Origin of the sequence: Pseudomonas sp. NPDC096925, from assembly GCF_044762545.1 — a bacterium.
GTDB lineage: Bacteria > Pseudomonadota > Gammaproteobacteria > Pseudomonadales > Pseudomonadaceae > Aquipseudomonas.
The window spans coordinates 24,039-79,348 of record NZ_JBIWEM010000013.1 but is presented as its reverse complement, the minus strand read 5'-3'; the positions used below and the strand labels follow the sequence as shown (position 1 = coordinate 79,348).

Below are 55,310 nucleotides of genomic sequence, written 5' to 3'. Positions count from 1 at the left end.
GGCGGCCACCCCCATGGCCAGCCCGGCCCAGCCCGGCAGCAGGGCCAGCAGCAGGTCGGCGGTGACCAGCAACCCCAGCCCGGTCATCAGCACGCCACGGCGGCCTACGCGGTCCGACAGCGCCCCGGCGGGGTAGGCTGACAGCGAGTAGGCCAAGGCCATGAGCACCAGCACTGCCGGCGCCCACAGCGGCGCCAGGCCCATGTCCTGGGCGCGTAACAGCAGAAACGCCTCGCTGAAGCGGGCGAGGGTGAACAGCGTGGCCAGGCCGATCAACCGCCAGTAGGCCGGGCCCAGGCGAGCCAGTTCGTGTACTGCCAACGGTGAGCGTACCGGCCGGGCGGTGGCCGGCGTTTCAGGTTCGCGCACGAAGGCGATGAGGATGTACACCGCCACGAACGCCGGGATCACCGCCACCCAGAACACCGTCTGGAAATGGCTTGAGGTCAGCCACATCAACAGGATCGCCAGCAACGGCCCAAGGAAGGCGCCCACGGTGTCCAGCGCCTGGCGCAGGCCGAAGGCTGCACCACGCAGTTCAGCGGGCGTGACATCCGCCACCAGTGCGTCGCGCGGCGCCCCACGAATACCCTTGCCGACCCGGTCGACGAAGCGTGCCGCGGTCAGCCATTCCAGCCCGGAGGCCATGGGGAACACGGGTTTGCTCAGCGCCCCCAGGCCATAGCCCAGAACCGTAAGCAGCTTGCGCTTGCCCAGACGGTCGCTGAGGGCGCCGGAGAAAACCTTGGTGATCGAGGCAGTCGCCTCGGCGATGCCTTCGATAAAGCCCACCGCCACTACCGAGGTGCCGAGCACGGTGACCATGTACAGCGGTAGCAGGGCGTGAATCATTTCCGAGGAAATGTCCATAAACATCGACACGAAGCCCAACGCCCAGACGCTGCGAGGGATCTTCACCACGGGCCTGGTGGTGTTCGTGGGGCGGCATTCTTCGTGGCTGCGCATCAGGGGGGACTCGGCAGAGGGCTACCTTCGAAACTGTAGGAGATTGCCCAGCCCTTTGGGCTGCGCTGTCGCGTAGAGAACTGAATTCGCAAGCGGCCCGCTCCCACAGGGGGCCCGCTGATTCAAGGGGCTATGTGTCAGCAACGCAATCTTGTCGGCAAAGTTCCGTTACAAACATGTAAACTTCGTAAATAAGATTCAAACTCATTTAGGAATCTCTATATTTACCATCCCTGTTGGCCACCAAACTGTGTTTGCGAGGCCGGTGGGCGAGGGCCCCCGGTTTCCGACAGGGATGTGCCGTTTCGCTCATGAATCGCAGGAGATGTACCCATGCAGTGCAAGACTTCACCCAACAGCCTGGCCCTGGCGTTCGTCGCGCTGGCGTCACCGGTCATGGTGGCCAGCGCGGCTCAGGCAGAAGAAAAGCGCACGGGTGAGGTGCTGGAGATGCCGGTTGCCGACAACGCGCTGGTGATCGAGGACACCTTGGTCACCGCCGAGCGGGAGGCACGCCAGGCCCTGGGCACGTCGATCATCACCGCCGAAGACATCAAGCGCCACCCGCCGGCCAATGACCTGTCCGACATCATTCGCCGCGAACCCGGGGTCAACCTGACCGGCAACAGCGCCAGCGGCGCGCGGGGCAACAACCGGCAGATCGACCTGCGCGGCATGGGTCCGGAAAACACCCTGATCCTCATCGACGGCAAGCCATCCAGCGCACGCAATGCCGTGCGCTATGGCTGGAACGGCGACCGCGATACCCGCGGTGAAACCAACTGGGTACCGGCCGAAGCGGTCGAGCGCATCGAGATCCTGCGTGGCCCGGCGGCCGCACGCTACGGCTCCGGCGCCATGGGCGGGGTGGTCAACATCATCACCAAGCGCCCCACCGACGCACTCAAGGGTAGCGTCAGCCTGTACACCCAGTTGCCGGAAGACAGCGCCGAGGGCGCCAGCCGCCGGGCCAACTTCAACCTGGGTGGCGGCCTGACCGATAACCTCGGTTTCCGCCTGTACGGCGGCCTGGCCAAGACCGATGCCGACGACCTGGACATCAACGCCGGGCATGCCACCAGCGCGCTGGTGGCGGGCCGCGAAGGGGTGCGCAACAAGGACATCAATGGCCTGCTGAGCTGGAAGCTGAACGACGAGCACCGCCTCGAGGCCAGCGTCGGCTACAGCCGCCAGGGCAATATCTTTGCTGGCGACACCATGAACAGTAACGGCGGTGGCGACGTCGAGTTCGTGTCCAGCCTGTATGGCCATGAAACCAATGTGATGCAGCGCAGTACCTACGACCTGACCCATCTGGGCGATTTCACCTGGGGTACCAGCAAGACCGTGCTGGCCTACGAGTACGTGCGTAACTGGCGCCTCAACGAGGGCCTGGCAGGCCGCACCGAAGGTGCCCCCAACGCCGAAGGCGCCGCGATGTCGCGCTTGCGCAACACACGCCTGAGCAGTGAGGTGAACCTGCCATTCGCCGTGGGCAGCACCGAGCATGTGCTGACCCTGGGTGGCGAATACCTGTACGAGGCGCTCAATGACCAGGGCTCGCTGCGCCCGCAAAGCTCGGACCCCACGGGTAATGACGGGCTGGTCGGTTTCGACCGCAGCAGCTCGAAGACGACCGCCCGCAGCTATGCGCTGTTCGTCGAGGACAACATCATAGTCGGTGACACCACCATTACCCCGGGCCTGCGCTTTGATCACCACGAAACCTTCGGCGACAACTTCAGCCCCAGCCTTAACCTGTCGCACAAGCTGACCGAAGCGCTGTCGGTCAAAGGCGGCATCGCGCGCGCCTACAAAACCCCGAACCTGTACCAGTCCAACCCCAACTACTTGCTGTACAGCCGTGGCAACGGTTGCAGTGTGCAGCAGGCCAACAACGGTGGCTGCTACCTGCAGGGCAACGCCGACCTCAAGCCCGAGATCAGCGTCAACAAGGAAATCGGCCTGCTCTACGACCGTGGTACCTGGCGCACCAGTGCCACGTACTTTCGCAACGACTACAAGAACAAGATCATCGGTGATACCGATGTGCTGTACACCATCGGCACTGGCAGCCGCGTGACCCAGTGGGACAACGCCGGCAAGGCGCGGGTGGAAGGCATCGAAGGCAACCTGTTCATCGAGCTGACACCGGCCCTGGACTGGAACACCAACCTGACCTGGATGCTCGACAACGACAACCGCGAGACCGGCGAGCCGCTGTCGGTGATCCCGGAATACACTGTCAACACCACCCTCGACTGGCGCGCTACCGACAAGCTGTCGTTCCAGGTGGCGGGTACTTACTTCGGCAAGCAGAAGTCGCCGACCTACAACGACCGTACCCAGCAAGCCTACGACAAGGCGGCGCAACAGGATGTGGAAGCCTACGGGCTGGTGGATGTGAGCGCCGGGTACAAGTTCAACGCCAACTACGACGTGCGGGTGGGGGTGAACAACGTGTTCGACAAGCAGATCTTGCGTGGCGGCAACGCCAGTACTTCGGGCGCAAATACCTATAACCAGCCGGGCCGGGCGGTGTTCGCTGCGCTGAACATCAACTTCTGACACCACGGGCCGCTGTGCGGCCCATTCGCCGGCAAGCTCCACCTCGAGCGCATCGGCCTCAAGCCATGCGCTATCCCTGTGGGAGCGGGCTTGCCTGCGAACAGCGGCGCAGCCGGTGCCATAATGTTGCGGCAAAAATTGCCACAGCATGCTAAACCATGCGCCCCAGCCCGCTGCGAGATAAACCCGGTGAAAGCCGCCCGCCTGACCCTGATCTGCCACGCCCTGACCCAGGCCCAGAAGACCGGGCGCCTGCACCGTGCGGACGACGGCATCCTGCCGTTGCTCCAACAGCCTTTCGCCGACCTTTCAGGTGTGCAGGTGCTGACTGCGCCAGAGCGACGAGCCTGTGAGACGGCGGCGTGGTTTTCGGGGCAGGCTCAGGTCGAGCCGGCCCTGGCCGATTGCGACCTGGGGCGTTGGCAAGGGCTGACGCTCAAGCAATTGCAGGCCGAGCAACCGCAGGCATTGACCGAATGGCTGCAGGACCCGGCCAGTGAGGTGCACGGCGGCGAGTCGTTCGCTGTGCTTTGCCAGCGCATGGCCGCCTGGTTGGCGGCCTTCGACAGGCCGGGTGAATGGCTGGCGGTTACCCACCCGATGGTCATGCGCGCCGTGCTGGTGCAGGTGCTTGGCTGCCCGATGAGTGCCAGCCAGCGGATCGACGTGTTGCCGCTGTCGCGTCTGCAGCTGAGCCTGACCGGGCAGTGGCGCCTGCGCCTGGGCTGAAGGTCAGAACGCCAGCTTGTAGCCGATCAGCAGCAGCATCGCCGCCAGGCACGGGCGCAGTACGCGGTCGGAAATCCGCCCGGTAAGGTGGCTGCCCAGGTAGATGCCTGGCAGTGAGCCCAGCAGCAGGTAGCCCAGCAGCGACCAGTCCATGTTGCCCATGCCCGCATGGCCCAGGCCCGCTACCAGGGTCAGTGGCACGGCATGGGCGATTTCGGTACCGACCAGGCGGCGGGTGACCAGGAAGGGGTACAGCAGGAACAACGCCACGGTACCCAGTGCGCCAGCGCCAATCGAGGTGAGGGTGACCATCACCCCCAGCACCACGCCGGTGAGCACGGTGAGGGTGTTCAGGCTGCGGTCGCTGAGGTGGTAGTGGTCACCGGCGTGGCGGCTGGCGAAGGCCTGAAGACGCGATTTGAACAGGATGGCCAGCGCGGTCAGGATAAGCACCACCGCCAGGCCTTGCTTGATGACGGCGTTGAGTGCCGAGGTGTCGGTGTGCAGGGTGCTGAGGAACCACAGGGTCAGTGCCGCCGCGGGCACGCTGCCCAGGCTGAGCAGGCCGGTGATCTTCCAGTCGACGTTCTTGTTGCGCGCATGCACCCAGACGCCACTGGCCTTGGTGATGGCGGCATAGAGCAGGTCGGTGCCGACGGCCGTTGCCGGGCTGATGCCGAACCACAACAGGATCGGGGTCATCAACGAGCCGCCACCGACGCCGGTCATGCCGACGATGAAACCTACGATCAGGCCTGCAATGGTGAAACCGAAAGAACCTACATCCATACGCTACTCGACTGCCCAACTTTGCCCGTTATCGGATGCAGCCAGCATATAGATTTTTTTATAGCCAAATAGACTTGTTCGTTATTAGGTTATAACCGAGTCAGGGGCTGAATAGGTTCCCTGTGGGAGCGGGTTTACCCGCGAAGCAGGCGCCGCGGTGGATGGCACGGGCTTCGCCCGTGTTCGCGGGTAAACCCGCTCCCGCAGGGGATCGCGCCGGTTTTCGGATTTTTAGCAAGGCAGTTGCTTCATGAGGGCCTGTCAGCGATCAGTCATCACCACCATCACATGTGCATCTGCGCCATCGTCACTTTCCGACAGGTAGATATGCCCCACCTGGCTGTCGAAATATGCCGTCTCCTGCGGCCCGATGCTCACCGCTTCGCCGGTTTCGAACTCGATACGAACGCGCCCGCTCAGCACCAACGCGAACTCTTGCCCAGGGTGGCGGATAAAATCGTCGAACTGGCCGCGTTCACGGGCAATGATGCGGGCATAGGCGGGTGTCATGCGCCGTTCGGGGAAGTCGCCGGCGATCGGGTGATATTCATAGGTGCCGGTCGAGTAGCCCGCCGCGCCCGGCAGCGACTCGACCACCACGGTCACCGGTACCGGCGCCGTGACCGTGCCGCTGGCGCGCAACAGCTGGGTAATGTCGACATTCAGCGCCCGGGCGGCGGCGGCGAGTTTTTCGTAGCTGACCGAGACCTGCGCCAGCTCCATTTTCGACAAGGTAGACAGCGGGACGCCACTGGCTTCGGACAATTGCTTGAGGGTCATCTGGCGCGCCTTGCGCACCTGGCGCAGGCGCTGGCCGACTACGGCACGGTCCAGCAGGGGTAGGGCAGCGGGCATTCGGGGATCTCGGCATGCAGCGTTGGTCGGGCATCTTACCTTGGACCCTTGCGTATTCGTAAATTCTCATATATTAGAATTCTCACAAATGATAATTTGCCGGGCAGGAATGAGCATGACCCCGATCTACGACACCCTGATCATCGGCGCCGGCATTGCCGGTGCATCGCTGGGCTATCGCCTGGCCGGCCAGCAGAAGGTGCTGCTGCTCGAGCGCGAGGCACAGCCTGGCTACCATTCCACCGGGCGTTCGGCAGCCATGTTCATGGAGGCCTACGGCACCCCGCAGATCCAGGCGCTGACCCGCGCCAGCCGGGCCTTCTACGAAGCTCCACCGCAGGGCTTCTGCGAGCACCCGCTGCTGGAACCGCGCGGCTGCCTGTACGTCGCCAGCCTGGAACAGCGCGCGCTGCTTGAGCAGACCTATGCGCAGAACCTGGCCAATGGCACCGAGGTCAGCCTGCTTGACCGCGACGCCGCCCTGGCCCTGGTGCCGAGCCTGCGTGGCGAGACCCTGGCCGGCGCGGTGCTCGAAGCGGGCGCCATGGACCTGGACGTACATGCCCTGCACCAGGGCTTCCTGCGCGGCTATCGCGCCTCTGGCGGTGAACTGCGCTGCAACGCCGAGCTGATCCAGGCCTGGTACCTGGATAACCTGTGGCAGGTGGAGCTGGGCGATGGCAGTCGCGTGCATGCGCGCCAGCTGGTCAATGCCGCAGGCGCCTGGGCCGACCGCGTGGCCGAGCAGTGCGGTGTGGCGCGTATCGGCCTGCAACCCTGCCGACGCAGTGCCTTTACCTTCCCCGGCCCGGCAGATCAGGACTTCGCCCGCTGGCCGGCGGTGATCGGCGTTGACGAAAGCTTCTACTTCAAGCCAGACGCCGGCCAGTTGCTGGGTTCGCCGGCCAATGCCGACCCGGTCGAACCCCAGGACGCCGCGCCCGAGGAGTTCGACGTGGCGTTGGGCATCTACAACATCGAAACCATGACCACCCTGGCGATCCGCCGGCCGAGCCACACCTGGGCCGGGCTGCGCTCGTTCGTCGCCGACGGCGACCTGGTGATCGGTTTCGATGCGCATGCACCCGCATTCTTCTGGCTGGCGGCACAAGGTGGCTATGGCATCCAGTCGGCTGCGGGCGCCTCGCGCCTGGCCGCCGACCTGCTGCTGCGGCAACCCCTGTGTCCCGGTCTTGTCAGCCAGGGGGTGGTGCCCGAGCGCCTGTCCCCGGCCCGTTTCCAACAACCCTGAAAGGAGCATTCCATGAGCAATGATATCCAGCGTTTCCCCAGCAGCCTTCCGTTCCCGTTTTCCCGTGCGGTGAAAGCCGGCGGTTTCCTGTTCCTCTCCGGCCAGGTGCCGATGAGTGCCGGCGGCGAAGTGGTGCGCGGGGACATCCAGACCCAGACCCGCGCCGCCTGCGAGCGCATCGCCGAAAGCCTGGCGGCCTGTGGCGCGCGTTTCGACCAGGTGGTCAAGGCCACGGTATGGCTGTCGGACATGAGCCACTTCGCCGGCTTCAACGAGGTGTACAAGGAATTCTTCGGCGCAGCGCTGCCGGTGCGCTCGACCGTAGCCTCGGCATTGGCGCTGGGGGTGGATGTGGAGATCGAAGTGCAGGCGTTTGTCGGCGATTCGTGACCGAACAAATAGCCCCAAAAAGCGATGCGGTGGCAGTAAGACAACAACAATAAATCCAGAGGTGCACATGCAAGAGCAGCTGAAGATCGCCGGCGCATTTGTCGGCGTGATCGTGGGGGCAGGGTTCGCTTCGGGGCGGGAACTGTTGTTGTTCTTTGTCGATTTCGGTGTGTGGGGGCTGGCCGGTACGCTGGTCAGCGCGGCCTTGTTCACCTTCCTCGGCATGGCCCTGGCGGGACTGGGCAATCGCCAGCAGGCCACCTCGCACAAGGATGTGATCCAGGCCATCTGCGGCCGTCACCTGGGCCTGTTCGTCGACTGGCTGATCACCTTTTTCATGTTCGCCGTCACCGTGGTCATGCTGGCCGGCGGTGGCGCCTTGCTGGAGCAGCAGTTCGGCATCCCGGCACTGACCGGCAGCGTGCTGGTGACGCTTGTGGTGGTGGGCATCGTGTGCCTGGACGTGCGCAAGGTGATCCTCGCCATTGGCGCCATCACGCCGTTGCTGATCCTGGTGGCGTCGGCGATTGCGCTGTACGCAGTATTCACCCGTGAGCAGAGTTTCGCCCAGCTTGACCTGCTGGCCAGCCAGCAACAGGCCGGCACCCGTCACTGGCTGCTGGGGGCGTTCTTGTACGTGTCCTACAACATCGTTGCCGGCGCGCCGATCCTGGCCATTCTGGGCGGCTCGGCCAAGGGCGAGAAAACCGCGGTTTGGGGTGGACTGCTCGGTGGTGCAGCACTGGGCGGCCTGATGCTGGTGATGAGTGCCGGGCTGTTGTCGCGCCTGGACAGCGTGGCTGACCTGCCGATGCCAATGCTGTCGATTGCCAACGAAGTGTCACCGCTGCTGGGGCTGGTGATGTGCCTGATCATCTTCGGCATGATCGTCAACACCGCGGTGGGTACGTTGTTTTCGTTCCTTTCGCGGCTGTTGCCGGTGGGCACGGCGACGTTCCGCTGGGGGTCGGTGGTGACTGGGGTGGTGGCGTTGGGCTGCAGCCTGGTGGGGTTCATCAGCCTGGTGGGCGAGGTGTACCCGTTGTTCGGCTACCTGGGCTTTGTGCTGATGGCTGCGGTGCTGCTGGCCTGGGTGCGGCGGAGCAAAGTGGTCAAAGCGGCGGTGGCGTAGGGGGCTGCTGCGCAGCCCAATCGCGACACAAGGCCGCTCCCACAAGGACCGCATGGCACCTGTGGGGGCGGCCTTGCGTCGCGATTGGGGCGCAGAGCGCCCCCTTGGTCCATCAGATCCTGAAACTGCCTACCAATTGCTTCAGGCGCCCGGCCTGCTGGGCCAGTTGGTCGCAATGGCGCAGGGTCTCGTTGAGGTTCTCCACCCCTTGCTGGTTCAGGGCGTTGATCTGGGTGATGTCCAGGTTGAGGCTCTCGACCACGGCGGTCTGCTCTTCGGTAGCCGTAGCCACCGACTGGTTCATGCCATCGATCTCGCCAATGCGCTGGGTCACGCTGGCCAGGCGTTCGCCAGCCTGGTTGGCTACCTGCACGGTCTGCTCGCTGGAAACCTGGCTGGTGTTCATGGTGTGCACCGCTTCGCGCGAGCCTACCTGCAGGCTGGTGATCATGCGGTGGATTTCTTCCGCCGATTCCTGGGTGCGGTGCGCCAGGTTGCGGACCTCGTCGGCCACCACGGCAAAGCCGCGGCCGGCTTCACCGGCACGGGCCGCTTCAATGGCGGCGTTCAGCGCCAGCAGGTTGGTCTGCTGCGAGATGCCCTTGATCACGTCGAGGATCTTGCCGATTTCGTCCGTGCTGGCGTTGAGCGTTTCGATTTGTGCGCAGGACTCGCTGATGCGCTGCGACAGGGCGGTCATGGCGCTGATCGCTTCTTCGACCACTTCACGGCCACCGTGGGCCTGTTCGCTGGCACCGCTGGCATGCTGCGAGGCATCGGCGGCGTTGCGGGCGATTTCCTGGGTGGCGGCACCCAGCTCGTTGATCGCTGCGGCCACGCTGTTGGTGCGCATGCTTTGCTCTTCGGAGCCGATGATCGATGCATTGGAGGCATTGACCACCTTCTCCGACAGGTCGTGCACCAGGCGGGTGGCCGAGGACACTTCGCTGATCGAGGCATGAATGCGCTCGACAAAGCGGTTGAACGATGTGGCCAGTTCGCCGAATTCGTCCTTGTTCTGTACGGTCAGGCGGCGGGTAAGGTCACCTTCGCCCTCGGCGATGTCGCGCATGGCGCGGCCCATGGTGGTCAGCGGGTTCATCAGCACCGGGATCAGCAGGCCAAGCAGGCCGGCGATGGCGGCCACGGCAATCAGCATGGCGATGATCGCCGAGGTGCGGAACTGGCTGAGCGCGGCGTAGGCCTTGTCCTTGTCGATCGACAGGCCGATGTACCACTGTGCCGAAGGCAGGCCGGCCACCGGGGCGAAGGAGATGATGCGGTCCTGGCCATTGAGGGTGACATCCTGCATGCCGGCGGCGACCCGCAGGTTGCTGCCGGGGTAGATGTCCTTGAGGTTCTTCATCACCTGGTCTTTGTCGGGGCTGACGATCACCTGGCCATTGCTGTCGGCCAGGAAGGCGTGGCCGATGCCGCCGAAATCGACCGAGTTGATGATCTCGACCAGGGTGTCGAGGGTGACGTCACCGCCGACCACACCCATCAGTTCGCCATTGCCCTTGCTTTTCACAGGCGTGGCGATGGTTACCATCAGGCCGCCGACAGCGCCTTGGTACGGGGCAGTCAGCACGGACTGCCCGGCGCTGGCAGCGGCGCCGTACCACGGGCGCTGACGTGGGTCGTAACCGGCGGGCATCTGCGCATTGGGGCGCTGAGTGAACGCACCGTTGGCCTGGCCCAGGTAGGTGAACAGGAAATTGCGCGTATAGGACGGCTGCTCGATCAGCCCGTCCAGGGTGTCGCCAGCGCCTTGCTGGGCGATGTCCTGGGCCAGGTTTTCCAGGACCAGGATGCGCCCGCTCATCCAGTTCTGCACACTGCTGGCGGTCAGTGCGCCCGACTGCTGCACCGAAGCTTCGATGTTCTGGCGGATGGTATTGCGTTGCAGGTAGTCGTTGTAGAGCGTGAACAGGGCAAATGCCAGGACCACGACGCCGCAGGCGCTGAGCAGGATCTTGTGGCGAAATTTCAGGTTCATGTTTCGAGACCTTGGGCCAGTGAGGGGAGGGCGCAGCGCGCTCATGACGCATTGCGGAACCTATCGACCGGGATATCGGCTCAAGGGGTAAAAGATTGATGCTCTTACAGAAAATTCTTACGGTCGTTTCGACAGACGGTATTCACGGGCTACACAACTGCTCTATCAACAGACGTGCAGCCTGCTGCAACGGTTGTTGCTTGCGCCACAAGATGTGTACCGGCAACTGCAGTTCGTTGCGGGTGTTGCGAAAGTCCAGGCGCACCAGGCGCCCGCTGGCCAGCAGTGGCGCGACCCGTGACAGCGGCAAGTCACCCCAGCCCAGGCCGGCTTCCACCATCTGCAGGGCGAGGTCGAAGCTGTCGGTGGACCAGTGCGTGGCGCCTATCAGCGGGCGTGGGTCGGCCAGCGGCAAGTCCCGGCTGCGTACCAGTATCTGGCGCACCCGGGTCAGGTCCTCGAGGTAGTGGATACGCCCTTCGCGCAAGGCCGGGTGGGCGGGGGACAGGGTGGCTATCAGCGACTCCATGCCGATGTGCTGGAAGCCACGACGGGCATCGACCTGCAGCCCGGCAAAGGCGATGCAGAGGTCGGCGCGGCCGCTGTCCAGCAGGTGCAAGGCTTCTTCCTGCGGGGCACTGAGCAGGGCGATGTCCAGTAGCGGGTGGCGCTCACCCAGGCGAGCGATGGCCGCCAGCAGCGGGCGGTGGTCGATGTCCGGCACCACGGCCAGGGTCAGGCTGCTCTCCAGCCCCTGGGACAGCTCTAGGGCATGCACCTGCAGTAGCCCCAGTTGCTCGGCGATCAGCCGGGCATGGGGTTCCAGCGCGATGGCCTGCGCGGTCGGGCGGACTTCGCGCGGGCCGCGTTCGAACAAGGTGTAGCCCAGTTCGGCCTCAAGGTTGCCGACGGCCATGCTCACGGCCGAAGGTACCCGCTGCAGGGCGCGCGCGGCGGCGGAAAACGATCCGCGGTCGAGCACGGCGAGAAACAGCTGGATGTTGTCGCTGGAAAAGTTCATGGCAGCCTCCTGTCAGAAAATCTGACAGCTGCTGACTTTTGCTGTCAAGCATGATGAAGCACGATCGCGCCCCATCGCTTTTGTCATTGGAGGTACTCCCGGGTGCAGGGACTCAAACGCAAACTGGTCTACGTGACTTTTTATGAACTGATCGGGTTGTGCATGTCGACCCTCGGACTGGCCTACCTGTCGGACAGCCAAGCGTCCCATACCGGGCCTTTGGCGGTGATGATCACCACCATCGCCATGCTCTGGAACCTGATCTACAACACCCTGTTCGAGTGGTGGGAGAGCCGTCAGGCAAAGCGCGGGCGTAGCGTGGCGCGGCGGGTGGCGCATGCCATCGGCTTCCAGCTGACCCTGGTGGTGTACCTGATTCCGCTGATTGCCTGGTGGCTGGACATGACTTTGCTGGAGGCGTTGCTGGTGGACATGGCGTTCATCGTGCTGGTGCCGTGCTACACCTTTGCCTACAACTGGGCGTTCGACCGGGTGTTCGGGTTGCCCAGTTCGGCAATGGCGACAGCCTGATTCAGCCTGAGCCGCCCTGTTCGCGGGCACGCCCGCTCCCACAGGATTTCCACAATTCTCAAGACCTGTGATACCCCTGTGGGAGCGGGCGAGCCCGCGAAGAGGCCAGTACAGACAATGGCTAAGGCGGCAGGCGAATGATCAAAGGCTCCTGCTGTTGCTTCACCTGCTGCTCAACCGGTTGTTCAGCCGGCCGCGGCGCACTGGCCAGCAAACTGTCCTCGACCTGCCCCGACAGGTAATACACCCCTGCCATGGCCCCGCTCTGGCGGTTCTCCATCAGTTCCTGCCATTCCTGGCTCAGCGCCACGTTGAGGATCACCCGCAGCTGCTCGACCATCTGCGGGTGTTCGCGGTCATGGGTCATGATTCCGTAGCCGGCTGCCGCAATCGAAATCATCGCCCCCGCCACCTTGCCCACCGCTGACGCCACGGCGCTGGCGATGCCGCGCGGGGCCAGGGTGGCGCCGAGTTTTTCGCTGGCCTGGTTGGCTACCGAGTTCAGCCCGACATCGGTCTTCCCGGGGCCCTTGCTGGCCTGCTGGTGGAGGTGTTGGCGCATGGCTTGCCAGGCCGGTTGCTGGGCCAGCGACTTGGCCCGCAGCAGTTGATACAGGCTGGCATTACGCGCATCTGGCGGCCCCAGGGCGATGGCGGGAATGCGGTTGAGGCGCTGGCTGAACTGCTCGGGGGGCGCGTTGTAGCGGCTGATGATGGCCGGCAGCTGCTGGCCGAGCAGTTGCAGGTACAGCTCGCAGGCACGGTCGCGGATGCCTTCGGGGTTGATCTGCTCGGCCACCGGTTCGATCACCCGCTTGTGGTACTGCTCCTGCAGGTACAGCGCCAGACGTTTTTCTGCCGGCTCCCGGCCTTCGCCGCTGTCGATCTTGTACCAGGCCACCTTGAGGGTCAGCCACTGCTGGGTCCAGTAGCCGGTGAACCAGGGGATGAAGTCGCTTTCGGTGCGCCGCTGTACCTGTTCCTTCCACACCCGCATGGAGCGCCGGGCATAGTCGTTGGCCGAGCTGGCGGCGCCGACCGAGGCGTCGATCAGTTCCTGGTCGATGCGTTGCCAGGTGGCGGGGGTGACCACCACGGGTGGCGGCGGGGCAGATGGAGGCTTGCCTGCGCAGCCGGCCAGGGCCAGCAGCAGGCACAGCAGCAGGAGGACTCGAGTGCTCACGCAACCGCCTCCCTGATAGAGGCTGGGGTGGTTCTCGGAGTATAGGGTGGGGTTGAGGGGGCTGCCGTGCAGCCCATCGCCGGCAGCGGCCCGGGTCAATCCAGGTCGAGCTTTTCTTCCAGGCGGTCGAGGTGCTTGTGCATCAGCCCTAGCGCCGCCTCGGCATCACCGTGCTCCACGGCATCGATGATCGCCGCATGTTCCTCCCACGCGCAGTGGTCGCAGCACGGCGACTCGTAGCGGGCGATGATCAGCGAGGTCATCGGCACCAGGCCATTGAGAAACCGCGCCAGTGGCGCATTGGCGGCCACTTGCGCCAGTTTCAGGTGAAACTCGCCGCCCAGGCGAATCGCCGCACAACGCTCGCCGTTTTCATGGTGCTGGCGCTCGCGTTCCACCAGTTGCCGCAGCTGGCGAATCTGCACTGGCCGGGCGCGTTGCGCGGCCAGGGTGATCAGCGTGGTTTCGGCCAGGCGCCGGGCGCTGAGCACCTGGCGTGCCTGCTCCGGGTCGGGCGCGGCCAAATGCGCAGTGTGGCTGGGGCGCTGCACCACCACCTGCTGGTCGGACAGGCGCCCGAGCACGCGGCGGATCACTGTACGGCTGACACCAAAGGCATGGCCCAGCGCCTGTTCGGGCAACAGGCTGCCAGGTGGCAGGCGCTGTTCGAGGATGGCATCGAACAGCCGCGGGTAGATCTGCTCGGCCGACAGGCGGGTTTCGCCAGCCGCGAGCAGGGTCGGCAAGTGGGGGGCGGCGTTCATGGTCGCTCTCCTTGGGTCATGGATGCGGGTGTTCGTCCGGGATGTTCAACGGGATGCCCATGCGCAGCCCTTCGGCCAGGATGTGCTGGCGCATCTGGGCACTGGCCTGGGCGCTGCTGCGTTCACGTATGGCACGCACCACCGCTTCGTTCTCCTTCAGCCGTGCGGCCAGGTGCTCTGGCGAATTGCGCAGCATGTCGGCGCTCTGCTTGAGGGCATTGCCGGTCTGTTGCACCACGCTCTGGAAGATCGGGTTGGTGGTCAGGGCGAACAGCGCTTCATGGAAAGCGATATAGGCGCGGACTCCGGCTTCGCTGTCATCGGCCTCCAGCGCTTCACGCATGTCCATCAGGGTCAGGCGCAGCTGGCCGATGTCCTGGCTGTTGGCCGACTGCGCCACCAGGCCGACGATGAAGGGTTCAAGGGTGTAGCGCAGCTCCAGCACGTCGGCCAGGCTGGCTGCGGTGCTGGTGTCCAGGCTCGGTTCCTGGCCTGCAGCGTCGGCATCCAGCACCAGCACGCCCTTGCCTGGCAGCGAGCGCACCAGGCCCAGGGTTTCCAGCACGGTCACCGCTTCGCGCAGGCTGGGGCGGCTGATGCCCAGTTGTTCGGCCAGCTCGCGCTGGCCTGGCAGCATGTCGCCGGTACGCCATTGGCCGCGGGCGAGGGCCTGGCGCAGTTTTTCCACCACTGAGTTGACGACGGTCGATGAGCTGATCACGGTTCGCTCCTGGAAGGGCCGGCGTCGGTGCCGGCCACGTTCGCTCAGAATTCCTGTTGATGGGGGTTGGGCTGCTTGCGTGGCGTGGGGGCGAAGCCGGGTTTGCCGTCGAGCACGTTGTGCGCACGCTCCAGGTCGATGTCCTTCTCCCAGCGGGCAATGGCCACGGTGGCCACGCAGTTGCCGATCAGGTTGGTCAGTGCCCGGCCGATGCCCATGAACCAGTCCACCGCCAATACCAGCACCAGGCCGACCACCGGGATCGCCGGCACGGCGGTCAGGGTAGCGGCGAGGATCACCAGCGCCGAGCCTGGGATGCCGTGAGCGCCCTTGGAAGTCACCAGCGACACCAGCAGGATGGTCAACAGGTCGGTCATTGCCAGTGGCGTGCCGGTGGCGTTGGCAATGAACACGATGGCCAGGGTCAGGTAGATGGAGAAGCCATCGAGGTTGAACGAATAGCCGGTGGGGATCACCAGGCCGACGGTGGAACTGCCGATGCCCAGGTGCTCCAGCTTGCGCATGATCTGTGGCAGTACGGCGTCGGACGAGGCGGTGCCCAGCACGATGGTCAGCTCTTCACGCAGGTACTTGATCAGCGGCAGCAGCTTCAGGCCCGACAGGCGCATGACCGTGCCCAGCACGATCAGTACGAAGCCGGCGCAAGTCAGGTAGAACAGCGCCACCAGCCCGCCCAGGTGTTGCAGCGATTCCAGGCCGTACTTGCTGGTGGTGAAGGCGATGGCGCCGAACACGCCGATGGGGGCCAGGCGCACGATCATGCCCATGATGCGGAAGATCACGTGGCTCAGCTCGTTGATCAGCCGCGAGATGCCGGCTGCGGAATCGCCCACCAGGTTCAGTGCGCTGCCGAACAGTACCGAGAACAGCAGCACCTGGAGAATGTTGTTGTCGGCGAAGGCGCCGATCACCGAGGTGGGGATCAGGTCCATGAAGAACGCCGTCGCGCCATGGATGTGCTGGCCGCGCTCGGCCAGGCTGCTGGCGTCGGCGCTGGACAGTTGGTCCAGGTGGATGTTGGCGCCGCTGCCGATGCCGCTGGTGAAGGCGAACACCAGGCCGATCACCAGTGCCAGGGTGGTCAGCACTTCGAAGTAGATCACCGACTTCAGGCCGATGCGCCCGACCTTTTTCAGGTCGCCGGCACCCGAGATGCCGCTGACCACCACGCAGAACACGATCAGGCCGATGAGCATCTTGATCAGCTTGATGAAGCCGTCGCCAAGGGGTTTGAGTTGCAGGGAGAGGTCGGGGAAGCTGAGACCGCAGGCGATGCCGAGGGCAAGGCCGAGCACGACTTGCAGGAAGATCGAACGCGAGCACCATTTGAGCATGGGAGGGATCTCTGATCGGTGTCCTTGCTTCGGTAGCCGCACGGGGCGAAAGAGCGCAGGACTTAATTATTGTGGTCTTACCGGTTTGTTCAGCGCGAAGCCATGAAAGCGCGAAAAATCCTACATTGCAAGGATTTTTGGCCTTACCGGTCTGACCAGTTATGGGGCAATCCGGCCTGCCGGGCTCTGGTTCGGTGCATGGGGTTGGATCGGCAGTTCGCAGGCGAACCGCCGATCCCACAGGGACTGCGCACATGAATCAGATCAGGCTTTGGCCAGTGCCTGTGCACGGCTGCAATCAGCTTGCCAAGCGCCACGCCGACTTCAAAATTTTTGATAACGCTATGATTCGTAAGGTTTATTTGCATTATGTGGCTGACCTCGTAGAATCCGCGCCCGACCGGGAAGTCACTAAAGGGCCGATTACGGGGTATTCATCCTGGTAATCGCCCGCGAGCAGGCTCCTGGCGTTTAAATGAATGGAGTCTCATTGTGCGTCTCAACCTTCCGGTCACCCCGGTCGAGCAACGTTTCCCACCTGATCAACGGCTGATTTCCGCTACTGACACCGCCAGCCTGATCACTTACTGCAACCCCGAATTCGCCGCCATCAGCGGGTACAGCGAGGCCGAACTGATCGGCAGCCCGCACAACCTGGTGCGCCACCCGGACATGCCGCCGGCGGTGTACGCGTTGATGTGGCGCTACCTGAAGGCCGGCAAGAGCTGGATGGGCATCGTCAAGAACCGCTGCCGCAATGGTGACTACTACTGGGTCAATGCCTATGTCACACCCATCCTCGAAGCCGGGCGGGTGGTTGGCTATGAGTCGGTGCGGGTCTGCCCCACGCGTGAGCAGGTGGCCCGTGCCGAGGCCCTGTATGCGCGCTTGCGCAATGGCCAGGCGGTGTTGTCGTGGCCACGTCGGCTGACGTTGCTGGCGCAGGCCCTGGCCCTGCCGCTGGCGAGCGGGCTGCTGGCGCTGGGCGCCAACCAGCTGTGGCCAGGCCTGGTGGGGCAGGGGCTGACCGTAGGGCTGTTGGTGGCCTATGGCCTGTGGGCGCGCGATGCCGTCGGGCGGCAGATGCAGCAGGTTGTGCAGGGGGCCGCCGGTACTTTCGCCGACCCGATCGCGGCCTTGACCTACAGCGACCTGCCCGGTGCCGCCGGGCAACTGGAATTGATGCTGATCAGTGAGGAGGCACGGCTGAAAACCGCGCTGACCCGGTTGAGCGACCTCGCGGCGCAAATGGCCGTGGCTGCCCATGATGCCGGGCAGTTGTCCCGCAGTACCGAGTCGGCCTTGCTGGAGCAGCGTGCGGAAACCGACCTGAGCGCCACCGCCATGAACCAGATGGCAGCGTCCATCGGTGAAGTGGCCAGGCATGTGCAGCTGACCGCCGCCGAGGCCCACACCGCGCATCTGCTGGCCGAGCAGGGCAGCCAGGTGGCCGATGCCAGTGGCGCGGCGATTCGCACCCTGGCCGGTACCGTGGCCCAGATCAACCAGGCGGTCAGCCACCTGGCTGGTCAGACCGGTGCAATCGCCGAGGCCACCGGGATGATCCGCGGCATTGCCGAGCAGACCAACCTGCTGGCCCTCAACGCAGCCATCGAAGCGGCCCGTGCGGGCGAGCAGGGCCGCGGCTTTGCCGTGGTCGCCGACGAAGTGCGGGCACTGGCCGACAAGACCCGGCAGTCTACCTTGCACATCCAGGCCATCATCGATGCCCTGCGCAGTGGCGCCGAGGAAGCCGTGGCGATCGCCAGCCAGGGCATCGACGGTGCCGAGCAGGGCGTTGCCCAGGTGCAGGAAGCCCGGCAGGCGCTGCATGGCATTCGTGACGCGGTGCAGCGCATCAGCGACATGAGCCAGCAGATGGCCACGGCGTCGCAGCAGCAGTCGGCAGTGGCCGCAGACGTTTCACGGCAGATCAATGGCGTGGCCGGCATTGCCCAGCACAGCGCCCACAGCGCCAACGCTGCCGCTTCGCGCGGCGCCGAACTGGAAGAGGTGTGCGCCGGATTGCGCGCCCTCGTGGAGCGCTTCAACCGCTAAGGCAGGATGCTTTATGGATGACATCTATCGTGCGGCCGTGGACGCGGCCGCGATTTTTTCCGAAACCGACCTGCGTGGGACCATCACCTACGTCAACCAGCAGTTCTGCAGCATCTCGGGCTACAGCCACGAGGAGCTGCTGGGCGCCAATCACCGCATTCTCAACTCCGGCCTGCACGAGCCGGAGTTCTTCGTCGGCATGTGGCGGGCGTTGGCCGCCGGCCGGGTATGGAAGGGCGAGATCTGCAACCGCGCCAAGGATGGCTCGCTGTACTGGGTCGACAGCACCATGGTGCCGCTGGTCGACCCGCTAACCGGCCTGGTGCGCAAGTACGTGTCGATCCGTTTCGACGTCACCGAGAAGCGCCAGCTGCTGCATGCCTTGCAATGGCGGGTGGGCCACGACGTGCTCACCGGCCTGCCCAACCGCGCTTACCTGTCCGACCTGCTGAACCAGGCCCTGGCCTACTCGCGCCGTGAAGACATTCCGCTGGCGGTGTGCATGCTCGACCTGGATGGCTTCAAGGCGGTCAACGACGGCTACGGGCATGCCATTGGCGACCTGCTGCTGGTCGAGGTGGCGCAGCGGCTGAAGCACATACTGCGCGGTGGCGACGCGGTGGCCCGGCTCTCGGGAGACGAGTTCGTGCTGATCCTGCGCGACGTCGACGAAGACCGCCAGCTGCATGCGGCGCTGCGTCGGGTGCTGCAGGCACTGGCGGCGCCCTATGTGGTGCGCGAGCACCGCCTGTCGCTTAGCGCCAGTATTGGCGTGACCCTGTACCCGCAGGACGACGAGGACGCCGACACCTTGGTGCGCCATGCCGACCAGGCCATGTACGTTGCCAAGCAGCGTGGGCGCAACCGCTATCACCTGTTCGACGTGTCCCAGGAACAGGAGCTCAAGGCTACCCATCAGACCGTGGCGCGGGTGCGCCGGGCCCTGCACAACGGCGAGCTGTGCCTGTATTACCAGCCCAAGGTCAACTTGCGCAGCGGCCAGGTGCTGGGTTTCGAGGGCTTGTTGCGCTGGCAGCGGCCAGGCCGTGGCCTGGTACCGCCTGGCGATTTCCTGCCTTGGGTGGAGCAGACCGACCTGATCGTGGAAATCGGCGAGTGGGTGCTCGTCCAGGCGCTGAACCAGCTACAGGTGTGGCAGCGCCAGGGGCGGCCCTGGTCACTGAGCGTGAATATCGCCGCGCGGCATTTGCAGCGCAGTGACTTTGCCGAACGCCTGCAGCAGTTGCTGGCGGCGCACCCGGAGGTGGACCCGGCGCGGCTGGACCTGGAAATCGTCGAGTCGGTGGCCATCGACAACCTGCAGCATGTCAGCCGCTGCCTCGATGCCTGCCGCGCGCAGGGTGTGCGTTTCTCCCTGGACGACTTCGGCACCGGCTATTCATCGCTGAGTTACCTGAAGCGCTTGCCGACCCAGACGATCAAGATCGACCAGTCGTTCGTGCGCGACATCCTGCATGACCAGGACGACCTGGCGCTGACCAGGGCGGTGATCGGCCTGGCGCGGGCGTTTGGCCGTGAGGTGATTGCCGAAGGGCTGGAGAGCGTCGAGCACGGCCGGGTACTGATGGGCCTGGGCTGCGAGCTGGCGCAGGGTTACTGCATCGCCCGGCCGATGCCGGCCAGTGCGGTGCAAGCCTGGGCGCAGGCCTATCGGCAGCCGGCGCAATGGCGCGATCCTTGATTACACGTCAGCGGGTTGGAGAGGGGAGCTTTGCCCATACCGGCTTTTACAGAATTGCTCATTGAATTGGCAGGGACCCTGTGAGAGCGGCTTTAGCCGCGAACACCGGCGCAGCCGGTGCCATGCACCGCGTTGGGTTGTGTGCGGCCAAAGCTGCCCCCAAAGGGATATCCCGGACGTTGAGACGGGGGCTTGCCTGAGCCGGCGATGAGGCCGGTACAGACCAGGGCGATCATCGCTCACGCAACCGCTTGTACAGCGTGGTGCGGCTGATGCCAAGCCTGCGCGCCACCGCTGAAAGGTTGCCGTTGGCTTGCGCCACCAGCGCGTGCAGGTCCGCCTCTTCGGTCGCGACCGGCACAGGCACTTGCGACTCGGCGAGAAATCCCGCAGGCAAGTGTTCCAGGCCGACCGGCCCGTTACCCGCCAAGGCCAGTGCCACCTGCAGCACACTCACCAGTTCGCGCACGTTACCTGGCCAGGGGTGCCGATCGAACAGCTCGATAATGGCCGCAGGCAGCCGCGCGGGTTGCCCGGGGTCGCGGTAGCGCGCATGCACCTGCTCGATCAGCTGTCGGCGGTCACTGCGCTCGCGCAGCGGCGGCAACACCACCGCCAGCCCGGCGATGCGGTAATACAGGTCCTGGCGAAAGCGCCCGGCGCGCACCTCTTCGGCCAGGTCGCGGTTGCTCGCCGACACCACGCGGATATCCACTGCCACCGGTTCGCCGCTGCCCAATGGCTGGATGCTGCGCGACTGCAGCACGCGCAGCAGGCGGGCCTGGGTGGGCAACGGCATGTCGCCGATTTCATCGAGGAACAGGATGCCGTGGTGGGCCTTGCGGATCAGCCCCGGGTTGCCCTTCTGGTGGGCGCCGGTGAACGCGCCCTTGTCGTAGCCGAACAGCTCCGATTCCACCAGCTCGGCCGGGATCGCCGCGCAGTTGACCGCGACCAGCGGCTGGCTGGCGCGGCTGCTGGCCCGGTGCAGGGTGTCGACGAATACCTCCTTGCCGACGCCCGTTTCACCCTGTACCAGCACCGGGATGTCCTTTTCCAACAGCAGGCAGGCCTGTGCCAGAGCCTTCTCCAGGCGTGGCTCAGCGTTGCTGGCGGCGGGGCGGCTGGGGGCCGCGCGCGGCGGCTGCCACTGGCAGTGAAAGCGGTTGCGCCCGATGGCTTGCAGGGCGAAGGGCTGTTGCCGGGGATGGCTGAGCAGCTGTTGCAGGGGCAACTGGAACAGTTGTGCGATGTTCTGCTGCAGCGGGTTGCCGCCGAGCAGGGTGTCGGCCCGGTGATTGGCAGCCAGCACCTGCCCGTGCTCATCGAACACCAGCAGGCCGGCCCAGGGGCTGTCGAGGTTGTCGGAGGCGCTGTTGAAGATCAGTTGCGCGTGCTGGTCGGCATGCTCGGCGAGGATCAGGCGGTTCTCCAGGCTCTGGCCCATCATGCGTACCAGGCCCAGCGTCTGGCTGGCTGGCAGATAGCCGTCGCTGGCCACATCGAGCACCCCGACCAGTTGCCGCGCAGCGTCGAACAGCGGCGCGGCGGCGCTGGACATATAGCGGTTCTGGCGCAGGAAGTGCTCGTCCTGACCGACATGGATCGCCTCGGCGCAGACCAGTGCGGTACCAAGGGCATTGGTGCCGACGCCGCGCTCGTGCCAGTGGGCACCGGCGCTGAAGCCATGTTGCTGGCGCGGCTCGATGAAACGCCGCGAGCCCCAGCTGTCGAGCAGGCAGCCGCTGGCATCGGCCAGCATCACCAGGTAGCTGGCATTGCCCAGCAGGTGCGCATACTGCGGCAGCACCGCTTCCCGGGTCAGGCGCAGCAGGGCCTGGCGCCGCTCCAGCAGGGCACTCAGCTCGGCGTGGGTCAGGCAGTCGAAGTCCGGGGCGTGCTGGGGTTGCAAACCGTGGTCGCGGCAGCGGGCCCAGGAGGCCTGGATCAGTTGGGCATGGGGTGAAGCGGATGCGGCCATGGGCCTGTCCTGTGTGATTGTTGTCATGGGGCCGACCGCTGTTCAGTGTTGTGCACGGTTGTTCAATGTCAAACCGGCAAGTGTTCAGTTGTTCAGTGCTTGTGTTCATTTGTGAACCTGCGATTGGCCGGGGCTTGCCTGGCAGGCCCCGGGTCAGACGGTCGCGGTGCAACTGGCACGAAACTGGCTGTGCCCGGCAGACAATAACCACAAGAAGGCCACGCCATGTCTCTGGTGCTGGAACAGGTCAGCCGCAGCGTCGACAACCAGGCCTGGATCGTCGATGCCTCACTGCGTTTCGAGCCCGGCTCGTTCAACGTGCTGCTGGGCCGCACCCTGGCCGGCAAGACCAGCCTGATGCGCCTGATGGCCGGGCTCGACCGCCCGGACCGGGGGCGGGTGCTGATGGATGGCCAGGACGTGACTGGCGTGCCGGTGCGCCAGCGCAATGTGTCGATGGTGTATCAGCAGTTCATCAATTACCCGACCCTCAACGTGTACGAGAATATTGCGTCACCGCTGCGCCAGGCACGCATGGCCGAGCCCGAGATTCGCCGGCGGGTGCAGGAAACCGCCGAGATGCTGCGCATCGAAGCCTACCTGCAGCGCCTGCCGCTGGAGCTGTCCGGTGGCCAGCAGCAACGCACGGCGATGGCTCGGGCGCTGGTCAAGGATGCCTCGCTGATCCTGTTCGACGAGCCGCTGGTCAACCTCGACTACAAGCTGCGCGAGGGTCTGCGCCAGGAACTGCGCGAACTGTTCGCGGCGCGCCACTGCATTGCCGTGTATGCCACCACCGAGCCCAACGAGGCGCTGGCACTGGGCGGCACCACCACCCTGGTGCATGAGGGCCGTATCGTCCAGAGCGGGCCTACCGCCGAGGTCTACCAGCGCCCGGGCAGCGTGCTGGCTGCCGAGCTGTTTTCCGAACCACCGATCAACCTGGTGCCTGGCCGTATCAGCGGCAACGATGTGAGCCTGGCCCAGGCCGTGCACTTTGCCCGCAATGCCGACTTGCGGCCGCTTGCCGAGGGTGACTACCGCTTTGGCGTACGGCCCAGCCACATCAGCCTGGTGCCGGCTCACGACGACGACCTGGAATTGTCGGTGCTGGTGGAGCTGGCCGAGATCAGTGGTTCAGAAACCTTCCTGCATGTGCGCAACGAACATTGGCGCATGATCCTGCACCTGCCAGGGGTGCACGAATACCAGGTGGATACGCCGATCCGCGTGTTCATCCCTACCCACAAGCTGTTCGTGTTCGACAGCGCCGGGGCGCTGGTGCAGGCCCCGGGGCTGCGCCAGGCAAGGAGAGGGTGATGGCCGAAATTCGCCTGCGCCAACTGGCGCACAGCTACAGCCGCCAGCCCGCCAGCGAGGCGGACTATGCCCTGCATGCGCTGGAGCATGTGTGGGAGCAGGGCGGTGCCTACGCCTTGCTCGGGCCGTCGGGCTGCGGCAAGTCGACCTTGCTCAACATCATTTCCGGGCTGCTGACACCGTCCCACGGCGAGGTGCTGTTCGACGGCAAGCCGGTCAACCAGCTGTCACCGCAGGCACGCAACATCGCCCAGGTGTTCCAGTTCCCGGTGGTGTACGACACCATGACGGTGTTCGACAACCTGGCGTTTCCCTTGCGCAACCAGGGGCTGGACGCAGCCCGGGTGCAGGCCCGGGTGGAGGAGATTGCCGAGGTGCTTGATCTGTCGGCCGTGCTGCGCAAGAAGGCGCGCAACCTCAGTGCCGACGAAAAGCAGAAGGTCTCCATGGGCCGTGGGCTGGTGCGCGATGACGTGTCGGCGATCCTGTTCGACGAGCCGCTGACGGTGATCGACCCGCACCTGAAGTGGAAGCTGCGGCGCAAACTCAAGCAGATCCACGAGCAGTTCAACATCACCATGATCTACGTCACCCACGACCAGTTGGAGGCCTCGACGTTCGCCGACAAGATCGCGGTGATGCATGGCGGGCGCATTGTCCAGTTCGGTACCCCGCGCGAACTGTTCGAACGACCGCGGCATACCTTCGTCGGTTACTTCATCGGCAGCCCGGGGATGAACCTGATCGAGGTGCGCGCCGAAGCGGACGGGGTGGTGTTCGGCGATATTCACCTGGAGCTGCCCGACGGCTTGCGCGAGCGCCTGGCAGCGACGGCGGGCGGGCGCCTGCAGGTGGGCATCCGCCCGGAATTCGTGCAGCTGTGGGACAGCCCGTTCGATGACGCCTACCCGGCACGGGTGCTGGACATCGAGGACCTGGGCACCTACCGCATCGTCACCCTTGAACTGGGCGGTGTGGCGCTCAAGGCGCGCCTGGGCGAGGACCGCCCGCTGCCGGTGGACCAGGCCTGGGTCAGCCTGCCGGCGCAGTGGCTGATGCTGTACCTGGACGATGTGCTGCTGGAGGCCGGGCCATGAACAAGGTGCCGAACAACAAGGCCTGGTGGCTGGTGCTGCCGGTGTTCCTGCTGGTGGCATTCAGTGCGGTGGTGCCGATGATGACGGTGGTCAACTACTCGGTGCAGGACATCTTCGACCAGTCCAACCGCTACTTCGTCGGCGCCGACTGGTACCGCCAGGTGCTGCGCGACCCGGCGCTGCACGATGCACTGCTGCGCCAGTTCATCTATTCCGCCTGCGTGCTGCTGATCGAGATCCCGCTGGGCATCGCCATTGCCCTGACCATGCCGACCAAGGGGCGCATGGCTTCGGTGTGCCTGATCGTCATGGCCATCCCGTTACTGATCCCGTGGAACGTGGTCGGCACCATCTGGCAGATTTTCGGCCGTGCCGATATCGGCCTGCTCGGCGCCACCCTGGCCAAACTCGGGGTCAGCTACAACTACGCCGGCGACCCGTTCGACGCTTGGCTGACCGTGCTGGTGATGGATGTGTGGCACTGGACGTCGCTGGTGGCGTTGCTCTGTTACTCAGGGCTGCGCGCCATTCCCGATGTGTACTACCAGGCCGCGCGCATCGACCGCGCCTCGGGCTGGGCGGTGTTCCGCCATATCCAGTTGCCCAAGCTGAAGAACGTGCTGCTGATCGCGGTGATGCTGCGCTTCATGGACAGCTTCATGATCTACACCGAGCCCTTCGTGCTGACCGGTGGCGGGCCCGGCAACGCCACCACCTTCCTCAGCCAGACCCTCACGCGCATGGCTGTCGGGCAGTTCGACCTGGGCCCGGCGGCGGCGTTCTCGCTGGTGTACTTCCTGATCATCCTGCTGGTGTCGTGGCTGTTCTACACAGCCATGACCCATGCCGACAAGGACTAGGCCATGAGCACACGCAAATCGCTGGCCCTGCTGCTGTACTTCTTCTTCCTGCTGGTGCCGATCTACTGGCTGCTGAACATGTCGTTCAAGAGCAACACCGAGATCCTCGGCGGCCTGACCCTGTGGCCACAGGCGTTCACCCTCGACAACTACCGGGTGATCTTCACCGATGCCAGCTGGTACAGCGGCTACATCAATTCGCTGTACTACGTGTGCCTGAACACGCTGATTTCACTGCTGGTGGCGCTGCCTGCGGCGTATGCCTTCTCGCGCTACCGCTTCCTTGGTGACCGGCACCTGTTCTTCTGGCTGCTGACCAACCGCATGGCGCCACCGGCGGTGTTCCTGCTGCCGTTCTTCCAGCTGTATTCGTCGATCGGCCTGTTCGATACCCATATCGCCGTGGCCCTGGCCCACTGCCTGTTCAATGTGCCGCTGGCGGTGTGGATCCTTGAGGGGTTCATGTCCGGTGTGCCGAAGGAAATCGACGAAACGGCCTACATCGATGGCTACAGCTTCCCGCGCTTCTTCGTGAAAATCTTCATTCCGCTGATTGGCTCCGGCATCGGCGTGACGGCGTTTTTCTGTTTCATGTTTTCCTGGGTCGAGCTGCTGCTGGCGCGCACCCTGACCTCGGTGAATGCCAAGCCGATCGCCGCGGTGATGACCCGAACCGTGTCGGCCTCGGGCATCGATTGGGGTGTGCTGGCGGCGGCGGGGGTACTGACCATCTTGCCGGGCATGCTGGTGATCTGGTTCGTGCGCAACCATGTGGCCAAGGGCTTCGCCCTGGGCCGGGTGTGAGGAGGGCAAGGCATGGAGTGGATGGCCTGGACCTTGCCGACGGCGCTGTTCTTCGCCGCCGTCGGCGTGCTGCTGCTGGGCATGACGCTGCTGGAATTGCGCCGCCCCTGCGTGGAGCGGCGTGGCTTCCTGCCGCTGGTCACCAGCCGTGGCGACCGCTTGTTCATCGGCCTGCTGGCCAGCGCCTACCTGCATTTGCTGGTGGTTGGCGTCAGCGAGTGGCCATTGTGGGTGGCCTCGCTGCTGTCGCTGGCGTGGCTGGTGGTGGTGCTGCGCTGGGGCTGAGCGAGCGGCCCTGTGGGATAACTGAAACGGGAGATCACAATGTTCGACAACAAGTACAACAGGCGACATTTGACCCTGGCCGCGTTGCTGGTACTGGCCAGCGTGCAGGGCACAGCCTGGGCAGACCAGTACGAGGACGCGGCCAAGAAGTGGCTCGGCAGCGAGTTCAAGCCTTCGACCCTTACCCCTGAACAGCAGCTGGCCGAGTTGAAGTGGTTCATAAAGGCTGCCGAGCCGTTCCGTGGCATGAAGATCAACGTGGTGTCGGAAACCATCACCACCCATGAATACGAGTCCAAGGTGTTGGCCAAGGCCTTCAGCGAGATCACCGGTATCCAGCTGACCCACGATTTGCTGCAGGAAGGCGACGTGGTGGAAAAGCTGCAGACACAGATGCAGTCGGACAAGAACATCTATGACGGCTGGGTCAACGACTCCGACCTGATCGGTACGCACTTTCGCTACGGCAAGGTGGAATCGATCACCGACCTGATGGCCAACGAAGGCAAGGACTACACCTCGCCGACCCTGGACCTGAAGGACTTCATCGGCATTTCCTTCACCACCGCGCCGGATGGCAAGGTCTACCAACTGCCCGATCAGCAGTTCGCCAACCTCTACTGGTTCCGTGCCGACTGGTTCGAACGGCCCGAGCTGAAGGCCAGGTTCAAGGAAAAGTACGGCTACGAGCTTGGCGTACCGGTGAACTGGTCGGCCTACGAGGACATTGCCAGGTTCTTCACCGAAGACGTCAAGGAAATCGACGGCAAGCGCGTCTATGGCCACATGGACTACGGCAAGAAAGACCCGTCGCTGGGTTGGCGTTTCACCGATGCCTGGTTCTCGATGGCGGGTGGCGGCGACAAAGGCCTGCCCAATGGTTTGCCGGTGGACGAATGGGGCATCCGCGTGGAGGACTGCCACCCGGTGGGTTCCAGCGTGACCCGAGGCGGCGACACCAACGGCCCGGCCGCCGTCTATGCCACACAGAAATACGTGGACTGGATGCGTGCCTATGCGCCCAAGGAAGCCCAGGGCATGACCTTCTCCGAAGCCGGCCCGGTGCCGGCCCAGGGCAACATTGCCCAGCAGATCTTCTGGTACACCGCGTTTACCGCCGACATGACCAAGCCCGGGTTGCCGGTGGTGAATGCCGATGGCACGCCGAAGTGGCGCATGGCGCCTTCGCCGAAGGGGCCGTACTGGGAGGAGGGCATGAAGCTGGGCTACCAGGACACTGGCTCGTGGACCTTCTTCAAATCCACTCCCGAGAAGCAACGCCTGGCGGCGTGGCTGTACGCCCAGTTCGTCACTTCCAAGACCGTGTCGCTGAAAAAGACCATCGTTGGCCTCACGCCGATTCGCGAATCGGACATCAACTCCCAGGCCATGACCGAGCTGGCGCCCAAGCTGGGCGGGCTGGTGGAGTTCTACCGCAGCCCGGCGCGGGTACAGTGGACGCCAACCGGTACCAATGTGCCGGATTACCCGCGCTTGGCGCAGTTGTGGTGGAGCCACATCGCCGAGGTGGCCAGTGGCGAGAAGACCCCGCAGGAAGCGCTGGACGGCCTGGCCCGCGACCAGGACCGGATGATGGAGCGCTTGCAGCGGTCCAACGCTCAGGCCACGTGCGCACCGAAGCTGAACCCGGAGAAGGATGCCCAGTACTGGTTCGACCAGCCCGGTGCGCCGAAACCGAAGCTGGCCAACGAAAAGCCCAAGGGCGAGACGGTCAGCTACAGCGAACTGCTGAAGTCGTGGGAGGCGGCCAGGAAGTGATCGGCTGAATACCGCGCGGGCCTCTTCGCGGGTAAACCCGCTCCCACAGGGACCGTGCAGTCCACGAAGGCTGTGATGTCCCCCTGTGGGAGCGGGTTTATCCGCGAAGAGGACGGTGCAGCCATCAAGAAACTTCAGCCAAAAAAAACGGCACCTGCCAGAGGTGCCGTTTTCATTCACGCGGTATTACTTGTGCAGCTCTTCCGCCGCATACAGCGTGTTTTCCAGCAGGCATGCCCGGGTCATCGGCCCGACGCCACCTGGCACCGGCGTGATCCAGCCGGCGCGCGGCAGGGCGGTCTCGTAGACTACGTCGCCGACCAGCTTGCCGTCTTCCTGGCGGTTGATGCCCACGTCGATGACAATGGCGCCTTCCTTGATCCATTCACCCTTGACCAGGCCCGGCTTGCCTGCAGCCACGACCACCAGGTCGGCGCGGCCGACGTGGCCGGCCAGGTCCTTGGTAAAGCGGTGGCAGACGGTCACGGTGCAGCCGGCCAGCAGCAGTTCCATGGCCATCGGGCGGCCAACGATGTTGGACGCACCGACGATGACCGCGTTCATGCCGTACAGGTCCTGGCCGGTGCTTTCCAGCAGGGTCATGATGCCCTTCGGCGTGCACGGGCGCAGCAGCGGGATGCGCTGGGCCAGGCGGCCGATGTTGTAAGGGTGGAAGCCGTCCACGTCCTTGTCCGGGCGGATGCGCTCGAGCAGCAGCGAGGCGTCCAGGTGCGCCGGCAGCGGCAGCTGCAGCAGGATGCCGTCGACGGCCGGATCGTCATTGAGGCGGTCGATCAGCTCGGTCAGGGCCTGCTGCGAGGTTTCGCTAGGCAGGTCGAACGCCTGCGAAATGAAGCCGACCTCTTCGCAGTCCTTGCGCTTGTGCGAGACATAGACTTGGGAGGCGGGGTCGGTGCCGACCAGGATCACCGCCAGGCCCGGAGTGCGCAGGCCTTGCTGGCGACGCTCCACGACACGTTGAGCGATCTGCTGGCGCAGGCTGGCGGCGATCGCCTTGCCATCGATTAGGTGTGCAGTCATAGACGCGTGATTAACCATCGAGAAGGAAACAATTAAAGAGGGCGCATTCTCGCACGACACGGGCCAAGGGCAAAGGCGGGTGGTCGGGCAAATCCCCTAAGCCCTTAAATAATTTAAATTTTTTTTAGAAAGGTGTTGACGACTTTCAGGCTCGCCTATAAGATTCGCCGCACTTGTCGGGCACAGCCTAGCACTGGTTGGCGAAGTCGGGCAGAATGAGTGGTTTAGCAGTTATCTGTTAATGTCTCGTTCGGTTAGGCTTCAAGCTTAAGCGCCCGTAGCTCAGCTGGATAGAGCATCCGCCTTCTAAGCGGATGGTCGCAGGTTCGAGTCCTGCCGGGTGCGCCATTAGGCAGCTTTGGCAAGCAAGTAGGCTGTAATGCAATATGGTGGGCGTAGCTCAGTTGGTAGAGCGCTGGATTGTGATTCCAGTTGTCGTGGGTTCGATTCCCATCGTCCACCCCATATTCTTCAAAGGCGCCTCGATAGCATCTGGCGCCTTTGTTTTAAGCGTTACGCGGACGTGGTGAAATTGGTAGACACACTGGATTTAGGTTCCAGCGGCGCAAGCTGTAAGAGTTCGAGTCTCTTCGTCCGCACCATGCTTCTGTAAGGCTGTACCGCAACATCGCAAGACCGCAATATGGTGGGCGTAGCTCAGTTGGTAGAGCGCTGGATTGTGATTCCAGTTGTCGTGGGTTCGATTCCCATCGTCCACCCCATATTCTTGAAAGGCGCCTTGATCGTGAGATCGGGCGCCTTTTTGTTTTGGGGTTGTGTGGCTGCGGTGTGCATGTCTTGAGTGTTCTGGCGCCTGTGAGATCGAGCGCCACAAACCTCATGCCAGAAACTAGCGACCGCGACGCAATTCCCCCTTGCAATCCTCTGGTGACACCCCAATAAAAGCTGTTAGATTTCAGCCGGTTGAAACACCGGCCCAATTGGCCGGCAGAGGAACAACCCGATGATCGCAAAAGAAGCCCGTCAGGCCCTGGCGCTACAGCGCTTTGCCGAGGCCAATCCGCAGCTGCTCGAGGAGATCCGCGAGCTGGATCCGCGCGAGCAGGCCCAGCAGATCGAATGGGCATTCGAGGATGCGGCCGAGGAGCAGGGTATCCAGCCTTGGGAGCTGGCCCTGCAACTGATCGCCGAAACCCCGGAGCAACTGCAGGCCATGCGCCTGGAGACGCACCGCGAGGTCGCCGAGGCGCTGGGGATGGAGTGGGAGGAGTACTGCCAGTTCAATGAAATCGACCCTGCATAAGGAAGCGAATTCGTTGGTGGCAGTTGTTTGACAAGGTATTTCGGCTGCAGGTCGCCCCGGGCGTCGTGCGGCCCCCATTGAAGCAGGTCCGGCGCTATGTCGTGCGGGCCTTGAAAGTTAATCGACCGGCGTGGTTTCCCGTCGTCCCGAGTGGGGTGACTTCTGCTGCGCGACTCACTAGAATACTTGCCCTTGATTCTGGAGTCGGGCAAACGCCGGCTAACGTCTGTGCAACGAGGAATATCCATGCAAGTTTCTGTTGAAAACACTTCCGCTCTCGAGCGCCGCATGACCATCGCCGTTCCGGCCGAGCGCGTCGAGAACGAAGTCAACAAGCGTCTGCAGCAGACTGCCAAGCGCGCCAAGGTTGCCGGCTTCCGCCCAGGCAAAGTGCCGATGAGCGTGATCCGTCAGCGTTTCGAAGCCGATGCTCGCCAAGAGGCTTTCGGTGACCTGGTCCAGGCTTCCTTCTACGAAGCCATCGTCGAGCAGAAGCTGAACCCGGCTGGCGCCCCTGCAGTAGAGCCCAAGTCCTTCGAAAAGGGCAAGGACCTGGAATTCGTCGCCATCTTCGAAGTGTTCCCGGAATTCACCGTTGGCGGCCTCGAGTCGATCAGCGTCGAGCGCCTGAGCGCCGAAGTGGCTGACGCCGACCTGGACAACATGCTGGAAGTGCTGCGCAAGCAGAACACCCGCTTCGAGGCCGTCGAGCGCGCTGCGCAGAATGACGACCAGGTCAACATCGACTTCGTCGGCAAGGTCGACGGTGAAGTGTTCGCCGGTGGTTCGGCCAAGGGCACCCAGCTGGTACTGGGCTCCGGCCGCATGATCCCTGGCTTCGAAGGCGGCCTGGTTGGCGCCAAGGCTGGTGAAGAGCGCGTTGTCAACGTGACCTTCCCTGAGGACTACCAGAACCTGGACCTGGCTGGCAAAGCCGCCGAGTTCACCATCACCGTCAACAGCGTTGCCGCTCCTGTGCTGCCAGAGCTGAACGAAGAGTTCTTCGCCCAGTTCGGCATCAAGGAATCGACCCTGGAAGGCTTCCGCACCGAAGTTCGCAAGAACATGGAGCGTGAACTGCGCCAGGCCATCAAGGCCAAGGTGAAGAACCAGGTCATGGACGGTCTGCTGGCTGCCAACCCGATCGAAGTGCCGAAAGCCCTGCTGGAAAACGAAGTCAACCGTCTGCGCGTGCAGGCTGTTCAGCAGTTCGGTGGCAACATCAAGCCTGAGCAACTGCCGGCCGAGCTGTTCGAAGAACAAGCCAAGCGCCGTGTGGTCCTGGGCCTGATCGTCGCCGAAGTGGTCAAGCAGTTCGAACTGAAGCCGGACGAAGGCAAGGTTCGCGAAATGATCGAGGAAATGGCTTCGGCTTACCAAGAGCCTGAGCAGGTCATCGCCTGGTACTACAAGAACGACCAGCAACTGAACGAAGTCCGTTCGGTTGTGCTGGAAGAACAAGTTGTAGATACTGTTCTGCAGAAAGCGACTGTGACCGACAAGTCGGTCTCGTACGAAGATGCCGTTAAACCAGCACAGGCTCCAGCCGCCGCTGAGTAACAGGCTTCTCTCGTAGGAAACCCCCACAAGCCAGCCTTCGCGCTGGCTTGTGCGTATTCAAGCCATGACTATTTGGGAGTGAGCGCAGGACATGTCCCGCAATTCTTATATTCAGCAGAGCTCTGACATCCAGGCCGCAGGCGGCCTGGTCCCGATGGTTATCGAGCAGTCCGCCCGTGGCGAACGCGCTTACGACATCTACTCGCGCCTGTTGAAGGAGCGTGTGATCTTCCTGGTTGGCCCGGTAGAGGACTACATGGCCAACCTCGTCGTGGCGCAACTGCTGTTCCTTGAAGCGGAAAACCCGGACAAGGATATCCATCTCTACATCAACTCGCCGGGCGGTTCCGTCACCGCCGGCATGTCGATCTACGACACCATGCAGTTCATCAAGCCGGACGTCTCGACCATCTGCATCGGCCAGGCCTGCAGCATGGGTGCCTTCCTGCTGGCTGCAGGTGCCAAGGGCAAGCGTCACTGCCTGCCGAACTCGCGCGTGATGATCCACCAGCCGCTGGGCGGCTTCCAGGGCCAGGCCACCGATATCGAGATCCACGCCCAGGAAATCCTCAATATCAAGGCCCGTCTCAACGAACTGCTGGCCTACCACACCGGCCAGGAGCTCGAGACCATCAAGCGCGACACCGAACGTGACAACTTCATGAGCGCCTCGCGCGCGGCCGAGTACGGCCTGATCGACTCGGTCTACGACAAGCGGCAACTGGCCTCCTGAACCGGGGTGCCAGAGCAGGTGGGCGCGGAAAGCGCCTACCTGCGGACTTGAAAAAGCCCGCAATTGCCTTCATCTTGTGTTGCAAGCCTACCGGATTGGATCGATCGAATGACTGACACCCGTAACGGCGAGGACAGCGGCAAATTGCTTTATTGCTCCTTCTGCGGCAAAAGCCAGCACGAAGTGCGCAAACTGATTGCCGGGCCCTCGGTATTTATCTGCGACGAGTGCGTCGACCTGTGCAATGACATCATCCGTGAGGAGGTGCAGGAAGCCCAGGCCGAGAGCAGCGCGCACAAATTGCCTTCGCCGAAAGAAATCAGCGGTATCCTGGACCAGTACGTCATTGGTCAGGAGCGCGCGAAGAAGGTGCTTGCCGTAGCGGTGTACAACCACTACAAGCGCCTGAACCAGCGTGACAAGAAGGGTGACGAAGTCGAACTCGGCAAGAGCAACATCCTGCTCATCGGGCCGACCGGCTCGGGCAAGACCCTGCTCGCCGAAACCCTTGCACGCCTGTTGAACGTACCGTTCACCATTGCTGACGCCACCACCCTGACCGAAGCCGGTTACGTGGGTGAGGACGTCGAGAACATCATCCAGAAGCTGTTGCAGAAGTGCGACTACGACGTGGAGAAGGCCCAGATGGGCATTGTCTACATCGACGAGATCGACAAGATCTCGCGCAAGTCGGACAACCCGTCCATCACCCGTGACGTCTCGGGCGAGGGCGTGCAGCAGGCATTGCTGAAGCTGATCGAAGGCACCGTGGCTTCGGTTCCGCCGCAAGGCGGCCGCAAGCACCCGCAACAGGAATTCCTGCAGGTCGACACCCGCAACATCCTGTTCATCTGCGGTGGCGCCTTCTCGGGCCTGGAAAAGGTCATCCAGAACCGCTCCACCAAGGGTGGCATCGGTTTTGGCGCCGAAGTACGCAGCAAGGAAGAGGGCAAGAAGGTTGGCGAGTCCCTGCGTGAGGTCGAGCCGGACGATCTGGTCAAGTTTGGCCTGATCCCGGAATTCGTCGGCCGTCTGCCGGTACTGGCAACCCTCGACGAACTGGACGAGGCTGCGTTGATGCAGATCCTCACCGAGCCGAAGAACGCCCTGACCAAGCAGTATGCCAAGCTGTTCGAGATGGAAAGCGTCGACCTCGAGTTCCGCAGCGATGCGCTCAAGGCCGTAGCGCGCAAGGCCCTGGAGCGCAAGACTGGCGCCCGTGGCCTGCGTTCGATCCTCGAAGGCGTGCTGCTCGACACCATGTACGAGATTCCTTCGAAGAAGGATGTCAGCAAGGTGGTGATCGACGAGAGCGTCATCGATGGCACCTCGCAGCCGCTGATGATCTACGAGAACAGCGAGCCGCAAGCCAAGGCCGCGCCGGACGCCTGATCCAGGCAATGGCCGGTTGACGGTTGCAAGCAAGAAGGGGGCCTACGGGCCCCTTTCTGCTTTTCCTGCGCTAGCGCTTGTAATTTCCCAAGCGTGCCCCCACATTAGGTCCAAGCATCATTTCCACCGGTTTCCGGCCATAAGGCCGCTGTAGAGGCGAAATCATGAAGACCACCCTCGACTTGCCTCTTTTGCCATTGCGCGATGTCGTTGTTTACCCGCATATGGTCATCCCGCTGTTCGTGGGGCGCGAAAAGTCCATCGAAGCCCTTGAGGCGGCGATGACGGGCGAAAAGCAGATCCTCCTGCTGGCCCAGAAAAACCCGGCCGACGATGATCCGGGCGAGGACGCCCTGTACCGCGTCGGTACCGTTGCCACCGTGCTGCAATTGCTGAAACTGCCCGATGGCACCGTCAAGGTGCTGGTCGAGGGCGAGCAGCGCGGCGCTGTCGAGCGTTTCAGCGAAGTAGAAGGGCACATCCGTGCCGAAGTTTCCCTGATCGACGAAGTCGACGCCGCCGAGCGCGAGTCGGAAGTGTTCGTGCGCACGCTGCTGTCGCAGTTCGAGCAGTACGTGCAGCTGGGCAAGAAAGTCCCGGCCGAAGTGCTGTCTTCGCTGAACAGCATCGAAGAGCCAGGGCGCCTGGTCGATACCATGGCCGCGCACATGGCCCTGCAGATCGAGCAGAAACAGGAAATTCTCGAAATCGTCGACCTGCCGACCCGTGTCGAGCACGTACTGGCGCTGCTGGATGCCGAAATCGACTTGCTGCAGGTCGAAAAGCGCATTCGCGGCCGGGTCAAGAAGCAGATGGAGCGCAGCCAGCGCGAGTACTACCTGAATGAGCAGATGAAGGCCATTCAGAAAGAACTCGGCGATGGCGACGAAGGCCACAACGAAGTCGAAGAGCTGAAAAAGCGCATCGAAGCCGCTGGCCTGCCCAAGGACGCGTTGGCCAAGGCCCAGGCCGAGCTGAACAAGCTCAAGCAGATGTCGCCGATGTCGGCCGAGGCCACCGTGGTGCGTTCCTACCTCGACTGGTTGGTGCAGGTGCCGTGGAAGGCCCAGAGCAAGGTGCGCCTGGACCTGGCCAAGGCCGAGGAAATCCTCGATGCCGACCACTATGGCCTGGAAGAGGTCAAGGAACGCATCCTCGAGTACCTTGCCGTGCAGAAGCGCGTCAAGAAAATCCGCGGCCCGGTGCTGTGCCTGGTCGGCCCGCCCGGCGTCGGCAAGACCTCGCTGGCCGAGTCGATTGCCGCTGCCACCAACCGCAAGTTCGTGCGCATGGCCCTCGGTGGGGTGCGTGACGAGGCCGAGATTCGTGGCCATCGCCGTACCTACATCGGTTCCATGCCTGGCCGTCTGATCCAGAAGATGACCAAGGTAGGGGTGCGTAACCCGCTGTTCCTGCTGGACGAAATCGACAAGATGGGCAGCGACATGCGTGGCGACCCGGCGTCGGCATTGCTTGAGGTGCTTGACCCGGAGCAGAACCACAACTTCAACGACCACTACCTGGAGGTCGACTACGACCTCTCGGACGTGATGTTCCTGTGCACCTCGAACTCGATGAACATCCCGCCGGCGTTGCTCGACCGGATGGAAGTCATTCGCCTGCCGGGCTACACCGAAGACGAGAAGATCAACATCGCGGTCAAGTACCTGGTGCCCAAGCAGGTCAAGGCCAACGGTTTGAAGAAGGACGAGTTGGAAGTCGACGTCTCGGCGATCCGTGACATCATCCGCTTCTACACCCGCGAAGCCGGTGTGCGTGGCCTGGAGCGGCAAATCGCCAAGGTCTGCCGCAAGGTGGTCAAGGAACATACCGGGCAGAAGCAGGTCAAGGTCAAGGTGGCCAGCGAGCAGCTGGAGCACCTGCTGGGCGTGCGCAAGTTCCGCTACGGCCTGGCCGAGCAGCAGGACCAGATCGGCCAGGTTACCGGCCTGGCCTGGACCCAGGTGGGCGGCGAATTGCTGACCATCGAAGCCGTGGTCATCCCTGGCAAGGGCCAGCTGATCAAGACCGGCTCGCTGGGCGATGTCATGGTCGAGTCGATCACTGCCGCGCAGACCGTGGTGCGCAGCCGCGCCCGCAGCCTGGGGATTGCCGCCGACTTCCATGAGAAGCACGACGTGCATATCCACATGCCTGAAGGCGCCACGCCGAAGGACGGCCCAAGTGCCGGTATCGGCATGTGCACCGCGCTGGTGTCGGCGCTGACGCAGATTCCGGTACGTGCCGACGTGGCCATGACCGGCGAAATCACCCTGCGTGGCCAGGTGCTGGCCATTGGCGGGTTGAAGGAAAAACTGCTGGCGGCACACCGTGGCGGGATCAAGACGGTGATCATTCCCGAGGAGAATGTTCGCGATCTGAAGGAGATTCCGGAAAATATCAAACAGGATCTGCAGATCAAACCAGTCAAATGGATTGACGAAGTCCTGCAAATTGCGCTGCAATACGCCCCGGAGCCCTTGCCAGATGTGGCTCCGGAGATTGTCGCGAAAGATGAAAAGCGCGACGGCGATGCTAAGGAAAGAATCAGCACGCATTAGTAGTTTTTGGCTGGGGGGCTTTCCTTGACAGTTTTTTCGGGGCCTTGCTATAAAGCGGCACGCTATTGTCATCAGGCCACCCAGCGCACGTTTCATAAGCTTTTCATTACATACTTAGAAACAAACTCAATTGAGAAATAAGGGGACTTAGAGTGAACAAGTCGGAACTGATTGACGCTATCGCCGCATCTGCTGACATCCCGAAAGCTGTAGCCGGCCGTGCGCTGGACGCAGTCATCGAATCCGTCACCGGCGCCCTGAAGCAAGGTGACGATGTGGTACTGGTTGGCTTCGGTACCTTCTCGGTCAAGGAGCGTGCAGAGCGCACCGGCCGCAACCCGCAAACCGGTAACGCGATCAAGATCGCTGCCGCCAAGGTTCCAGGCTTCAAGGCTGGCAAAGGCCTGAAAGACGCCGTCAACTAAGTCGTCTCTTTCAGCCGGACCTGGCCTTGCCAGGTCCGAGCACGGTGATGGCGGGGCGCAAACGTTCCCGCCTGACACGTTTGCTAAGAAAAGGCGCATCCTCGGATGCGCCTTTCTTTTATCAGGTTTCTACCCACGCTCCGCGGTTGTCGACGCAGTGGTACAGCCGTTTCTGGGGGACGCATGCTGCAAAATATCAGGGACAATTCACAAGGTTGGATTGCCAAGACCATCATCGGCCTTATCGTCGTGTTGATGGCGTTGACCGGCTTCGAAGCCATTTTCCAGGCCGCCACCCATAGCCAGGACGCCGCCAAGGTGAACGGCCAGACCATCAGCCAGAACGAGCTGAGCCAGGCAGCCGACATGCAGCGCCGTCAGCTGATGCAACAGTTGGGCAAGGATTTCGACCCGGCGCTGCTGGATGACAAATTGTTGCGCGAAGAGGCACTGAAGGGCCTGATCAGCCGCAAGCTGCTGCTGCAAGGCGCCGAGGATGCCAGGTTTGCCTTCTCCGAGGCCGCGCTGGACCAGGTGATCCTGCAGACGCCGGAATTCCAGGTGGACGGCAAGTTCAGTGCCGACCGTTTCGACCAGGTCATTCGCCAGATGGGCTATGGCCGCATGCAGTTCCGCGACATGCTCGCCGAGGAAATGCTCATTGGCCAGCTGCGCACCGGCCTGGCCGGCAGCAGCTTCGTCACCGACCAGCAGGTCGATGCCTTTGCCCGCCTGGAGAAGCAGACCCGTGACTTCGCCTCCCTGACCTTCAAGGCCGACCCGGCCGCAGTCAAGGTCAGCGATGAAGAGGTCAAGGCGCACTACGACCAGCACGCCAAGGAGTTCATGTCGCCTGACCAGGTGGTGATCGACTATGTCGAGCTGAAGAAGTCGGCGTTCTTCGACCAGGTCAAGGTGACCGACGAAGAACTCAAGGCCCAGTACGAGAAGGAAATCGCCAACCTCGCCGAGCAGCGCCATGCCGCGCACATCCTCATCGAGGTCAACGACAAGGTCACCGACGCCCAGGCCAAGGCCCGCGCCGAAGAGATCGAACAGCGCCTGGCCAAGGGTGAAGACTTCGCCGCGCTGGCCAAGGAATTCTCCCAGGACCCGGGTTCTGCCAATAGCGGTGGTGACCTTGGCTTCGCCGGCCCGGGCGTTTACGACCCGGCGTTCGAGGATGCGCTGTACAAGCTGCAGGATGGCCAGGTCTCGGCGCCGGTGCGCACCGAGTTCGGCTACCACCTGATCAAGCTGCTGGGCGTGCAGGCGCCAGAAGTGCCGAGCTTCGCCAGCCTGAAGGACAAGCTGACCCGTGACCTGAAGATCCCGCTGGTCGAGCAGCGTTACGTCGATGCCAGCAAGCAGCTGCAAGATGCCGCCTACGAGGCTTCCGACCTGGCCCAGCCGGCCCAGGACCTGAACCTGAAGGTGCAAACGTCTGCAGCCTTCGGCCGCGAGGGTGGCGAAGGCATCACTGCCAACCGTTCGGTAGTGCAGGCCGCATTCTCCGAAGAAGTGCTGGAGGAGGGTGCCAACAGCACCGCCATCGAGCTCGACCCGGAAACCACCGTGGTGCTGCGCGTCAAGGAGCACCGCAAGCCGGAGCAACTGCCGCTGGAAGCCGTGGCCAAGAACATCAGCGAACACCTGGCCAAGGAGAAGGCAACTGCCGAACTCAAGGCCAAGGCGGACAAGCTGATTGCCAGCCTGCGTGACGGTTCCGTCGCTGCGGGCAGCGTGCACGAAGGGCAGGGCTGGAAGGCCTATGAAGCAGTCACCCGTGGTGAGGACGGTATCGACCCGGCCGAGCTGCAGGCGCTGTTCCGCCTGGGCAAGCCGCAGGCCAAGGACAAGCCGGTATATGGCAGCGTGGTGCTGCGTGACGGTAGCCTGGTGGTACTGCAGCTCAAGGGTGTCAACGAAGGCGCTGCTGCCACCGACGAAGAGAAGCAGCAGATCCGCCGCTACCTCGCGTCGCGTGCTGGCCAGCAGGACTTTGCGGCGTACCGCAAGCAGCTGGAAGCCAAGGCGGACATCACCCGTTACTAAGGTGATGGATGCATGAACGAGCAGGCCGCCCAGTGCGGCCTGTTTCGTTTCTGTTGTCTGTACCGGCTTCTTCGCGGGTACCGCGCTGACCTTGAACGCGGCGCAATACCTGTGGGAGCGGGTTTGCCCGCGAAGAGGCCGGCACAGGCAGCACAGGGCCTAGCGCTTCACCCCTTCATAGTTATCCAGCGTATCCCGCGCAATCTCCCGCCCCAAAGCAATCAGCTCCGGCGCCTTGTAGAACTCGAAAAACCGGCACACCCGTTTGGGCACGTTGATCAGCACATCCGGTGGATAGCCGGCGATCTTGTACTGCGCCAGCGAGGTTTGCATGACCTCGAAACTCTGGTTGATCAAATCCAGCAGCGAAGCGGGCCCCACGTTGTCGATGATGAACGAGCCAGTGGCCGACTTCGGCGCGCCCTCGCGCTCCGGCGCCGCCGCCGGTTGCTGGCCTTCCGGGGCGGCGGCATCGGCCAGCCACGGGTTCGGCGGCGCCAGCCCTTCGGCGACGATTTCCTGCTCGATGCGGATCAGTTCCTCCGCCGGCTTGCGCCGGAACGGCAAGCGCGAGCCCAGCGAGCTGAGCAAGGCATCGAAACGCATCTTGAACGCCGCCGGGCGTTCGATCACCGGTAACTGGTACTGCTTCTGGTTGGTGGCGTTGAGGTTGACCGCGATGATCAGGTCGCAGTGGCTGGACACCACCGGTACGATCGGCAGCGGGTTGAGGATGCCGCCGTCGACCAGCATGCGGTTGCCTTGCATCACCGGGGTGAACAGGCTGGGGATGGCTGCCGAGGCGCGCATGGCCTGGTGCAGGCAGCCCTCCTGGAACCAGATTTCCTGCTGGTTGGTGAGGTCGGCTGCAACCGCCGTGTAGGGGATGCGCAATTGCTCGATGTTGATCTCGCCGACGATCTTGCGGATTTGCCCGAATACCTTGTCGCCGCGAATTGCGCCGAGGCGAAAGCTGACATCGACCAGGCGCAACACATCCAGGTAGTCGAGGCTCTCGATCCAGTTGCGGTAGTCTTCCAGCTTGCCGGCGGCATAGATGCCGCCAATCACCGCGCCCATGGAGCAGCCGGCGATGCAGGCAATGTCGTAGCCGCGGCGCTCGATTTCCTCGATCACGCCGATGTGTGCATACCCCCGGGCTCCGCCCGATCCCAGTACCAGTGCCACGCGTTTGCTCATGAACATTCCCCGGCCAGTGCAACCATGGTCCTACAATGCACCCATCGCTGCCTGTGCTTCAATGTACATCGCACTGAGCTACTGTAATAAAACTGGCTAGGCAAAGCTGGCTGGGCAGGGCACTTTTCAGCTGCCAGGGCGTCGAACAGCCACCGATTTTTCCATTGAGGTATTACTGATGAAAGCCTGGATCTGCCTTCCACTGATTGCCTTGGCCCTTGCTGGCTGCGCGGGCAAGACGGCCTACCGCGAGAGTTGTGCGACCCAACTGGATGCCGCCTGGAAGGAGCTGGATCTGGCCAAGGCCGAAGGCTTTGCCGGTGCCGTGAGTTACTCCAAGGCCTTGTCGCTGCTGACCGGGGCCAAGACCCAGCAGCAGTTCGAAGGTTATGAAAGCTGTACCAGAAAAGCCGAAAAGGCCCGTTTCTACATTCGTGAATCGCGCGCTGGGCGCTGACCAGGGAGCGTCTCTCAATGTCTGCCATGCTCGATCATGTGGTTGCCCAGATCGTGGCCTTGCAGGTGCGTCTGCTGGCCTGCCGCGAGCGCCTGGCTGCCGATACCGACAGTGAGGCCTTGCATGACCTGCGCACCACCCTGCGGCGCCTGCGCAGCCTGCTACGGCCGCTACGTGGGCTGCCGGGGGTGGAGCAGCTGGAGGACGCCGCCAAGTCGTTGGGTGCCCTCACCACGCCGTTGCGTGACCGTGAGGTACTGGCAGCCGAACTGATCGGGCGTGGTTTTACCGAGGCTGGGCAGTGGCGCCTGGAAGGGCGTGGCCGGACCTTCGCCAGTGTTGCCGCCAGCCCGCAGCTGACGCGGGTGCTGGCGATTGTCGACGCGTTTCCGCTGTTCCTGCGTGCAGCCGGCCGTGAGGGCTTGGTCAAAGGGTTGGAAAAGCGTATCGACAAACGCCTGGTCAAACAGTGGCACAAATTGCACAAAGCGCTGCAGGACCCTGCCCACGACCGCCACCGCCTGCGTTTGCTGATCAAGCGTGCGCGCTATGGCGATGAGGCCTATCCGCAGCTCGACCATGCGAGCAAGCATTTGCGGCGCTTGCTGAAGCAGGCCCAGAGCGACCTGGGTGACTGGCATGATCGCCTGCAATGGCTGCTGCAGGCTCGCGACCATGCCGACCTGGCACCCTGCAAAGTTGCCTGGGAGCAGGAATTGCACGAGGCCGAGCGCCATTCGGACGACACGCTGGATGCCCTGCAGCAGGCGGTGGCGCGGCGAAAGCCCGAGAAATGACCGATATGCGGGCTGATCGGCAAGGGTTTGCTGGCTAGGATGGGCAGACCATTTTCGCTGCAGGCAGGAGCCGGCCAATGAATTTCAACCAACTGCTCGACGCCGTGCGGGTCAACCCCGAAGCGGTGAGTATCCCGCCCAGCTGGGCCCAGGGGCGCGCCGCCTTTGGCGGGTTGATGGCGGCCATGGTGTATGAAGCCATGCGCCAGAAAATCTCCGATGACCGCCCCGTGCGTTCGTTGGCCATCAGCTTTGTGGCGCCGGCCGCGGCGGATGTGCCAATCCGCTTCGACGTGGAGGTGCTGCGTGAAGGCAAGGCAGTCACCACCTTGCTGGGCCGCGCCGTTCAGGACGGCCAGGTAGTGACCCTGGTGCAGGGCAATTTCGGCGCAGGGCGGCCGTCAGTGGTTGATGTACCGGCGTTGCCGGCCACGGAAATGAAAGCGCTCGAAGATGCGGCCCCCGAGCTGCCCCATATCAAAGGCGTTACCCCGGAGTTCATGCAGCATGTGGCCTTGCGCTGGGCGGTAGGTGGGTTGCCGTTCAGCGGCAATCAGTCGCGCCAGATGGGCGGCTGGGTACGTTTGCGCGGGGTGGCCGAAGAACCGGTCAACGAGACGCACCTGCTGGCGTTGGTCGATGCCTGGCCACCGAGCCTGATGCCGTTTCTCAAGCAGCCCGCTGCCGGCAGTACGTTGACCTGGACCATCGAATTCATGCAGCCCACCCCGCAGTTGTCGACCCTGGACTGGTGCCGTTACTGTGTGGAAACCGAATATGCGCGGGATGGTTATGGGCATGCCGCTGCTACCTTGAGGACGGCGCAGGGCGAGTTGCTGGCCTTGAGCCGGCAGACGGTGACCGTATTTGCCTGACCGAGCAGTGGGAGCGCGTGGCGCTCCTTTCGCGACACAAGGCCGCTCCCACAGCGATCGCGTAAATTTAAGGCCATGCGCGATTTTGTGGGAGCGGCCTTGTGTCGCGATTGGGCTGCAGAGCAGCCCCAATGGCATCAGCGCCGATGTTTATGCCGTTCCCGCCAGGCCTTCCACCAGGCACCGCTCAGCACGAAGCGCGGAAAGGTGATGAACTGCTCGGTCAGCAGGCGCTGCACGGCATCCTTGCGGTTGGCGAATGGCTCGGGTTGCTCGGCTTCAAGGCGATGGCCCTGGCGCTGCAGGCCCAGGCCGGCGATCAAGGCAATGATGCCAACGGCAATCTGGCCCAGATCCAGGCCGAACAGGCCGGACAGAATCAGCAACGCGCCAAGAATGAACAGCGGCACGGCGATCAGGTGCAGCACCAGGTTGGTCGGGTGGCGGTGGTTATGGTGGTAGCCGCGCCATTGCCAGGTGGGCAGGTTGGGCAGACGTTTGCTCATGGGCATTTCCTCTCGGTCATGCCCAAAGCTTAGTGCGGCCCCCGGGTGGGGGCCAATCGAGGCTGGCTATGGTGACTATAGCTTGAGCTGGCCAATGGCCTTGTTCAGTTCGCCGGCCAGGGTCGCCAGTTCGCTGCTGGTGGTCGCCGAGCCCACGGTCTGCTGCACGGTCTGTTCAGTGACATCGCGAATGCTCACCACGGCGCGGTTCATTTCTTCGGCCACCTGGCTTTGCTGCTCGGCGGCCACGGCAATCTGGGTGTTGCTTTCGCGCATCTGCGCCACGGCACCGGTAATTTCGGCCAGTGCTTCGCCGGCCTCCTGGGCCTGCCTGACGCAGTCGTCGGCCTTGTACGAGCTTTCCTGCATGAACTCCACTGCATCGCGGGTGCCCGACTGCAGGGCCGAGACCATGGTGGTGATCTCGTCGGTGGAGGTTTGCACGCGCTTGGCCAGGTTGCGCACTTCATCGGCCACCACCGCAAAGCCGCGGCCCAGGTCGCCGGCGCGCGCTGCTTCGATGGCGGCATTGAGGGCTAGCAGGTTGGTCTGCTCGGCGATGCTGTGGATCACATTGACCACGCCGTTGATCTTCTGGCTGTCTTCGGCCAGCTGGCGAATCATCTCGGCGGTTTGCTGCACACCGCTGGACAGCCCGGAGATCGAATCCTGAACCCGGCTGACCACCTCCTGGCCGCTGCCGGCCAGGGTATCGGCTGTTTGTGACAGGTCACGGGTGGCGCCGGCATGCTGGGCAATGTGGTGCACCGTCGCCGACATTTCGTTGATGGCGGTAGCGGCCTGGTCGGTCTCGCTCTGCTGGCCGAGCATGCCGTGGCGTACGTCGCTCATGCTCGCTGCCAGGCGCGCGGCACCGGAGTCCAGTTGTGCGGCGGTGTGGGCGACGGTGCTGACCACGCGGTGATAGGTCGCCTGCATGGCGTTGAAAGCCCCGGCCATCTGGCCGACCTCGTCGCCACAGGCCAGCGGTACGCGGGCCGACAGGTCGCCGGTTTTTTCCACGTGTAGCATCACGTCCTTGAGGGTGTTGAGCTGGCTGAGCAGGAAGCGGATCAGTAGTTGCGAGGCGCCGAGCATGGCCAGCATCAGGACCAGTACGCACACCGCGTAGTTGCTGAAACGGTCGAAGAACACCTGGCGAAGGCTCGGCGACTGGGCCAGCACGGCCATTTGCTGATCGCCGTTGCGCAGCACCTGCGCACCCTGTAACGGGTTGTTGCCGAAGAGCCGGGCGGCGGGCAGTTCGACCCAGCCTTGGGCGTTGCGCAGGGCCTCGAGGGGCTCACCCGCGAAGGTAGGCGTTTGCCCGGCCGACCAGCTGATGAGATTGGCCGCGCGGGGTAGCGGCTGCCCGGCTGGCCAGGCAGCCAGCAGTTGGGCTTGCGCGGCCGCCTGGGCTTGCGCGGCCTCGGCGCGGGCGCGCTGCTCCAGGTGCACGGCATAGAGCACCAGCATCAAGGTCGTGACAAAGGCCACCGCGTTGACGGCCCAGAACTTGTACTTCAGGGAAACATTGCTAAGCCAGGCACCCATGGGCAGGTCTTCTCTGAGTTGAGCGGGAACAATATTGGCAAGGTGCCATCATTGTGCCTGCATCCGTCAGGGCCTTTCTTGATGTGTATCAAGAAAATTCCGCCGCAGGTGTTGACGCGCTCCTACAGAGGCCGCGTCAGGTTCAGGGGAGTTGGAAAAAAGCCCGCGCCGTTGCCGTGGTATGCGCCGCCGTATGCTCGACCGACTCACCCCGGTGCAAGGCCACTTCGCGCAACACCTCCGGCAGGAACGCCGGCTCGTTGCGCCCGTTCTTCGGCTTGGGCCGCAAGCTGCGCGGCAGCAGGTAAGGCGCATCGCTCTCCAGCATCAGCCGCCCCTCGGCAATGTTGCCCACCAGCGGATGCAGGTGGGTACCGCGGCGTTCGTCGCAGATCCAGCCGGTAATGCCGATGTGCAGGTCCATGTCCAGGTAGGCGAACAACGCGTCGCGCTCGCCGGTAAAGCAATGCACCACCGCGCCGGCCAGGTGGTCGCGGTAATCCTTGAGGATCGCCAGCAGGCGTTCGCTGGCGTCGCGTTCGTGCAGGAACACTGGCAGGCGCAACTCGGCAGCCAATGCCAGCTGGGCCTCCAGGGCTTTCTCCTGCAGCGGGCGAGGGGAGAAGTCGCGGTTGAAGTCCAGGCCGCATTCGCCCACGGCACGCACCCGCGGTTCATTCAGCAGCTGGCGCAACTGGCGCTCGCTGCCGGCATCCCAGGTCTTGGCATCATGGGGGTGTACGCCTGCCGTGGCGAACAGGTGTGCGCCGCTCGCGTCCAGTTGCTGGCACAACTCCAGTGCTTGTTCGCTGACCGCCAGGCTGGTGCCCGTCAGCACCATCTGCGTGACCCCCGCCTCAAGGGCGCGCTCGACGATTGCCGCCTGCTGGTCGTGGAAACTGCTGTTGGTCAGGTTGACGCCGATATCGATCAGTTGCATGGTGCTACCTCGTGCCGCGGGGCGGCCAGCATAGCAAAAACCGCGTTTTTCTGAAAAAACCAAGAACTTCATGCTGTTGCCGTGGTCTTTTACCGTCATTTCTCTCTTGGCGGTGCAACCCCATGGATGCCGCCCACCGACCACGGATACGTTTTCGCATGCTGCGATGCTGGCTCATTTTCCTGCTGACGCTTGGGCTGACCCTGACCGGGCCTGCCCACGCGCGCGCGCCAGGGCCGCAGCAGAACATCCCGTCGGCCAAGGTCCGTGACCTGCAACAGATTCGCTCCAGCCAGGTGCTGCGGGTGCTGGTGAACCAGAGCCGCAACAGCTCTGGTGAGGTCAAGGGCGAGCCGGTCGGCATCGAATACTATCGCCTGCGTGCCCTGGAGCATTACCTCAATGCCCGCGCTGCCGACGGCCAAGAGATCCAACTCAAACTGATTCCACGGGCCAAGGAGCAGCTGCTGGGCGCCTTGGCCCGTGGCGAGGGTGACCTGGCCGCGCCGGGCGAGCTGCTCGACCCCGGCATGGTGCGCGGGGTCAGCAGCACCGCGCCGGTGCTCGACCAGGTGCCGCTGCTGCTGGTGGGGCGCAAGGGTGAACGCAGCTTCAGCCATGTCGAGCAGTTGTCCGGGCGTACCGTGGCCTTGACCAGCGCCAGTGCCGCCGGCCCGTTGATCCAGCAGGTCAACCAGCAACTGGCGCTGCGCAAGCGCGCGCCGATCAAGGTGGAGTGGGTCGACTCGACCCTGGCGGTGGAGGATGTGCTGGAAATGGTCCAGGCTGGTATTTATCACCTGACCGTGGTCGAGCAGCCGATCGCCCGGCGCTGGGCCCGGGTGATGCCGCGCCTGCGCCTGGACAGCCGCGTGCAACTGGGGGCGCCGCAAGCCATGCGCTGGTATGTGGGGCGCGATGCGCCGCAGTTGCTGGCCACGGTCGATCGCTTTCTGCAGGGCTACCGCGCGCCGGACAACCAGGATGCCGCGTTCGAGCGCATCTACCGCCGCCAGTATCGGGTGCACGACCCGTTGGCCAGCAAGAATCGCCAGCGCCTGACCGCGCTGCGGGCGGTGCTGCAGAAACACGGTGAAGCGCAGCAGATCGACTGGCTCAACCTGGCCGCGCTGGCTTTCAAGGAATCGACGCTCAACCCGACAGCGCGCGGTACCGGCGGGGCCCATGGCCTGATGCAGATCACCCCTTCGGCAGCGCAGCGCGTAGGGGTGAGCAACACCGCCACGGTGGATGGCAATGTCCAGGCCAGCGCCCGCTACCTGGCGCTGATCCGACGCAAGTTCTTTGCCAGCGCCAAGATCAACGACCGCGAGCGCATGGCCTTCGTGCTGGCGGCCTACAACCTGGGGCCCGAGCGGGTCCAGGCCATGCGCGCAGAGGCGCGGCGGCGTGGGTTGAATGGCGATCAGTGGTTCTTTCAGACCGAACGCATCGCCATGGAGCAGGTGGGCATGGGGCCAGTCAACTTCGTCAACAGCGTCAACAAGTATTTTGTAGCGTTCAACCGGGAGCGTGCCGCACTGGAGCGTGTGGCGAAGCGTTAATAAATCGATTTTATCGATTGTTGTGTTGGGTTTTTTGCGATTTTCATATCTATTGAATTGATTATGATGGCGCCCATCCCAACACAACTTCCCCGCTTCAAGGAAACCAAGACATGAACAACGCTACCCTCAACGCCCTGTTCTCTACCCGCGCCGGCGCTGGCCTGAGCGTCATCCGTATCCTGGTCGGCATCATCTTCATCGCGCATGGCGCGCAAAAACTGTTCGGCATGTTCGGTGGCTATGGCCTGGAAGGCACCGGCCAGTGGATGGAGAGCATCGGCCTGGCCCCGGGTTACCTGATGGCGCTGCTGTCCGGCAGCGCCGAGTTCTTCGGCGGCCTGGCCCTGGTGATCGGCCTGCTGGCCCGCCCGGCGGCCTTGGTGCTGGCCGTAACCCTGGTAGTGGCGATCCTCTCGGTACACATCGGCAACGGGCTGTTCATGTCCAACAACGGCTATGAGTTCGGTCTGGCCCTGCTGGCCGGCACCGTCGCGGTGCTGATCGAAGGCGCTGGCCGCTTCTCGCTGGACCGCCTGATCGCCCGCTGATACACCGCAAACAGCAAGATACAAGCCTCAGGCCGATCACTTTCGGCCTGAGGCTTGTATCTTGCCGCTTGTAGCTCTAGCATACCGTCTGCGCCGATTTAAACAGCTACTTGCGGGGCGCAGGAAAGCCCCTCTGCGGGTCATCCGAAATACCGCTAAAGCGCTGGTTCGGTGACGCCTCCCACCGCTGCCCAGCGGGATTCGCGAGGCGGAGAGAAGCTCCATGAGTTGCCCACGTACCAGTGTCTGTTTGAGCCCTTTGCCTGCCAATCAGGCGTCCCGCACACCGCGCATCCTGCTCGGCGGCCAGCATCAGCCCACTCTTTTACGTCACCTCGAAGGCCTGTCCCGGCGCAAGGGCCAGGCGCGTGCCTTTCTGATCCAGTTTGCCGATACCGGCTGCCACCTCGCGCAGTATGGCAATGACCGTTTCGACCTGGCCGTGATCCAGGCCCCGGCGCCGGACGAGGCCGCCGAAATCATCGGCCACATCACCCGCATTGCGCGCCAGGGCCTGATTACCCGCCGCTGAGGAGCGCGCTGTTGAGTACCAACATCATCACCACGGAAGGCCATGAGGCGCTGAAGAAAGAACTGGACCACCTGTGGCGGGTGTATCGCCCGGAGATTACCCAGAAGGTTACCTGGGCGGCGTCGCTGGGCGACCGTAGCGAGAACGCCGACTACCAGTACAACAAGAAGCTGCTGCGCGAGATCGACCGTCGGGTGCGTTACCTGCGCAAGCGTCTTGAAGATGTAAAGGTGGTGGCTTACTCGCCGCAGCAGGAGGGCAAGGTGTTTTTCGGTGCCTGGGTAGAGATCGAGAACGACGAGGGCGAGACCATGAAGTTTCGCATTGTCGGTTATGACGAGATCTATGGGCGCAATGATTACATTTCGATCGACTCGCCCATGGCCCGCGCCTTGCTGAAGAAGGAGGAGGGTGACGAGGTGGTGGTGCACACACCTACCGGTGAAGCGACCTGGTACGTGAACAGCATCACTTACGGCCAGTGAGTTGATATTGACTGTGCCGGCCTCTTCGCGGGTAAACCCGCTCCCACAGGTTCACCACATGACTTGAAACCTGTGCCGGACCTGTGGGAGCGGGTTTACCCGCGAAGAGGCCGGCACAGGCTGTCATCAACTCTCGCGTAAAACCGCCAGCGGGCTGGCATTCAACGCCCGCCGCGTCCCCAGCACCCCCGCACCGCCCACCAGTAGCGCCCCTGCCAGCGGCAATACCAGCAACCACGGATGTGGGCTCCATTGCAGGTCGAAGGCATAGCGGTACAGCACCAGGGTAATCAGCTCACACCCGACCGCCGCCAGCAAGCCGCTCGCCGCCCCGAGCAAGCCGAACTCGATCCGCCGCGCCCTGACCAGCAATGGCCGCGCCGCGCCCAGCGCACGCAGCAAGGCGCCCTGGCGGATGCGCTCGTCCAGTGTCGCCTGCAAGCCGGCGAACAGCACTGCCAGCCCGGCTGCCAGCACGAACAGCAACACATACTCCACCGCCAGGGTCACCTGGGCGAGGATGCTGCGCAGCTGTTCGAGCAAGGCGTCCACCTGGAGGATGGTCACCGCCGGGAATGCCCGTGATAGCGCCACCACATCCAGGTCATGACCCGGTGCCAGGTAGAAGCTGGTCAGGTAGGTGGTCGGCAGTCCCTGCAGCGTGCCGGGCTGGAAGATCATGTAGAAGTTCGGCTGGAAGCTGTCCCAGTGCACGCTGCGCAGGTTGCTTACCCGCGCCTGGCGCTGCTGGCCGCCGATGTCGAAGGTCAGCAGGTCACCCAGTTGCAGCTTCAGGCTGTTGGCCAGTTCCGCCTCCACCGACACACCGGGGATTTCATCTTCGGCTGGCAACGCCTGCCACCAGTTGCCGGCCGTCAGTGCATTGCCTTCGGGCAGTTCGGCCGCCCAGGTCAGGCTGAGGTCGCGCTGCACGGCGCGCTCGCCTGCCGAGTCTTTGCTGACCACCTGCTGCACCGGTTGCTCATTGATTCGCACCAGGCGGCCGGGGGTCACCGGGTACAGCGGCGCCGAGGTGGCGTTGACCTGCTGCAGGCGTTGGGTGAAGGGCTCACGGTCATCCGGCAGGATGTTCAGGGCGAAATGGTTGGGCGCATCCTTGGGCAGCTGCGCTTGCCAGGTATCGAGCAGTTCCGCGCGCAGCAGGGCAACCAGGGCCATGGCCAGCAGGATCAGGCCAAAGGCCAGGGCCTGGCCGGCGGCGGCCATGGGGTGACGCAGCAGTTGGCCCAGGCCCAGGCGCCAGGTCAGTGGGGCCCCGGCCAGCAACTGGCGCAGGCTGCGCAAACCGAGCAGCAGCAGGCCACCGAGCAGCAGCGCGGCGACCAGGCCGCCACCGAGCAGGGCGAAGGTGAGCAGCAGGTCGAGGCTCAGGCGCCACATGATCAGGCCCAGGGCGAACAACGCCGCGCCGTACACCAGCCAACTGCTGGGCGGTATCGGCAGCAGGTCGCGGCGTAGCACGCGCAGCGGCGGCACCTGGCCCAGGGCGGCAATTGGCGGCAGGGCAAAGCCGGCCAGGGCCACAAGCCCGGTAGCGATGCCGGCCAGGGCCGGGACGATGCCGCCTGCGGGCACCACGCTTGGCAGCAGGCCATGCAGCAGGCGGAACAGGCCCAGCTGGGCCAGCCAGCCGAGCAGGGCGCCGGCCAGCGCGGCGGCCAGGCCGAGCATGGCCAATTGCAGGCAGTACAGGCCCAGTGCCTGGCGGCGTGAAAGGCCCAGGCAGCGCAGCAGGGCGCTGGCGTCCAGGCGGCGTGCGGCATAGCGGCTGGCCGACAGGGCCACGGCGACGCCTGCCAGCAGCACCGCCACCAGGCTGGCCATGTTCAGGTAGCGTTCGGCCTTGCCCAGGGCGCCGCCGATCTGCTGGTTGCCATCGCGGGTGTCGCGCAGGCGCTGGTTGGCGGCCAGGTCTTTTTTCAGTGCCTCGCGGTACTGGACCAGCGCTTCGGCATCGCCGCGCCACAGGTCGCGGTAGGTGACCCGGCTACCCGGCTGGACCACGCCGGTGGCTTGCAGGTCGGCCAGGTTCATCATTACCCGCGGGGTAAGGCTGTAGAAGTTGTTGGCGCGGTCCGGTTCGTAGGTCAGCACGCGGCTCATGCGCAGGGTTTTCATGCCCACGTCGATGCTGTCGCCAACCTTCAGCCCCAGTGCCGCCAGCAGGCGCGGTTCGACCCATGCCTCGCCAGGTGCCGGGCCGCCGCCCGGGGTTTCGGCGGCATAGGGCGCCGCGGCACTGCGCACTTGCCCGCGCAACGGGTAGGCGCCATCGGCAGCCTTGACGCTGGACAGCTGGATGCCGTTGTCGCCGCCGACCACACTGGTGAATTCGACCACCTGGGCGTGGCGCAAGCCAAGCGCCTTGCCAGCCTCAATCTGCGGGTCGCGGGCCGGGGCGCTGCCCTGCAGCACCAGGTCGGCACCGAGAAACTCGCTGGCGCGCAGTTGCATGGCGCCGTTGAGGCGGGCACCGAAATAGCCGATGGCAGTGCTGGCCGCGACTGCCACCAGCAGGGCGAAGAACAGCACGCGCACTTCGCTGGCGCGAATGTCGCGCAGCAGCTGGCGCAGGGCCAGGCCGCACAGGCGGGACAGCGGCATGTGGGTCATCAGGCCTCCACCGGGGCCACCAGGCGGCCCGCATCCAGGCGGATCTGGCGGCGGCAGCGCCGTGCCAGGCGCTCATCATGGGTAACCAGCACCAGGGTGGTGCCGCGCTCCTTGTTCAGTTCGAACAACAGGTCACTGATGCGCTCGCCGGTGTGGCTGTCGAGGTTGCCGGTGGGCTCGTCGGCGAACAGCACTGCCGGTTGCGCGGCGAAGGCACGGGCAATGGCCACCCGTTGCTGTTCGCCGCCCGACAGCTGGCGCGGGGTGTGGCTCAGGCGCTTGCCCAGGCCAACCCGTTCAAGCAGGGTGCGCGCGTGTTCGCGGGCGTCGCGACGGCCGTCCAGCTCCAGCGGCAGCATGACGTTTTCCAGGGCGTTGAGGCTGTCGAGCAGCTGGAACGACTGGAACACGAAGCCCACATGTTCGGCGCGTACCCGCGCGCGCTGGTCTTCATCCAGTGGCCCCAGGTCGTGGCCAGCGAGGATGACCTTACCGGCACTGGGCTGGTCTAGCCCGGCGAGCAGGCCGAGCAGGGTCGACTTGCCCGAGCCCGAGGCGCCGACGATGGCCAGGCTGTCGCCCTGGGCCAGGTCGAGGGACAACGCGTGCAGGATGGTCAGGTCACCTTCCGCGCTGGGGACCACTTTGCTAAGGTTCTGCGCAACGAGAATGCTGGGGCCCATGGAGAATCCGATGCGAGTGTGGTGGTTGAGTGCCGGTCTGGCCCTGTATTGCCTGGCGCAGAGCGCGGCGGCGGGAACACTGCTGATTGTCGGCGATAGTATCAGCGCCGGTTTTGGCCTGGATACCCGCCATGGTTGGGTGTCCCTGTTGCAGACCCGCCTGCGGGACGAAGGTTTCGACGACAAAGTGGTCAATGCATCGATCAGTGGCGACACCAGTGCAGGTGGTCAGGCGCGGCTGCCGGCGCTGCTTGCAGTGCACAAGCCGAGCCTGGTGGTGCTGGAATTGGGTGGCAACGATGGCCTGCGCGGGCAGCCGCCCGCGCAATTGCAACAAAATCTTGCTTCGATGATCGAGAGTGCGCGCAAGGCCGGTGCCAAGGTGGTGCTGCTGGGTATGCGCCTGCCACCCAATTATGGCGTGCGCTACACCACCGCCTTCGCCCAGGTGTATGAACAGCTGGCGGCAGAAAAACAGGTGCCGTTGGTGCCGTTTTTCCTCGAGGGGGTAGGGGGCGTGCCTGAGTTGATGCAGGCCGATGGCATTCACCCGGCCCAGGCCGCCCAGCAACGCCTGCTGGAAAATGCCTGGCCGGCGATAAAACCCTTGCTGTGACGCTTTTAACGGCGCCGGCTTTCGGCTAATGTTGCGCCCCCCGTTTCGAGTGCCACCGATGCCGCGCCCTGCCTGGTCCCTGTATGCCTACCAACTGATCGAGCCCGATGAGCAGCTCGACCTGTTCGCCTGCCAGGAAATCCGCGTCCATCTGGTGGCCCGCCAGCTCGAGCTGGGCGTGCCGGTCGACCGTACCCTGTGCGGTGGCCTGCTGCCGGCGCAACCGCGCTGGTCGGGGGTGCCGCGCTCGATCTACCGCGACGGCCGCCTGTGCGACCTGTGCCGCGCCATCCTCGATGCCCAGCGGCGCGGCATGCGCCCGGTGTGGCCGGAGCTGCAGGGCGGCTGAACGCCACGCCTTTCATCATCTGAAACGCTTGCATGGCGCCAATGCCTCCCGCTTGCATCGGCGCGGGTGTACAATCGATTCTCTTGACCCACCTTTCGAAGGATTTACCGGATGTTGCCGCGCTTTCCTGCCGTCACCCGTAGCCTGTCCCTGGCCGCCCTGCTGGTAGCAGGCCCCGCTGCTGCGCTGGAGCTGCCACTGCCACCCCCCGGTGAAGACATCATCGGCCAGGTGCAGGTGATCAAGGCAAAGTACGAGGACACGTTCGCCGATATCGGCACTGCCAACGACCTCGGCTACCTGGAAATGATCGCCGCCAACCCGGGCGTAGACCCATGGCTGCCAGGTGCGGGCACCGAGATTGTCCTGCCGACCCGCTATATCCTGCCGCCGGGCCCGCGTGAGGGCATCGTCATCAACCTGGCCGAATACCGCATGTACTACTTCCCGAAAGGGCAGAACGTGGTGCATACCTTCCCGCTGGGCATTGGCCGTGAAGGCTGGGGTTCGCCGATCGCCAACACCAAGATTACCGCCAAGACGCCGAACCCGACCTGGACCCCGCCAGCGTCGATCCGCAAAGAGCATGCGGCGGACGGTGACATCCTGCCGAGCGTGGTGCCGGCCGGGCCGGACAACCCGCTGGGGCCGTTCAAGTTCACTCTCGGGGTGCCGGGCTACCTGATCCACGGCTCGAACAAAAAGTTCGGCATCGGCATGCGTACCAGCCACGGTTGCTTCCGCATGCTCAACAACAACGTGCTGGAGCTGTCGAAGATGGTGCCGGTGGGTACGCCGGTGCGCATCATCAACGAGCCCTACAAGTTCGGTATCAGTGGCGGCAAGGTCTATCTGGAGGCGCACACGCCGCTGGACGACCAGGGTAATCCGTCAGTGGTCGACAAACATACCGCTGTTATCAACGCCTTGCTCAAACGTGAAGACCTGGCCAATAACCTACGCATGAACTGGGATATGGTGCGTGACGTGGTTGCGGCAGAAGATGGCATGCCGGTGGAAATTGCCGTGCCGACCGCAAGCCAGGGTGGCGCACCGATGGTTTCGAGCATTCCGCCCGAACTGCAGTAGGGTTTTTGCGACGCATCAGGGCCTGCCTTAGTGCAGGCCTTTTTGTTTCTGTCTGGCGTGTTTGCCTTGTGCGCGGGCAATAAAAAAGCCGACCCACAAGTGGGTCGGCTCCATAACAATCCGTGAGGACTATTACTTGCGGCTGGCTTTGTCCAGCATACGCAGAGCGCGCTCGTTGGCTTCGTCAGCGGTCTGCTGAGCCTTCTGAGCGGCTGCCAGTGCGTCATCAGCCTTACGGTAGGCTTCGTCAGCACGAGCTTGAGCGCGAGCTGCTGCGTCTTCAGTCGCAGTCAGACGAGCTTCGGTTTCTTTGGATACGCTGCTGCAACCGGTAGCCAGAACTGCGGCCAGAGCCAGAGCAGAGAATTTCAGAACGTTGTTCATCGTGTTCCCCTTCAAGGACTTTCTATTAAATAGCCATCTCTCGGAAAAGAGAAACTGGCCGGCGTACATAGTACCCATTACTTGTAGTAAGTAAACTGACTAAGCGCAAGAACTGCAAAAAAAATGTTGCTTGACGCCTTTCCGACAAGATTTGCGACACGTCTGTGAAAAAAACGTACAGGGATCGCAAGCGATTGTAGTACAGGAACTTTTTTGCTGAACTAACGGTGACTTTAACTGTCCTTCAGCGTCTTAGCCCTAGTACATCCGGTGGCTGCTTGCGTGCAAGCAAGAGTCGCTCTGGCTGCGTTTCCGCCCTTTTTAACCGCCACCACCTTGAGCAATCCCGCCTGCGGCGCCTACTATCTTGTGAGTGCCAGAGGATCCGAACGATTGCAATCGTCCAGTGGTCGAAGGGGGCAACAGGTGGCGTAGAGGATTCTGTGCCGGATAAACCACCATCGGTTAAGGTATGGGTCTGCCGAGAAGACCTGCGAGGAGTAGTGATGAGCGAAGCGCTGACCATCCACCATGACCAGGCCGGTCATCAGTTCGAGACCAACGTGGACGGTCATCGTGCCTATCTGACGTATATGGATCTGGGTAAGCAGACGCTGGACATCTATCGCACCTTCGTACCCAACGCCCTGCGAGGCCGCGGGATTGCTGCCGCCCTGACCGAGCGGGCCCTGGAGTACGCAGAGCAGATGGGCTACACGGTGATTCCGTCCTGCTCGTATGTGGAGCGCTACATGGAGCGCCAGCAGCGGCATTCGAGCAAGGTTTGATTCTGTAAAAAAAGCGGGGCCGCGGGGGGGGGCCCCCCCCCCGGGGCGGCGGGGGGGGGGCGGCGACCGCCCCCCCGGGGTTGTAAAAGCCCCGGGGGGGGGGGGCGCCCCCACGAAACCCGGGGGGCGCGGG

The 55,310-nt window shown here is 63.7% G+C and carries 50 protein-coding genes, 4 tRNA genes and 2 pseudogenes (1 of these 56 only partly in view); 37 read left to right on the top strand and 19 right to left on the bottom strand.

Going from position 1 to position 55,310, the window contains the following annotated elements:
• Positions 1–966: the 5' portion of an MFS transporter gene (locus ACIQYU_RS25460; RefSeq protein ID WP_233688353.1), read on the bottom strand. It extends 264 nt beyond the left edge of the window; only the first 966 of its 1,230 coding nucleotides appear in the window; it begins with the start codon at positions 964–966; the stop codon falls past the left edge of the window.
• A 333-nt stretch (positions 967–1,299) separates the two neighbouring features.
• On the opposite strand from ACIQYU_RS25460, the gene ACIQYU_RS25455 reads away from it, so the two are divergent.
• Positions 1,300–3,534 carry a TonB-dependent siderophore receptor gene (locus tag ACIQYU_RS25455; RefSeq protein ID WP_233688352.1) on the top strand — a complete coding sequence of 745 codons (2,235 nt, stop codon included), beginning with the start codon at positions 1,300–1,302 and terminating at the stop codon, positions 3,532–3,534.
• 189 nt (positions 3,535–3,723) lie between these two features.
• On the top strand, positions 3,724–4,263 hold the full coding sequence (locus ACIQYU_RS25450; RefSeq protein WP_207835151.1) for a histidine phosphatase family protein: 540 nt from the start codon (positions 3,724–3,726) through the stop codon (positions 4,261–4,263).
• Positions 4,264–4,266: 3 nt separating this feature from the next.
• Here the strand turns inward: ACIQYU_RS25450 and ACIQYU_RS25445 are convergent, their stop codons facing one another.
• Positions 4,267–5,052, bottom strand: a complete 786-nt coding sequence (locus ACIQYU_RS25445) for a sulfite exporter TauE/SafE family protein (protein ID WP_063913983.1) — start codon at positions 5,050–5,052, stop codon at positions 4,267–4,269.
• 261 nt (positions 5,053–5,313) lie between these two features.
• Positions 5,314–5,907, bottom strand: a complete 594-nt coding sequence (locus tag ACIQYU_RS25440) for a helix-turn-helix domain-containing protein (protein ID WP_233688351.1) — start codon at positions 5,905–5,907, stop codon at positions 5,314–5,316.
• A 115-nt stretch (positions 5,908–6,022) separates the two neighbouring features.
• On the opposite strand from ACIQYU_RS25440, the gene ACIQYU_RS25435 reads away from it, so the two are divergent.
• The 3 genes from ACIQYU_RS25435 (at position 6,023) to ACIQYU_RS25425 (ending at position 8,681) form a co-directional block, all read left to right on the top strand.
• Entirely contained in the window at positions 6,023–7,159 is a 1,137-nt protein-coding gene (locus ACIQYU_RS25435; RefSeq protein ID WP_233688350.1) for an FAD-binding oxidoreductase, read from the top strand.
• 12 nt (positions 7,160–7,171) lie between these two features.
• Positions 7,172–7,549 carry a RidA family protein gene (locus ACIQYU_RS25430; RefSeq protein ID WP_207835160.1) on the top strand — a complete coding sequence of 126 codons (378 nt, stop codon included), beginning with the start codon at positions 7,172–7,174 and terminating at the stop codon, positions 7,547–7,549.
• A gap of 67 nt (positions 7,550–7,616) precedes the next feature.
• Positions 7,617–8,681 carry a hypothetical protein gene (locus tag ACIQYU_RS25425; protein ID WP_207835162.1) on the top strand — a complete coding sequence of 355 codons (1,065 nt, stop codon included), beginning with the start codon at positions 7,617–7,619 and terminating at the stop codon, positions 8,679–8,681.
• Positions 8,682–8,793: 112 nt separating this feature from the next.
• Here the strand turns inward: ACIQYU_RS25425 and ACIQYU_RS25420 are convergent, their stop codons facing one another.
• The 3 genes and pseudogenes from ACIQYU_RS25420 to ACIQYU_RS25410 all read right to left on the bottom strand — a co-directional run bounded on the left by ACIQYU_RS25420 (position 8,794) and on the right by ACIQYU_RS25410 (position 11,701).
• Entirely contained in the window at positions 8,794–9,534 is a 741-nt protein-coding gene (locus tag ACIQYU_RS25420; RefSeq protein ID WP_370290711.1) for a methyl-accepting chemotaxis protein, read from the bottom strand.
• A 114-nt stretch (positions 9,535–9,648) separates the two neighbouring features.
• Positions 9,649–10,680: pseudogene (gene mcpA / locus ACIQYU_RS25415) on the bottom strand (methyl-accepting chemotaxis protein McpA); the annotation flags it as partial.
• Positions 10,681–10,822: 142 nt separating this feature from the next.
• Positions 10,823–11,701: a LysR family transcriptional regulator gene (locus ACIQYU_RS25410; RefSeq protein WP_402802659.1), complete on the bottom strand. Its 879-nt coding sequence runs from the start codon at positions 11,699–11,701 to the stop codon at positions 10,823–10,825.
• Between the two features lie 102 nt (positions 11,702–11,803).
• On the opposite strand from ACIQYU_RS25410, the gene ACIQYU_RS25405 reads away from it, so the two are divergent.
• Positions 11,804–12,232 carry a PACE efflux transporter gene (locus ACIQYU_RS25405; RefSeq protein ID WP_063913990.1) on the top strand — a complete coding sequence of 143 codons (429 nt, stop codon included), beginning with the start codon at positions 11,804–11,806 and terminating at the stop codon, positions 12,230–12,232.
• 121 nt (positions 12,233–12,353) lie between these two features.
• On the opposite strand, the gene ACIQYU_RS25400 is transcribed toward ACIQYU_RS25405, so the two are convergent.
• From ACIQYU_RS25400 to ACIQYU_RS25385, 4 genes are all read right to left on the bottom strand, one after another.
• A complete protein-coding gene (locus ACIQYU_RS25400; protein ID WP_402802657.1) occupies positions 12,354–13,415 on the bottom strand; it encodes a hypothetical protein in 1,062 nt (353 codons plus the stop codon).
• A gap of 95 nt (positions 13,416–13,510) precedes the next feature.
• Positions 13,511–14,179, bottom strand: coding sequence for a GntR family transcriptional regulator (locus ACIQYU_RS25395; protein WP_207835170.1), 669 nt, complete (start codon positions 14,177–14,179; stop codon positions 13,511–13,513).
• A gap of 16 nt (positions 14,180–14,195) precedes the next feature.
• A complete protein-coding gene (locus tag ACIQYU_RS25390; protein ID WP_207835172.1) occupies positions 14,196–14,900 on the bottom strand; it encodes a FadR/GntR family transcriptional regulator in 705 nt (234 codons plus the stop codon).
• A gap of 44 nt (positions 14,901–14,944) precedes the next feature.
• The gene (locus ACIQYU_RS25385) at positions 14,945–16,255 is read right to left on the bottom strand and encodes a C4-dicarboxylate transporter DctA (RefSeq protein ID WP_003260726.1); all 1,311 of its coding nucleotides are present in this window, start codon (positions 16,253–16,255) and stop codon (positions 14,945–14,947) included.
• Between the two features lie 492 nt (positions 16,256–16,747).
• On the opposite strand from ACIQYU_RS25385, the pseudogene ACIQYU_RS25380 reads away from it, so the two are divergent.
• From ACIQYU_RS25380 to ACIQYU_RS25370, 3 genes and pseudogenes are all read left to right on the top strand, one after another.
• Positions 16,748–17,077 (top strand): annotated as a pseudogene (locus ACIQYU_RS25380) (PAS domain-containing protein); the annotation flags it as partial.
• 261 nt (positions 17,078–17,338) lie between these two features.
• Positions 17,339–18,313: a methyl-accepting chemotaxis protein gene (locus tag ACIQYU_RS25375; protein ID WP_402802666.1), complete on the top strand. Its 975-nt coding sequence runs from the start codon at positions 17,339–17,341 to the stop codon at positions 18,311–18,313.
• Positions 18,314–18,326: 13 nt separating this feature from the next.
• Positions 18,327–20,015 carry a bifunctional diguanylate cyclase/phosphodiesterase gene (locus ACIQYU_RS25370; protein ID WP_063913996.1) on the top strand — a complete coding sequence of 563 codons (1,689 nt, stop codon included), beginning with the start codon at positions 18,327–18,329 and terminating at the stop codon, positions 20,013–20,015.
• A 232-nt stretch (positions 20,016–20,247) separates the two neighbouring features.
• On the opposite strand, the gene ACIQYU_RS25365 is transcribed toward ACIQYU_RS25370, so the two are convergent.
• Positions 20,248–21,996: a sigma-54-dependent Fis family transcriptional regulator gene (locus ACIQYU_RS25365; protein ID WP_207835176.1), complete on the bottom strand. Its 1,749-nt coding sequence runs from the start codon at positions 21,994–21,996 to the stop codon at positions 20,248–20,250.
• A 225-nt stretch (positions 21,997–22,221) separates the two neighbouring features.
• Here ACIQYU_RS25365 and ACIQYU_RS25360 point away from each other — a divergent pair, with 225 nt between their 5' ends.
• Genes ACIQYU_RS25360 through ACIQYU_RS25335 form a run of 6 tightly spaced genes read left to right on the top strand, consistent with a single transcriptional unit; the run spans position 22,222 to position 28,141 of the window.
• Positions 22,222–23,316 carry an ABC transporter ATP-binding protein gene (locus ACIQYU_RS25360; protein ID WP_233688346.1) on the top strand — a complete coding sequence of 365 codons (1,095 nt, stop codon included), beginning with the start codon at positions 22,222–22,224 and terminating at the stop codon, positions 23,314–23,316.
• Complete coding sequence (locus ACIQYU_RS25355; protein ID WP_233688345.1) at positions 23,316–24,413, top strand: ABC transporter ATP-binding protein; 1,098 nt, start codon at positions 23,316–23,318, stop codon at positions 24,411–24,413. The genes ACIQYU_RS25360 and ACIQYU_RS25355 overlap by 1 nt, the downstream gene beginning before the upstream one ends.
• Positions 24,410–25,273: a carbohydrate ABC transporter permease gene (locus tag ACIQYU_RS25350; protein ID WP_013971875.1), complete on the top strand. Its 864-nt coding sequence runs from the start codon at positions 24,410–24,412 to the stop codon at positions 25,271–25,273. Before ACIQYU_RS25355 ends, ACIQYU_RS25350 begins: the two co-directional genes overlap by 4 nt.
• 3 nt (positions 25,274–25,276) lie before the next feature.
• Entirely contained in the window at positions 25,277–26,077 is an 801-nt protein-coding gene (locus tag ACIQYU_RS25345) for a carbohydrate ABC transporter permease (RefSeq protein WP_013971876.1), read from the top strand.
• A gap of 12 nt (positions 26,078–26,089) precedes the next feature.
• Positions 26,090–26,362 (top strand): DUF2160 domain-containing protein, encoded by a 273-nt coding sequence (locus ACIQYU_RS25340; RefSeq protein ID WP_013971877.1) that lies wholly within the window; start codon positions 26,090–26,092, stop codon positions 26,360–26,362.
• Positions 26,363–26,401: 39 nt separating this feature from the next.
• Positions 26,402–28,141: an ABC transporter substrate-binding protein gene (locus ACIQYU_RS25335; protein WP_207835190.1), complete on the top strand. Its 1,740-nt coding sequence runs from the start codon at positions 26,402–26,404 to the stop codon at positions 28,139–28,141.
• Positions 28,142–28,327: 186 nt separating this feature from the next.
• Here the strand turns inward: ACIQYU_RS25335 and folD are convergent, their stop codons facing one another.
• Complete coding sequence (gene folD / locus ACIQYU_RS25330) at positions 28,328–29,182, bottom strand: bifunctional methylenetetrahydrofolate dehydrogenase/methenyltetrahydrofolate cyclohydrolase FolD (RefSeq protein ID WP_063914005.1); 855 nt, start codon at positions 29,180–29,182, stop codon at positions 28,328–28,330.
• 271 nt (positions 29,183–29,453) lie between these two features.
• Between folD and ACIQYU_RS25325 the strand changes: the two genes are divergently transcribed.
• The 11 genes from ACIQYU_RS25325 (at position 29,454) to ACIQYU_RS25275 (ending at position 39,172) form a co-directional block, all read left to right on the top strand.
• A tRNA-Arg gene (locus tag ACIQYU_RS25325) sits at positions 29,454–29,530 on the top strand.
• 41 nt (positions 29,531–29,571) lie between these two features.
• Positions 29,572–29,647, top strand: a tRNA-His gene (locus tag ACIQYU_RS25320).
• 52 nt (positions 29,648–29,699) lie between these two features.
• Positions 29,700–29,784 (top strand) — tRNA-Leu (locus ACIQYU_RS25315).
• Between the two features lie 44 nt (positions 29,785–29,828).
• Positions 29,829–29,904, top strand: a tRNA-His gene (locus ACIQYU_RS25310).
• A gap of 242 nt (positions 29,905–30,146) precedes the next feature.
• Positions 30,147–30,446: a DUF6388 family protein gene (locus ACIQYU_RS25305; protein ID WP_207835192.1), complete on the top strand. Its 300-nt coding sequence runs from the start codon at positions 30,147–30,149 to the stop codon at positions 30,444–30,446.
• Between the two features lie 246 nt (positions 30,447–30,692).
• Positions 30,693–32,006, top strand: a complete 1,314-nt coding sequence (gene tig, locus ACIQYU_RS25300) for a trigger factor (protein ID WP_402802648.1) — start codon at positions 30,693–30,695, stop codon at positions 32,004–32,006.
• 91 nt (positions 32,007–32,097) lie between these two features.
• Positions 32,098–32,739 (top strand): ATP-dependent Clp endopeptidase proteolytic subunit ClpP, encoded by a 642-nt coding sequence (gene clpP, locus ACIQYU_RS25295; protein ID WP_003250240.1) that lies wholly within the window; start codon positions 32,098–32,100, stop codon positions 32,737–32,739.
• Between the two features lie 108 nt (positions 32,740–32,847).
• The gene (gene clpX / locus ACIQYU_RS25290; RefSeq protein WP_025338419.1) at positions 32,848–34,131 is read left to right on the top strand and encodes an ATP-dependent Clp protease ATP-binding subunit ClpX; all 1,284 of its coding nucleotides are present in this window, start codon (positions 32,848–32,850) and stop codon (positions 34,129–34,131) included.
• 164 nt (positions 34,132–34,295) lie between these two features.
• Positions 34,296–36,692, top strand: a complete 2,397-nt coding sequence (gene lon / locus ACIQYU_RS25285) for an endopeptidase La (protein ID WP_402802646.1) — start codon at positions 34,296–34,298, stop codon at positions 36,690–36,692.
• A gap of 152 nt (positions 36,693–36,844) precedes the next feature.
• Positions 36,845–37,117, top strand: coding sequence for an HU family DNA-binding protein (locus ACIQYU_RS25280; RefSeq protein WP_003259401.1), 273 nt, complete (start codon positions 36,845–36,847; stop codon positions 37,115–37,117).
• A 183-nt stretch (positions 37,118–37,300) separates the two neighbouring features.
• Positions 37,301–39,172 (top strand): SurA N-terminal domain-containing protein, encoded by a 1,872-nt coding sequence (locus tag ACIQYU_RS25275; protein WP_402802643.1) that lies wholly within the window; start codon positions 37,301–37,303, stop codon positions 39,170–39,172.
• Between the two features lie 159 nt (positions 39,173–39,331).
• Here the strand turns inward: ACIQYU_RS25275 and ACIQYU_RS25270 are convergent, their stop codons facing one another.
• Entirely contained in the window at positions 39,332–40,372 is a 1,041-nt protein-coding gene (locus ACIQYU_RS25270; protein WP_207835219.1) for a patatin-like phospholipase family protein, read from the bottom strand.
• A gap of 178 nt (positions 40,373–40,550) precedes the next feature.
• Between ACIQYU_RS25270 and ACIQYU_RS25265 the strand changes: the two genes are divergently transcribed.
• The 3 genes from ACIQYU_RS25265 (at position 40,551) to ACIQYU_RS25255 (ending at position 42,501) form a co-directional block, all read left to right on the top strand.
• Positions 40,551–40,829: a hypothetical protein gene (locus ACIQYU_RS25265; RefSeq protein WP_003259403.1), complete on the top strand. Its 279-nt coding sequence runs from the start codon at positions 40,551–40,553 to the stop codon at positions 40,827–40,829.
• Positions 40,830–40,846: 17 nt separating this feature from the next.
• Positions 40,847–41,626, top strand: a complete 780-nt coding sequence (locus ACIQYU_RS25260; RefSeq protein WP_233688361.1) for a CHAD domain-containing protein — start codon at positions 40,847–40,849, stop codon at positions 41,624–41,626.
• Between the two features lie 77 nt (positions 41,627–41,703).
• A complete protein-coding gene (locus ACIQYU_RS25255) occupies positions 41,704–42,501 on the top strand; it encodes an acyl-CoA thioesterase (RefSeq protein WP_402802639.1) in 798 nt (265 codons plus the stop codon).
• A 137-nt stretch (positions 42,502–42,638) separates the two neighbouring features.
• Here ACIQYU_RS25255 and ACIQYU_RS25250 read toward each other — a convergent pair whose 3' ends face one another.
• The 3 genes from ACIQYU_RS25250 to ACIQYU_RS25240 form a co-directional block, all read right to left on the bottom strand.
• Positions 42,639–43,007 carry an Mpo1-like protein gene (locus ACIQYU_RS25250; RefSeq protein WP_063914011.1) on the bottom strand — a complete coding sequence of 123 codons (369 nt, stop codon included), beginning with the start codon at positions 43,005–43,007 and terminating at the stop codon, positions 42,639–42,641.
• 75 nt (positions 43,008–43,082) lie between these two features.
• Positions 43,083–44,561, bottom strand: a complete 1,479-nt coding sequence (locus ACIQYU_RS25245) for a methyl-accepting chemotaxis protein (RefSeq protein ID WP_207835225.1) — start codon at positions 44,559–44,561, stop codon at positions 43,083–43,085.
• A 142-nt stretch (positions 44,562–44,703) separates the two neighbouring features.
• A complete protein-coding gene (locus tag ACIQYU_RS25240) occupies positions 44,704–45,501 on the bottom strand; it encodes a TatD family hydrolase (protein ID WP_233688363.1) in 798 nt (265 codons plus the stop codon).
• A 158-nt stretch (positions 45,502–45,659) separates the two neighbouring features.
• Between ACIQYU_RS25240 and ACIQYU_RS25235 the strand changes: the two genes are divergently transcribed.
• The 4 genes from ACIQYU_RS25235 to greB all read left to right on the top strand — a co-directional run bounded on the left by ACIQYU_RS25235 (position 45,660) and on the right by greB (position 48,634).
• A complete protein-coding gene (locus ACIQYU_RS25235) occupies positions 45,660–47,066 on the top strand; it encodes a transglycosylase SLT domain-containing protein (RefSeq protein WP_402802635.1) in 1,407 nt (468 codons plus the stop codon).
• A gap of 113 nt (positions 47,067–47,179) precedes the next feature.
• Positions 47,180–47,617, top strand: coding sequence for a DoxX family protein (locus tag ACIQYU_RS25230; RefSeq protein ID WP_015269705.1), 438 nt, complete (start codon positions 47,180–47,182; stop codon positions 47,615–47,617).
• A 223-nt stretch (positions 47,618–47,840) separates the two neighbouring features.
• Positions 47,841–48,149 carry a hypothetical protein gene (locus ACIQYU_RS25225; RefSeq protein ID WP_207835251.1) on the top strand — a complete coding sequence of 103 codons (309 nt, stop codon included), beginning with the start codon at positions 47,841–47,843 and terminating at the stop codon, positions 48,147–48,149.
• A gap of 11 nt (positions 48,150–48,160) precedes the next feature.
• Positions 48,161–48,634, top strand: coding sequence for a transcription elongation factor GreB (greB, locus tag ACIQYU_RS25220; protein WP_063914016.1), 474 nt, complete (start codon positions 48,161–48,163; stop codon positions 48,632–48,634).
• A 126-nt stretch (positions 48,635–48,760) separates the two neighbouring features.
• On the opposite strand, the gene ACIQYU_RS25215 is transcribed toward greB, so the two are convergent.
• A complete protein-coding gene (locus ACIQYU_RS25215; RefSeq protein WP_233688364.1) occupies positions 48,761–51,268 on the bottom strand; it encodes an ABC transporter permease in 2,508 nt (835 codons plus the stop codon).
• Positions 51,268–51,951: an ABC transporter ATP-binding protein gene (locus tag ACIQYU_RS25210; protein ID WP_016714756.1), complete on the bottom strand. Its 684-nt coding sequence runs from the start codon at positions 51,949–51,951 to the stop codon at positions 51,268–51,270. The genes ACIQYU_RS25215 and ACIQYU_RS25210 overlap by 1 nt, the downstream gene beginning before the upstream one ends.
• Positions 51,952–51,961: 10 nt before the next feature.
• Between ACIQYU_RS25210 and ACIQYU_RS25205 the strand changes: the two genes are divergently transcribed.
• The 3 genes from ACIQYU_RS25205 (at position 51,962) to ACIQYU_RS25195 (ending at position 54,005) form a co-directional block, all read left to right on the top strand.
• Positions 51,962–52,567 (top strand): arylesterase, encoded by a 606-nt coding sequence (locus tag ACIQYU_RS25205; protein WP_233688365.1) that lies wholly within the window; start codon positions 51,962–51,964, stop codon positions 52,565–52,567.
• A 58-nt stretch (positions 52,568–52,625) separates the two neighbouring features.
• Positions 52,626–52,916, top strand: a complete 291-nt coding sequence (locus ACIQYU_RS25200) for a hypothetical protein (RefSeq protein ID WP_063914019.1) — start codon at positions 52,626–52,628, stop codon at positions 52,914–52,916.
• Positions 52,917–53,027: 111 nt separating this feature from the next.
• Positions 53,028–54,005 carry a L,D-transpeptidase family protein gene (locus ACIQYU_RS25195; RefSeq protein ID WP_207835263.1) on the top strand — a complete coding sequence of 326 codons (978 nt, stop codon included), beginning with the start codon at positions 53,028–53,030 and terminating at the stop codon, positions 54,003–54,005.
• Positions 54,006–54,137: 132 nt separating this feature from the next.
• Here the strand turns inward: ACIQYU_RS25195 and oprI are convergent, their stop codons facing one another.
• Positions 54,138–54,389 carry an outer membrane lipoprotei OprI gene (gene oprI, locus ACIQYU_RS25190; protein WP_003259780.1) on the bottom strand — a complete coding sequence of 84 codons (252 nt, stop codon included), beginning with the start codon at positions 54,387–54,389 and terminating at the stop codon, positions 54,138–54,140.
• Between the two features lie 506 nt (positions 54,390–54,895).
• Here oprI and ACIQYU_RS25185 point away from each other — a divergent pair.
• Positions 54,896–55,177 (top strand): GNAT family N-acetyltransferase, encoded by a 282-nt coding sequence (locus tag ACIQYU_RS25185; RefSeq protein WP_025338432.1) that lies wholly within the window; start codon positions 54,896–54,898, stop codon positions 55,175–55,177.
• The last annotated feature ends 133 nt before the right edge of the window (positions 55,178–55,310 follow it).

Bases quoted from the DNA above. Each gene is read 5' to 3' on its own strand.
- ACIQYU_RS25185 (WP_025338432.1), top strand. From the start codon at position 54,896: ATGAGCGAAGCGCTGACCATCCACCATGACCAGGCCGGTCATCAGTTC.
- ACIQYU_RS25385 (WP_003260726.1), bottom strand. From the start codon at position 16,255: ATGCTCAAATGGTGCTCGCGTTCGATCTTCCTGCAAGTCGTGCTCGGC.
- ACIQYU_RS25425 (WP_207835162.1), top strand. From the start codon at position 7,617: ATGCAAGAGCAGCTGAAGATCGCCGGCGCATTTGTCGGCGTGATCGTG.
- ACIQYU_RS25305 (WP_207835192.1), top strand. From the start codon at position 30,147: ATGATCGCAAAAGAAGCCCGTCAGGCCCTGGCGCTACAGCGCTTTGCC.
- ACIQYU_RS25360 (WP_233688346.1), top strand. From the start codon at position 22,222: ATGTCTCTGGTGCTGGAACAGGTCAGCCGCAGCGTCGACAACCAGGCC.
- ACIQYU_RS25375 (WP_402802666.1), top strand. From the start codon at position 17,339: ATGCAGCAGGTTGTGCAGGGGGCCGCCGGTACTTTCGCCGACCCGATC.
- oprI (WP_003259780.1), bottom strand. From the start codon at position 54,389: ATGAACAACGTTCTGAAATTCTCTGCTCTGGCTCTGGCCGCAGTTCTG.
- ACIQYU_RS25225 (WP_207835251.1), top strand. From the start codon at position 47,841: ATGAGTTGCCCACGTACCAGTGTCTGTTTGAGCCCTTTGCCTGCCAAT.
- ACIQYU_RS25340 (WP_013971877.1), top strand. From the start codon at position 26,090: ATGGAGTGGATGGCCTGGACCTTGCCGACGGCGCTGTTCTTCGCCGCC.
- ACIQYU_RS25395 (WP_207835170.1), bottom strand. From the start codon at position 14,179: ATGAACGCCGCCCCCCACTTGCCGACCCTGCTCGCGGCTGGCGAAACC.
- ACIQYU_RS25355 (WP_233688345.1), top strand. From the start codon at position 23,316: ATGGCCGAAATTCGCCTGCGCCAACTGGCGCACAGCTACAGCCGCCAG.
- ACIQYU_RS25260 (WP_233688361.1), top strand. From the start codon at position 40,847: ATGTCTGCCATGCTCGATCATGTGGTTGCCCAGATCGTGGCCTTGCAG.
- folD (WP_063914005.1), bottom strand. From the start codon at position 29,182: ATGACTGCACACCTAATCGATGGCAAGGCGATCGCCGCCAGCCTGCGC.
- ACIQYU_RS25200 (WP_063914019.1), top strand. From the start codon at position 52,626: ATGCCGCGCCCTGCCTGGTCCCTGTATGCCTACCAACTGATCGAGCCC.
- ACIQYU_RS25410 (WP_402802659.1), bottom strand. From the start codon at position 11,701: ATGAACTTTTCCAGCGACAACATCCAGCTGTTTCTCGCCGTGCTCGAC.
- ACIQYU_RS25445 (WP_063913983.1), bottom strand. From the start codon at position 5,052: ATGGATGTAGGTTCTTTCGGTTTCACCATTGCAGGCCTGATCGTAGGT.
- ACIQYU_RS25215 (WP_233688364.1), bottom strand. From the start codon at position 51,268: ATGACCCACATGCCGCTGTCCCGCCTGTGCGGCCTGGCCCTGCGCCAG.
- ACIQYU_RS25335 (WP_207835190.1), top strand. From the start codon at position 26,402: ATGTTCGACAACAAGTACAACAGGCGACATTTGACCCTGGCCGCGTTG.
- ACIQYU_RS25365 (WP_207835176.1), bottom strand. From the start codon at position 21,996: ATGGCCGCATCCGCTTCACCCCATGCCCAACTGATCCAGGCCTCCTGG.
- ACIQYU_RS25435 (WP_233688350.1), top strand. From the start codon at position 6,023: ATGACCCCGATCTACGACACCCTGATCATCGGCGCCGGCATTGCCGGT.
- ACIQYU_RS25245 (WP_207835225.1), bottom strand. From the start codon at position 44,561: ATGGGTGCCTGGCTTAGCAATGTTTCCCTGAAGTACAAGTTCTGGGCC.
- ACIQYU_RS25270 (WP_207835219.1), bottom strand. From the start codon at position 40,372: ATGAGCAAACGCGTGGCACTGGTACTGGGATCGGGCGGAGCCCGGGGG.
- ACIQYU_RS25455 (WP_233688352.1), top strand. From the start codon at position 1,300: ATGCAGTGCAAGACTTCACCCAACAGCCTGGCCCTGGCGTTCGTCGCG.
- clpX (WP_025338419.1), top strand. From the start codon at position 32,848: ATGACTGACACCCGTAACGGCGAGGACAGCGGCAAATTGCTTTATTGC.
- ACIQYU_RS25265 (WP_003259403.1), top strand. From the start codon at position 40,551: ATGAAAGCCTGGATCTGCCTTCCACTGATTGCCTTGGCCCTTGCTGGC.
- ACIQYU_RS25235 (WP_402802635.1), top strand. From the start codon at position 45,660: ATGCTGCGATGCTGGCTCATTTTCCTGCTGACGCTTGGGCTGACCCTG.
- ACIQYU_RS25430 (WP_207835160.1), top strand. From the start codon at position 7,172: ATGAGCAATGATATCCAGCGTTTCCCCAGCAGCCTTCCGTTCCCGTTT.
- ACIQYU_RS25255 (WP_402802639.1), top strand. From the start codon at position 41,704: ATGAATTTCAACCAACTGCTCGACGCCGTGCGGGTCAACCCCGAAGCG.
- ACIQYU_RS25440 (WP_233688351.1), bottom strand. From the start codon at position 5,907: ATGCCCGCTGCCCTACCCCTGCTGGACCGTGCCGTAGTCGGCCAGCGC.
- ACIQYU_RS25250 (WP_063914011.1), bottom strand. From the start codon at position 43,007: ATGAGCAAACGTCTGCCCAACCTGCCCACCTGGCAATGGCGCGGCTAC.
- ACIQYU_RS25205 (WP_233688365.1), top strand. From the start codon at position 51,962: ATGCGAGTGTGGTGGTTGAGTGCCGGTCTGGCCCTGTATTGCCTGGCG.
- ACIQYU_RS25350 (WP_013971875.1), top strand. From the start codon at position 24,410: ATGAACAAGGTGCCGAACAACAAGGCCTGGTGGCTGGTGCTGCCGGTG.
- lon (WP_402802646.1), top strand. From the start codon at position 34,296: ATGAAGACCACCCTCGACTTGCCTCTTTTGCCATTGCGCGATGTCGTT.
- clpP (WP_003250240.1), top strand. From the start codon at position 32,098: ATGTCCCGCAATTCTTATATTCAGCAGAGCTCTGACATCCAGGCCGCA.
- ACIQYU_RS25275 (WP_402802643.1), top strand. From the start codon at position 37,301: ATGCTGCAAAATATCAGGGACAATTCACAAGGTTGGATTGCCAAGACC.
- ACIQYU_RS25345 (WP_013971876.1), top strand. From the start codon at position 25,277: ATGAGCACACGCAAATCGCTGGCCCTGCTGCTGTACTTCTTCTTCCTG.
- ACIQYU_RS25240 (WP_233688363.1), bottom strand. From the start codon at position 45,501: ATGCAACTGATCGATATCGGCGTCAACCTGACCAACAGCAGTTTCCAC.
- ACIQYU_RS25210 (WP_016714756.1), bottom strand. From the start codon at position 51,951: ATGGGCCCCAGCATTCTCGTTGCGCAGAACCTTAGCAAAGTGGTCCCC.
- ACIQYU_RS25420 (WP_370290711.1), bottom strand. From the start codon at position 9,534: ATGCGCACCAACAGCGTGGCCGCAGCGATCAACGAGCTGGGTGCCGCC.
- ACIQYU_RS25230 (WP_015269705.1), top strand. From the start codon at position 47,180: ATGAACAACGCTACCCTCAACGCCCTGTTCTCTACCCGCGCCGGCGCT.
- ACIQYU_RS25370 (WP_063913996.1), top strand. From the start codon at position 18,327: ATGGATGACATCTATCGTGCGGCCGTGGACGCGGCCGCGATTTTTTCC.
- ACIQYU_RS25195 (WP_207835263.1), top strand. From the start codon at position 53,028: ATGTTGCCGCGCTTTCCTGCCGTCACCCGTAGCCTGTCCCTGGCCGCC.
- tig (WP_402802648.1), top strand. From the start codon at position 30,693: ATGCAAGTTTCTGTTGAAAACACTTCCGCTCTCGAGCGCCGCATGACC.